This window comes from Desulfopila aestuarii DSM 18488, from assembly GCF_900143695.1.
Taxonomy (GTDB): Bacteria; Desulfobacterota; Desulfobulbia; order Desulfobulbales; family Desulfocapsaceae; genus Desulfopila; species Desulfopila aestuarii.
The window spans coordinates 1-57671 of sequence record NZ_FRFE01000031.1; the positions used below are offsets into that span (position 1 = coordinate 1).

At 53.7% G+C, this 57671-nt stretch carries 53 protein-coding genes and 1 pseudogene (1 of these 54 running past the window's edge); 37 read left to right on the forward strand and 17 right to left on the reverse strand.

Features of this window, described 5'->3' with window-relative positions; all coding sequences use genetic code 11:
- Positions 1 to 271 (forward strand): maturase (locus BUF15_RS27870; RefSeq protein WP_073615742.1); only part of this gene is annotated, 271 nt, incomplete at its 5' end.
- An 87-nt stretch (positions 272 to 358) separates the two neighbouring features.
- On the opposite strand, the gene BUF15_RS21320 is transcribed toward BUF15_RS27870, so the two are convergent.
- The 4 genes from BUF15_RS21320 to BUF15_RS21335 form a co-directional block, all read right to left on the reverse strand.
- Positions 359 to 1456, reverse strand: coding sequence for an Lcl C-terminal domain-containing protein (locus BUF15_RS21320; protein WP_073615743.1), 1098 nt, complete (start codon positions 1454 to 1456; stop codon positions 359 to 361).
- A 353-nt stretch (positions 1457 to 1809) separates the two neighbouring features.
- Entirely contained in the window at positions 1810 to 2067 is a 258-nt protein-coding gene (locus tag BUF15_RS21325; RefSeq protein ID WP_073615744.1) for a WGR domain-containing protein, read from the reverse strand.
- Positions 2068 to 2261: 194 nt separating this feature from the next.
- Positions 2262 to 2528: a hypothetical protein gene (locus BUF15_RS21330; RefSeq protein WP_073615745.1), complete on the reverse strand. Its 267-nt coding sequence runs from the start codon at positions 2526 to 2528 to the stop codon at positions 2262 to 2264.
- A complete protein-coding gene (locus BUF15_RS21335) occupies positions 2528 to 3175 on the reverse strand; it encodes a division plane positioning ATPase MipZ (protein WP_073615746.1) in 648 nt (215 codons plus the stop codon). Before BUF15_RS21335 ends, BUF15_RS21330 begins: the two co-directional genes overlap by 1 nt.
- 548 nt (positions 3176 to 3723) lie before the next feature.
- Between BUF15_RS21335 and BUF15_RS21340 the strand changes: the two genes are divergently transcribed.
- The gene (locus BUF15_RS21340) at positions 3724 to 4485 is read left to right on the forward strand and encodes a ParA family protein (RefSeq protein WP_073615747.1); all 762 of its coding nucleotides are present in this window, start codon (positions 3724 to 3726) and stop codon (positions 4483 to 4485) included.
- A complete protein-coding gene (locus BUF15_RS21345; protein ID WP_073615748.1) occupies positions 4476 to 5360 on the forward strand; it encodes a ParB/RepB/Spo0J family partition protein in 885 nt (294 codons plus the stop codon). The genes BUF15_RS21340 and BUF15_RS21345 overlap by 10 nt, the downstream gene beginning before the upstream one ends.
- Positions 5361 to 5844: 484 nt before the next feature.
- Here BUF15_RS21345 and BUF15_RS21350 read toward each other — a convergent pair whose 3' ends face one another.
- The 5 genes and pseudogenes from BUF15_RS21350 to BUF15_RS21370 all read right to left on the reverse strand — a co-directional run bounded on the left by BUF15_RS21350 (position 5845) and on the right by BUF15_RS21370 (position 9565).
- Positions 5845 to 6663, reverse strand: a complete 819-nt coding sequence (locus tag BUF15_RS21350; RefSeq protein ID WP_234981245.1) for an ATP-binding protein — start codon at positions 6661 to 6663, stop codon at positions 5845 to 5847.
- 3 nt (positions 6664 to 6666) lie between these two features.
- Positions 6667 to 7383 (reverse strand): annotated as a pseudogene (locus tag BUF15_RS27875) (2Fe-2S iron-sulfur cluster-binding protein); the annotation flags it as partial.
- Positions 7332 to 7709: a hypothetical protein gene (locus tag BUF15_RS27205; protein WP_073615751.1), complete on the reverse strand. Its 378-nt coding sequence runs from the start codon at positions 7707 to 7709 to the stop codon at positions 7332 to 7334. The gene BUF15_RS27205 and the pseudogene BUF15_RS27875, both read right to left, overlap by 52 nt.
- A complete protein-coding gene (locus BUF15_RS21365) occupies positions 7710 to 8066 on the reverse strand; it encodes a hypothetical protein (protein ID WP_143170817.1) in 357 nt (118 codons plus the stop codon).
- A gap of 416 nt (positions 8067 to 8482) precedes the next feature.
- Entirely contained in the window at positions 8483 to 9565 is a 1083-nt protein-coding gene (locus BUF15_RS21370; RefSeq protein ID WP_143170818.1) for a helix-turn-helix domain-containing protein, read from the reverse strand.
- 533 nt (positions 9566 to 10098) lie between these two features.
- Here BUF15_RS21370 and BUF15_RS21375 point away from each other — a divergent pair.
- The 18 genes from BUF15_RS21375 to BUF15_RS21460 all read left to right on the forward strand — a co-directional run bounded on the left by BUF15_RS21375 (position 10099) and on the right by BUF15_RS21460 (position 26119).
- Complete coding sequence (locus tag BUF15_RS21375; RefSeq protein ID WP_143170819.1) at positions 10099 to 10506, forward strand: hypothetical protein; 408 nt, start codon at positions 10099 to 10101, stop codon at positions 10504 to 10506.
- Positions 10463 to 10885, forward strand: coding sequence for a hypothetical protein (locus BUF15_RS21380; protein ID WP_143170820.1), 423 nt, complete (start codon positions 10463 to 10465; stop codon positions 10883 to 10885). Before BUF15_RS21375 ends, BUF15_RS21380 begins: the two co-directional genes overlap by 44 nt.
- A 69-nt stretch (positions 10886 to 10954) precedes the next feature.
- Positions 10955 to 11512, forward strand: a complete 558-nt coding sequence (locus BUF15_RS21385) for an OmpA family protein (RefSeq protein WP_073615756.1) — start codon at positions 10955 to 10957, stop codon at positions 11510 to 11512.
- Between the two features lie 51 nt (positions 11513 to 11563).
- Positions 11564 to 11875 (forward strand): hypothetical protein, encoded by a 312-nt coding sequence (locus BUF15_RS21390; protein ID WP_234981244.1) that lies wholly within the window; start codon positions 11564 to 11566, stop codon positions 11873 to 11875.
- Between the two features lie 61 nt (positions 11876 to 11936).
- Positions 11937 to 12218: a type IV conjugative transfer system protein TraL gene (gene traL / locus BUF15_RS21395; protein WP_073615758.1), complete on the forward strand. Its 282-nt coding sequence runs from the start codon at positions 11937 to 11939 to the stop codon at positions 12216 to 12218.
- A complete protein-coding gene (locus BUF15_RS21400; RefSeq protein ID WP_073615759.1) occupies positions 12215 to 12805 on the forward strand; it encodes a TraE/TraK family type IV conjugative transfer system protein in 591 nt (196 codons plus the stop codon). The genes traL and BUF15_RS21400 overlap by 4 nt, the downstream gene beginning before the upstream one ends.
- Positions 12802 to 13536 (forward strand): TraK domain-containing protein, encoded by a 735-nt coding sequence (locus BUF15_RS21405; protein WP_073615760.1) that lies wholly within the window; start codon positions 12802 to 12804, stop codon positions 13534 to 13536. Before BUF15_RS21400 ends, BUF15_RS21405 begins: the two co-directional genes overlap by 4 nt.
- Complete coding sequence (locus BUF15_RS21410) at positions 13533 to 14693, forward strand: TraB/VirB10 family protein (RefSeq protein WP_073615761.1); 1161 nt, start codon at positions 13533 to 13535, stop codon at positions 14691 to 14693. The genes BUF15_RS21405 and BUF15_RS21410 overlap by 4 nt, the downstream gene beginning before the upstream one ends.
- Positions 14680 to 15087 (forward strand): TraV family lipoprotein, encoded by a 408-nt coding sequence (locus BUF15_RS21415; protein ID WP_073615762.1) that lies wholly within the window; start codon positions 14680 to 14682, stop codon positions 15085 to 15087. Before BUF15_RS21410 ends, BUF15_RS21415 begins: the two co-directional genes overlap by 14 nt.
- A 5-nt stretch (positions 15088 to 15092) precedes the next feature.
- The gene (locus BUF15_RS21420; RefSeq protein WP_073615763.1) at positions 15093 to 17639 is read left to right on the forward strand and encodes a TraC family protein; all 2547 of its coding nucleotides are present in this window, start codon (positions 15093 to 15095) and stop codon (positions 17637 to 17639) included.
- Positions 17629 to 18255, forward strand: a complete 627-nt coding sequence (locus BUF15_RS21425; protein ID WP_073615764.1) for a hypothetical protein — start codon at positions 17629 to 17631, stop codon at positions 18253 to 18255. Before BUF15_RS21420 ends, BUF15_RS21425 begins: the two co-directional genes overlap by 11 nt.
- The gene (locus tag BUF15_RS21430; RefSeq protein WP_073615765.1) at positions 18252 to 19169 is read left to right on the forward strand and encodes a TraU family protein; all 918 of its coding nucleotides are present in this window, start codon (positions 18252 to 18254) and stop codon (positions 19167 to 19169) included. Before BUF15_RS21425 ends, BUF15_RS21430 begins: the two co-directional genes overlap by 4 nt.
- Positions 19148 to 19876, forward strand: coding sequence for a TrbC family F-type conjugative pilus assembly protein (locus BUF15_RS21435; RefSeq protein WP_073615766.1), 729 nt, complete (start codon positions 19148 to 19150; stop codon positions 19874 to 19876). The genes BUF15_RS21430 and BUF15_RS21435 overlap by 22 nt, the downstream gene beginning before the upstream one ends.
- A 3-nt stretch (positions 19877 to 19879) precedes the next feature.
- Positions 19880 to 20212: a hypothetical protein gene (locus BUF15_RS21440; protein WP_073615767.1), complete on the forward strand. Its 333-nt coding sequence runs from the start codon at positions 19880 to 19882 to the stop codon at positions 20210 to 20212.
- On the forward strand, positions 20193 to 20720 hold the full coding sequence (locus tag BUF15_RS21445; RefSeq protein WP_084554342.1) for a S26 family signal peptidase: 528 nt from the start codon (positions 20193 to 20195) through the stop codon (positions 20718 to 20720). The genes BUF15_RS21440 and BUF15_RS21445 overlap by 20 nt, the downstream gene beginning before the upstream one ends.
- A gap of 7 nt (positions 20721 to 20727) precedes the next feature.
- The gene (locus BUF15_RS21450) at positions 20728 to 21603 is read left to right on the forward strand and encodes a conjugal transfer protein TraF (protein WP_159441349.1); all 876 of its coding nucleotides are present in this window, start codon (positions 20728 to 20730) and stop codon (positions 21601 to 21603) included.
- A complete protein-coding gene (locus BUF15_RS21455) occupies positions 21600 to 23033 on the forward strand; it encodes a conjugal transfer protein TraH (protein ID WP_073615770.1) in 1434 nt (477 codons plus the stop codon). The genes BUF15_RS21450 and BUF15_RS21455 overlap by 4 nt, the downstream gene beginning before the upstream one ends.
- A gap of 11 nt (positions 23034 to 23044) precedes the next feature.
- Complete coding sequence (locus tag BUF15_RS21460; protein ID WP_073615771.1) at positions 23045 to 26119, forward strand: conjugal transfer protein TraG N-terminal domain-containing protein; 3075 nt, start codon at positions 23045 to 23047, stop codon at positions 26117 to 26119.
- 5 nt (positions 26120 to 26124) lie between these two features.
- Here the strand turns inward: BUF15_RS21460 and BUF15_RS21465 are convergent, their stop codons facing one another.
- Positions 26125 to 26394, reverse strand: a complete 270-nt coding sequence (locus BUF15_RS21465) for a hypothetical protein (RefSeq protein WP_143170822.1) — start codon at positions 26392 to 26394, stop codon at positions 26125 to 26127.
- Between the two features lie 102 nt (positions 26395 to 26496).
- On the opposite strand from BUF15_RS21465, the gene BUF15_RS21470 reads away from it, so the two are divergent.
- The 4 genes from BUF15_RS21470 to BUF15_RS21485 all read left to right on the forward strand — a co-directional run bounded on the left by BUF15_RS21470 (position 26497) and on the right by BUF15_RS21485 (position 29101).
- Complete coding sequence (locus tag BUF15_RS21470) at positions 26497 to 27108, forward strand: lytic transglycosylase domain-containing protein (protein WP_073615773.1); 612 nt, start codon at positions 26497 to 26499, stop codon at positions 27106 to 27108.
- 91 nt (positions 27109 to 27199) lie between these two features.
- Positions 27200 to 27514 carry a helix-turn-helix domain-containing protein gene (locus BUF15_RS21475; protein ID WP_073615793.1) on the forward strand — a complete coding sequence of 105 codons (315 nt, stop codon included), beginning with the start codon at positions 27200 to 27202 and terminating at the stop codon, positions 27512 to 27514.
- Entirely contained in the window at positions 27511 to 28731 is a 1221-nt protein-coding gene (locus BUF15_RS21480; RefSeq protein WP_073615774.1) for a type II toxin-antitoxin system HipA family toxin, read from the forward strand. The genes BUF15_RS21475 and BUF15_RS21480 overlap by 4 nt, the downstream gene beginning before the upstream one ends.
- An 82-nt stretch (positions 28732 to 28813) precedes the next feature.
- The gene (locus tag BUF15_RS21485) at positions 28814 to 29101 is read left to right on the forward strand and encodes an integration host factor subunit alpha (RefSeq protein WP_073615775.1); all 288 of its coding nucleotides are present in this window, start codon (positions 28814 to 28816) and stop codon (positions 29099 to 29101) included.
- A 294-nt stretch (positions 29102 to 29395) separates the two neighbouring features.
- Here BUF15_RS21485 and BUF15_RS28135 read toward each other — a convergent pair whose 3' ends face one another.
- From BUF15_RS28135 to BUF15_RS21500, 4 genes are all read right to left on the reverse strand, one after another.
- A complete protein-coding gene (locus BUF15_RS28135; RefSeq protein ID WP_268753213.1) occupies positions 29396 to 29521 on the reverse strand; it encodes a hypothetical protein in 126 nt (41 codons plus the stop codon).
- Between the two features lie 116 nt (positions 29522 to 29637).
- Positions 29638 to 30978 carry an IS110 family RNA-guided transposase gene (locus BUF15_RS21490; RefSeq protein ID WP_073615776.1) on the reverse strand — a complete coding sequence of 447 codons (1341 nt, stop codon included), beginning with the start codon at positions 30976 to 30978 and terminating at the stop codon, positions 29638 to 29640.
- Between the two features lie 632 nt (positions 30979 to 31610).
- Entirely contained in the window at positions 31611 to 32123 is a 513-nt protein-coding gene (locus BUF15_RS21495) for a GNAT family N-acetyltransferase (RefSeq protein ID WP_073615777.1), read from the reverse strand.
- Entirely contained in the window at positions 32111 to 32380 is a 270-nt protein-coding gene (locus BUF15_RS21500; protein WP_073615794.1) for a type II toxin-antitoxin system TacA family antitoxin, read from the reverse strand. The genes BUF15_RS21495 and BUF15_RS21500 overlap by 13 nt, the downstream gene beginning before the upstream one ends.
- A gap of 804 nt (positions 32381 to 33184) precedes the next feature.
- On the opposite strand from BUF15_RS21500, the gene BUF15_RS21505 reads away from it, so the two are divergent.
- From BUF15_RS21505 to BUF15_RS21550, 10 genes are all read left to right on the forward strand, one after another.
- Positions 33185 to 35293 (forward strand): VWA domain-containing protein, encoded by a 2109-nt coding sequence (locus tag BUF15_RS21505; protein WP_200802449.1) that lies wholly within the window; start codon positions 33185 to 33187, stop codon positions 35291 to 35293.
- Positions 35294 to 36067, forward strand: a complete 774-nt coding sequence (locus BUF15_RS21510; protein WP_073615778.1) for an ABC transporter ATP-binding protein — start codon at positions 35294 to 35296, stop codon at positions 36065 to 36067. It begins immediately after the preceding gene.
- Positions 36064 to 37896 (forward strand): ABC transporter permease, encoded by a 1833-nt coding sequence (locus BUF15_RS21515; RefSeq protein WP_073615779.1) that lies wholly within the window; start codon positions 36064 to 36066, stop codon positions 37894 to 37896. Before BUF15_RS21510 ends, BUF15_RS21515 begins: the two co-directional genes overlap by 4 nt.
- Positions 37886 to 39595, forward strand: a complete 1710-nt coding sequence (locus BUF15_RS21520) for an SUMF1/EgtB/PvdO family nonheme iron enzyme (protein WP_073615780.1) — start codon at positions 37886 to 37888, stop codon at positions 39593 to 39595. Before BUF15_RS21515 ends, BUF15_RS21520 begins: the two co-directional genes overlap by 11 nt.
- A gap of 25 nt (positions 39596 to 39620) precedes the next feature.
- Positions 39621 to 40265: a YMGG-like glycine zipper-containing protein gene (locus tag BUF15_RS21525; protein WP_073615781.1), complete on the forward strand. Its 645-nt coding sequence runs from the start codon at positions 39621 to 39623 to the stop codon at positions 40263 to 40265.
- The gene (locus BUF15_RS21530) at positions 40262 to 40807 is read left to right on the forward strand and encodes a hypothetical protein (protein WP_073615782.1); all 546 of its coding nucleotides are present in this window, start codon (positions 40262 to 40264) and stop codon (positions 40805 to 40807) included. The genes BUF15_RS21525 and BUF15_RS21530 overlap by 4 nt, the downstream gene beginning before the upstream one ends.
- Complete coding sequence (locus BUF15_RS21535; protein ID WP_143170823.1) at positions 40804 to 41910, forward strand: S41 family peptidase; 1107 nt, start codon at positions 40804 to 40806, stop codon at positions 41908 to 41910. The genes BUF15_RS21530 and BUF15_RS21535 overlap by 4 nt, the downstream gene beginning before the upstream one ends.
- A gap of 106 nt (positions 41911 to 42016) precedes the next feature.
- Positions 42017 to 42727, forward strand: coding sequence for an SEL1-like repeat protein (locus BUF15_RS21540; RefSeq protein ID WP_143170824.1), 711 nt, complete (start codon positions 42017 to 42019; stop codon positions 42725 to 42727).
- Positions 42724 to 44400, forward strand: a complete 1677-nt coding sequence (locus BUF15_RS21545) for a DUF4352 domain-containing protein (RefSeq protein WP_073615784.1) — start codon at positions 42724 to 42726, stop codon at positions 44398 to 44400. The genes BUF15_RS21540 and BUF15_RS21545 overlap by 4 nt, the downstream gene beginning before the upstream one ends.
- 61 nt (positions 44401 to 44461) lie before the next feature.
- Positions 44462 to 47020, forward strand: a complete 2559-nt coding sequence (locus BUF15_RS21550; RefSeq protein ID WP_073615785.1) for a TolB family protein — start codon at positions 44462 to 44464, stop codon at positions 47018 to 47020.
- A gap of 437 nt (positions 47021 to 47457) precedes the next feature.
- On the opposite strand, the gene BUF15_RS21555 is transcribed toward BUF15_RS21550, so the two are convergent.
- On the reverse strand, positions 47458 to 51348 hold the full coding sequence (locus tag BUF15_RS21555; protein WP_143170825.1) for a hypothetical protein: 3891 nt from the start codon (positions 51346 to 51348) through the stop codon (positions 47458 to 47460).
- A 287-nt stretch (positions 51349 to 51635) separates the two neighbouring features.
- Positions 51636 to 52001, reverse strand: coding sequence for a hypothetical protein (locus BUF15_RS26905; RefSeq protein ID WP_143170826.1), 366 nt, complete (start codon positions 51999 to 52001; stop codon positions 51636 to 51638).
- Positions 52002 to 52020: 19 nt separating this feature from the next.
- On the opposite strand from BUF15_RS26905, the gene BUF15_RS21565 reads away from it, so the two are divergent.
- Entirely contained in the window at positions 52021 to 54459 is a 2439-nt protein-coding gene (locus BUF15_RS21565; protein WP_143170827.1) for a hypothetical protein, read from the forward strand.
- A 46-nt stretch (positions 54460 to 54505) separates the two neighbouring features.
- A complete protein-coding gene (locus BUF15_RS21570; RefSeq protein ID WP_073615789.1) occupies positions 54506 to 55612 on the forward strand; it encodes a phospholipase A2 family protein in 1107 nt (368 codons plus the stop codon).
- 602 nt (positions 55613 to 56214) lie between these two features.
- Here the strand turns inward: BUF15_RS21570 and BUF15_RS21580 are convergent.
- Positions 56215 to 57671: the 3' portion of a bifunctional diguanylate cyclase/phosphodiesterase gene (locus BUF15_RS21580; protein WP_073615791.1), read on the reverse strand. It continues 1384 nt past the right edge of the window; the window shows 1457 of its 2841 coding nt (coding positions 1385-2841); the start codon falls outside the window, past its right edge; its stop codon occupies positions 56215 to 56217.

A 57671-nucleotide genomic window follows, 5' to 3' on the forward strand; every position in this document is an offset into this window, starting at 1 on the left:
ACCCGAAATCGACCATTGGCTGCGACGCAGGGTGCGCATGTGCTACTGGAAGCAGTGGCGTTTCTGCCGCACCAAGGTGCGTGAGCTGACCATGCTCGGAACCTTTCTCCGTACTGCTATATCTGTCGGTCTGAGTAGGAAAGGTCCATGGAGACTGTCGCGTACACTTGCGACACACTCGGGCATGACCAATCAATGGCTCAAGGTTCAAGGTTTGCTTTCTGTCAAAGATCTATGGGTAAACATCCATTACCCGGCTACGGCTCGGTAGCTCTTGGGAACCGCCTAGTGCGGACCCGCATGCTAGGTGGTGTGGGGGCTGGGGGAGAGATTCCCCCGGCTACCCGATTCGCTCCTATTAGTTTGCCGTTCTCACGCATCTGACATAGTTGAACACATATCGCAAATCGCCTTGCGGGCCGAAATATTGCGGATAATCACTTGCACTTCCAGATTTTGGATCGCTGCGTTGCGAACCAGCACCATGCACATCCATAAGGCGGTTACGCATCTTGCCTTGAGCAGCTCCAAAAGCGATATAGACTGCCGAGCTATAGGGATTTCGCCCTTCGAGATGGGTTGTGCTTGTCCAGAAGTAAGGATACTGTTTATCCCCCTCCGGATCTTTGATTGTGCTTGTTTCAAAAATAGGGTCGATAGCAGCCGTACCGTTTGTCTGAGGTGTTCTTGAATAGTCCACAATGCTTTGCAGTTCTTTCGCATTAGGCAACCGCCAATCACCATATCCTCCGAAACTCAGGTTTTCCGCATAGCTTAACGCTTCTTTCCAATTCATGCCCTGCCCGTTATCGGATTTTTGCCACATCAGACCGGTTGCGAAATCTGTTATGGTGCCGTCCTTGTTGTCTATATACTGATTGATTCCATAGAGTTTGTTTCCGCGCACGAAACGAAAATACATTTTATTAGATAGACGACTGCGGGGGTTGTATTTGGGGTATCCTTTAATTCGTCCGTCAACAAAATTAACGCCAAATACGGTTTCATCGTTTTTCATGGTTCTACCTGCATACTCGGTGCTGCTCCAGGTCTGTGCATCAATCTCTCGCTCTCCCAAGCTAACGTTCCCAAGCGGTTGGACAAAATATTGAGTGTCAATAAATGGTCTAATAGCTTTCTGGCCATTCATTCTTCCCGTAAATTGTATAAGCGAATATAGTTCTTTAATCGTAGGAACACGCCAATCACTACTACCACCCAATTCCAAATCCTTGGCTTTCTTGAACGCTTCAGCAAAAGTCATTTTTTCACACATCATTTTCTGCCAGATTAGACCAGTCACATTATCTATAATAGTTCCATCTCCGTTATCTGTGTAAGAAGGTGAGTTGATTTGGTATTGTGCGTCTTGTCCAAAAAAATGAGAGCCTTGAATCGCCCGTTGGATTAACGATGAGTTATCATAAAATTCAGAAACTCCCGTGTCTGCAATCACAAAAGTCCTGTTTTTTTCTGCACACCTTCCTCAGCGTATGCATAAAAAGAAAGAAATAATATGAGCATCATTGTCGACAAAGCTTTTCTCATTATGGAAACTCCATCTCTTAAGCGAACGAGTCTTTAGAAAAAGGCAGTTCTTAAGTCCAAAATCCGCCTTTACCAATTGTCTAACATTGAGCTTTACTGGGTATTGGGTCTTGTGTTCATTGCTCCGTCAGATATCCAACTGGAGACTGTTTCCCTGTTATCTGTGGAAGCGCAGAACCTGGCCGGCTTTGCGCTTTGCATGTGTCCCTTGAGAGTTTTTCGTGAGAGCAAAGATTGCGTTACACCTGCTCTCTTCGTTCATTATTTTCTTTTCTTTCTTAACCGCGGGACATACTGGTGTTTTACCCTCTCATTATACAGACGCTCGAACTCTATCAGCATCTCATCTTCCTCGACAAATCGCTGTTGTTTTTTTGGTTGTCCTTTGGTTCCGATCCTGCCCCAGTGACGTATAATGATGTAGCCAAAGAGATCCTGGCCAATAGTAATTTCGTAAAAGGCCCGTCTGTTCTCCTCCGGGATAATGCACTCGAAATATGTTCTCTTTTTGAAAATCATATCCCCTGCCCTTTTATCTCATTTGGCCAATGATTCAGCTATCAGCGTAGTTATTACCAAGCAGCATAGTCCCCTGTTCATCTTTAAAGAAGAAGTTGAACCTTGTGTACCGCAATTGCACGCGAAAAAAGCATATAATGAAAGGTGGAAAACATTAAATCATGAAAAAAGTATATCATGAATAGTAGCAACGTTTAGTTGCTGCTATGATTTTGCTTGTATTCCTCAAACATGAGTTTGAACAGGTCTACCATTTTCAACCCTCTGACTGCTGCGAAGGTCTTGAACTCACGATGCAGGCTTGGGGTGATCTTAAACTGAAGCGGCTTGGATTCCTCTTCAATAATGACAGATTTTTTGGGCTCATCATAGGTTTTATCAGCTAACTCCTGGGCCAGTCGCTCTGCGGCTTCAGGGTCGACTTTCTTCTCTGTTTTAGGTTTTTTAAATGAGGTCGCCATTATTGAATTATCCTAAGAATTTCATCGATAAATTGATTCATCTCCGCTTTGGCCTGGACGTTATCGCTCTCAAGGACAGATAGTCCCTGGGGAATCACGTCGCGGTATACCTTTCGGTAGAAGTTCATCGATTGCATCTGTTTGAGTTGTGGAAACTCTGCGGCGTAGTTGATGAACTCTTCCCTTTCGTTCTCTTTGACGCTTGCGTTAGTGTGGGCCATGGAGTGGTAGATGTAGGCCTCAAGGTCGGGGTTGAGGTCCTTGATCCGGATGAGCTGCTCGTGTAATTCGTTCAGTGTATCGAGGTCAAGCTGTGATGCCTGGTGGGGTGCTATCAGTAAATCAGCAACGGTAGCGCCGGTAATGAGCTCGCGGGAGTTTCTGCCGGCGACATCGACGATAACAAACTCATACTTTTCATTCAGTTTGGAGAGGTCAACTGCGATGTTGTCCTCTTTCGCGACGACCAGCATATCGGGTTTATGATTTTCCTCGATTCGATACTGATGCCATTTTGATGCGCTTCGCTGGCGGTCTGCGTCGACAAGAACAATATCCTTGCCGCGTAGCGTCAGGCCAACAGCCAAATTGGTGGCAAGGGTACTCTTCCCTGCCCCGCCCTTGTTACAACCAATAATAATAATCATGAAAACATCCTATAATGAAATAGTGAAATACATTATTCATGAACATATGAAATCATTAAATGTGGAATTACTCAAATAAATAAAACATGAATGATGTGGGAGAGCAATAATTAAAATAGTAAATCATGAAAGCATGATGTGGGTTGGTGTTGTGCTGCGAGATATTTAAGGGGTGGCCAGATCACCCAGATCGCTCTGTACCCGTCTAATGGGAGAGGGTTTTTCCACATGGTTTTTGCGAATATGGCTCCTTTAGTTTCTTATTTAATCAGACCTGCTGGCAGTGTGAAAGAATAGCGTAGGGGGGTGCTATTGCATGGGCAGATAGATGTGTGAGAGCCATCGGAAAGGCTTGAAAAAGCAGCCTCGTTTGTGGGAAACAAAACCAAAGGGAGCAAGGGGCGTTGTCGGCTAGATCTTTGCTATTAACCTATGAGATATTCTTTGAATAATAGTCTGGTTGTGATAGGTTAGCAGCATTGCAAACTTTGATCGCTTGATTCTGGCCTTCAGTCTGCTCAACAACTCAGAAGGGATTTCCTCAGCATATGAATAAAATTATCTCAGTAATCAACCAGAAAGGTGGTGTTGGCAAAACGACCACTGCCATTAATCTCTCTTGTGGCCTGGCAGTTGAAGGTCGTAAGGTGTTACTCGTTGACCTTGATCCACAAGGGCATTCGACTATCGGCATGGGAATGGTTGAGGCGTGTGAGTTTACCATCCGTGACGTTCTCCAATACGGTAAATCGATTGAAGATGTTATCTATGCAACGGGCGTAGAGGGGATGGACTTGATTGGGGCGAATATACACCTCAACAAGGCATCTAACCTGCTCATCAATGAGCATTTCAGAGAGGCAAAGCTGAAAAACGCTCTGGATAAGGTGGCAGACAAATATGACTTCATCATTATCGATTGTCATCCATCATTGGGGATCCTGGAGATCAATGCGCTTTACGCCTGCAACTTCATCCTCGTCCCAACAGATACCGGAAGATATTCGCTGGAAGGGTTTGCTGATCTGATCGATACCGTTCGGAGTGTTAAGGGCGAAGAAAACAATATCAGGGAGTATCTGAGAATCCTGGTGACCATGTACGACTCGAGAGAGAAAGGTATCAACGATTGGCTTGAGGAGCAATTAGAAGAGTTTAAGGATGTCGTGTTGGCGGCCAAAATCCGGAAAATAACAGCCATCAAACAGGCGCAGATTGCCGAGGTTCCTATCATGATCTATGACCCCAAAAGTGAAGGGACCAAAGATTATCAAGCATTAACAGATGAGTTACTTCAACTATGGCGGTAAATTTCAAGAAACGTGTAGCCGGCAAGACAACCAAGCTGGCAGGTAAGTCCCTCGATGCTGAGCCGCAAGTCGCTGCTGAGAGTGAGACCCCTCTCGTTGAGGCATATCTCGAGGGTAATCTCTATAAGATCCCTCTTTCAGCGATCTCCGCTGATCCGAATCAGCCTCGGAAAACGTTTGACGAAGCCACCTTAAATGAGCTTGCGACCTCCATCGCGAAGCAGGGTGTTCTTCAGCCGATCATTATCAGGAAGAACGACAGCGGGGAGCTCGACACGGAGTTTATCCTCATCGCGGGTGAACGTCGTTTCCGGGCTTCGAAGATTGCTGGGTTGGAACAGATTCCTGCGTTGTTTTCAAAAGGGGATCCGGAGGAGATCGCGCTGATTGAAAATCTTCAGCGTGATGATCTTAAACCAATTGAAGAAGCGGAAGCATACCAGCGGGTCATCGAAAGCCATAAGTATACCCATGAGCAGCTGAGTGAGGTTGTCGGCAAATCCCGAACAACGATAAGTGAGCTCCTGACCCTCATCGCTTTACCAGACTCGGTAAAAGAGCAGTGCCGGACCCTGGATACCCCGAAGAGTGTTCTCCTGGAAATCGCCAAGAGAAAAGACCCTGAGGAGATGATCTACCTCTACGAGAAGGTCAAAAATGAGAACCTGACGGTATCGAAGATCAGGCAGCTGACCAGACCTCGTCCGACAAGAAGGGTGCGAGAGGCTGACCAGCGTGCTCTCGAGAAAATCATTGAGAGTAAAAGGTTGGTACATAAGCTGAGAAAAGCAAACCTCTCTGCAGAAGCAAAAGAACGGCTAAGGGTGGAGGTTGAGGGGCTCATGGAGACCGTGAAGGCTTTGCTTGCAGGATAACCTCTTTTTCTCGAATAATTGTTCAGGCAATGTCGGACGTCCGACATTGCCTTTTTTTATTAGTGAAAACAGAATCGTATTGACATAGAGCCTTGTGCTGTGACGAGTACAGCCTCTTGTCTCATGGGTTGTCTTGTGTCGGACATCCGACAAGAGACTATTTCGTTGTGAGTTAGTATAGTTATAGGGTTAGTCCACTTCCGGAACAGCTGTGATAGCTTAGCCCCTTGTGGGGCTGACAGTCTGCCTTTTACGCTCTTTCTTCGCAGGATCGTTTTCCCCGGTCTTTTTGTGGTTAGAAAATGGTGGTACCTTTGTCGTGCTTTGTGAGTGTACTTAAAATTGAGCCGCCGTGTGGTTGACATCCCGTTCGGGCTGCAGGCCGGAGAGGATGTCAAAGATTCGGTCACACATATCTTTTCAATTTTATACGAAGAGCCACTTATCAGATGGCTTGCCATAGCGAATCCTCTATAGCAACTTGTTACACCTGTACTCGTGATGGTTCATTGTCGTTTTTAAAATGAGGAAATCGGAGTTTTTGCACAAAGATTTTCTGGAATTGAATATCGCAGGTCAGATCAATAGTCACGACCTGTGAAGCCATTTCGATGGCTTTTTGTAGATAAGTATTGTCGCAGAGCGCCATAACTGCTCCGGCACCTGCGGAATTGCCAACTATTTCTATTTGCTCTGTGGCAATGGTAGGGATCATGCCGAGGGTGACCATGTCCTCCATCTCCATGAAGGTGCCAAAGGCTCCGGCGATGATAATTTTATTCGGATGATCGTAACCGGCGGCCTTTAAGAGAAACTCAATACCGGTGATAATGGCAGCTTTACCAAGCTGCACGGAACGGACATCTTGCTGGCTGATAGATATGGCTCTCTCGTCATGCGTTTCATCTTCCGGCAGGAGGATGTATTTCAATCTATTGTCATTATCTTGGACGAGGGGGCGAATGGTATCTTTTTTTGTGAAGGCACCGCTTGGTTCGATAATCCCATGGCGGCAGAGTTCGGCGACACTGCTTATGACCCCGGTACCGCAGACACCACAGGGTTTTATATTTTTTGAGCCGCTAAAGTTGACCGTGGTATACTCTGGAAAGTCGACGTCGTTGATGATGGAGGCTTTATTGATGGCGCCCGGGATAGCCTGTATACCGCACGAGAGCGTAGCTCCTTCAAAGGCCGGCCCGGTAGCGCATGATGCCGCAAAGAGCGTTTTCTTGTCTTTGAAAAGAAGTTCCCCGTTTGTGCCAAGATCAATCAGCAAGGTCCCTTCGGGTTGATGCTCCATATCCACCGCGAGGGCAGCACTGAGGATGTCTCCGCCGATAAATCCTGAGATTTGTGGAAAGGTCTGCAAGACAACGCGGTCGAGAGAGAAACCGATATCGGCCGCACTGAGAATTTTTGCCTCATGAAAAGCAGGGATATATGGATATCTGCCGAGGGGGCTTGGATTCTCCCCTATGAGGATGTGTATCATGGTCGGGTTGCCAACCACGACCATATTTCCAAGTGCATTCTTATCCAGTCCTGCTTTTTCAAGAAGCAGGGTAATTCACCATTCGATGGCGTTGATCACGATTTTCTGTAGATGGTCAAGCGAATCACGCTTCATGTCGATGGCACCGATACGGCTCACGACATCGTCCCCATAGATTGACTGTGGATTTTTTACCGCTACGGAGGAAACCACTTCCTTGTTATCCGTATGACAAAGATAGACGGCAATGGTGAGGTTACTTTTGATCTGTTGCGTGCATGCAGAGGTCTCTTTTTTTGTGCCGTCCGACTGTATCAGCTGCACCAGGCACTTGCCGCATGTTCCTCGTCCACAGCAGTCGGATCGTAAGAAAATTGAATGGTCGACGAGAGCCTCGATAAGGCTTGTGCCCGAGTTGACAGCAAGGGTTCTGTGAGCGGGGAGGATGGTGAGAGCATGCGAAGATGACATGAAAACTAGACTCCTTGTGTTGGTTGCTGCATTTCGCAACGTGCATTTCGTGAACATACCTGACAAGTAGTACCGACTTGTGACGAACTGTAGCCGGTTCCTATACCTATCATGCAGGATAAAGATTTGAAGGGGATGAGGATGCCATTACTGCTAAGAGCAACGCCGATACTCTGCAGTGGCAGAAGTGAACAAAGTGTAAATTGTTCCTCAAGTTCCCAGCCATGGACAGAACCAGGGCTGAGAAATGGGCTTACTTTCCGACCGGATTCCTCTGCTGTTTTTTCTGCTATCTCTTTGATGATGTGGCCTGTTCTTCCAACACCAGGAGGCGATGAGGTCGAGGACATAGGCGGTGAGAAATTCCTGATGGTCGGTGGCATTCATGGCCTCCTGTTCGATTTCGATGCCCGCGGTATAAGAAGTGACGAGGGCATAGTCAGCCCTCCCTGCATAAAACAACTTGAGTGGCCAAGATGAAGAGATGCCGCTGCATCTGCACCTGCCAAATCGGTCAGCAGAACAGTTTGCTGAGCATTATCTTCGTTAACCGAAACACCCAGCCAACGATAGACCAAAACTGGTTTCCAGATACCGTCAACCTTTTTTAAGGCCGTTGTTGCTGTAGCCAGAACGGCAGGACGCACGGTGGAGGTGCGGATCTTTTGAACGAGTTCGGCTATATTGACCGTGATATCCAGCTCTGTAATTGTTTTGGCTATTGCTTGTAACTGTTCCATGAAGTACCTAATAACTCGGTTTGACTTTGTTGCAGCAGTTGCCTGGGATTTCCCTTTGAGCGAAATTAAATGGTCGTTGGCTACCATTAGAGGTCGCTCAATGCCCAAACCGAGTTCAACCCAGGGTTTAATTTTCTTCCGGGTAATTTCAATGATACATAGGTACAGGGCCATTATTGCGAGCCCAGTGAAAGGGGATTTGCTTGTGTTGGTTCCTCATTTTCGCAGTCAGTAAATAAAGAAATAATGAAATGTATAATTAATGCTTTTCACATGAACCCTGCAGATGCGACAAGGAGAAATAGGGAATCTATATGATTGTGATTGATAATGTCTCTAGCACCGAACTTTACGTCTACCGGTGATTTTGGAAGGAATTGTATTTGTGTCCTGTAAAGTCCTACATTGTCAACTAGCTACTTCCCTGATAGTTTTCTCACGATCAATAGGATCCCCAGGTGTTCGTCGTCCTTGAAAATGTTTTTTGTTTGAAAGTTATATCCAATCCCGTCGATATTTATCTTAAAATCGATCTCCTTCTTGTTCTCGTAAGCCCTTTTCAACTCGGTTAGCTTTTCCAGGCTGTCGCCTGTCTTCTCTCCCACGTCGAGCAGGAGTTGATCGACAGTGAGCCGGGTGTTTGGGAAGTCATAGCCGTCAAGAAAGCCAAACTTGTTGGAGGCGAGCACGAGTTCGCGCTGGTTGTTGAAGAAACCAAACCCGTGGTCGAGCTGTTTGAACACTTCGCGGTATATCTCCATGTGGCCTTTGTCGGCCTGCATCTCGCTGGGCTGTTGTTCAATGATGTGCTCTACTATCCTTTGTATCTGGCTCCCCTTGTAGGTGATGGAAAACTGGACGTTGTAGGGTTTGCCCTCGTGTTTGATCGTCAGATTTTCAAAGGCACCTGCTGATACCCTTTCAATAATCGATTGCTTATCAAGGCCTTTATCCCAGAACAGGAGGTACTTTTGGCCGGTAAGGTTGCCGAAATGTTTTCGATGGAAAGGGTTCTGGTACCGAACCGTCAGGTGAGAATCGACCACGCAGATGCCAGTTTTCAGGTCGTTAAGGATGGTTAAGAGGTCGTCCCTCTCTTTTTCAAGCTCAATGGCATGGTTGTAATTTTCTCTCATGCCGATTGCTATGGCGTTCATCTGATCGATCAGCTTGAGAGGATTGCGCGGAAGGTGTTCGTGGTGATGAGGATTCCTGCCGGCAAGGTACGTAGACGGAGGTTCCTGTGTCTCGAGAATTTCCTCGCTTTGCTGCTTATAAAGCCTTTTGGCCTCTTCAATCATCTCTTCGTAGGTGAGGCCGAAGTATTTGGCGATGCCTTCCTGGATGTTGATGGCACAGTTTTTCGGTGGATTCACGTAGAGTCGGCTGAGATATGAGCGACTGATCTGAACATGCTCTGAGCGGGCCAGGTCTATTTGTTTGACGCCGGAGTCAATTTTGTAGCGTAGAAAAAAATAAAAATATTCAAGGTTGCTCATTTTCATCTCCGCCCTTTTCTGGGCTGTCCTGAGTTTGTTTTTCTTCTCTGCCTGGGCCAGGATGTCGTGGAAGCGTCTGTTCACATGAGTGGACGAAACACATTTGATAATTCCTGGAATCCTAAGACAGGAATATTCTAAGGCCCCTATAAAATCAAATAGTTTCTTTTTTTTCCTTATCTTCCTGACGAAGCCTGTTCGGCATATCTTATTAACAATGCACCATAATAGTGTCATTGAGACTCCATCGTTGTCATTTCTGGCAATAAGGTGGACGTGGCAAATTTAAATGTTGACAACATAAGATATTAGTATATTAATGCCAAATATAGTGGATGTTGTGTCGGACAACAGTGTTGTCCATCAATATATCATGGAGGCGTTCAGGGGTGGTTATGATGTTAGGCAACAGGTCTATGTGGCAACTTGCAATTGCTTGGACGAAATCCAATCGGGTGCTCATTAGATGCGTTGCTGCTCAATATCTGCCGTACATGGGGTGTAGCCTTCAGGACCTAGAGAGCGAAGCCCTCTTGACCGCCTATCAAACACTTGCCGGCTTGCTGCAAAATGAAAAGGACCTCACCCTTATGGGTCGCTATTTTCGAGTTGTCTTCCGTTCCCGGTGTATTGAATTGACCATGGGTGTCAATGTTGTTGCTGATTGTGATATGGCTCGTATCTACGTCACGCAGGATAAAAATGTGGCCGATGAGGAATTGGATCCGGGCGTTATTGAGGCAGCATTATCAGCATTGACCGGACGGCAGCGCCAGGTGGCACAATGGATTCTCAATCAACCCACTCCGGTAAATGCGGACATGGTTGGTCAGCAGTTTGGAATCACCGCCAGGGGCGTGAGGCGACTTATCAACTGTGCGATATCTCGGATCGAAAATGGACATCGAAGAGTTTGCCAGAACGTCTCGGCTCACCCGTAAGATCTTACGCTGGATGGTGAGAAAGAAAGTGGTCGAAAATCCCCTTACTGAGGAGGATCTTGCTGGCCTCAGATTGCTTGAGAAAATCTGGGGGAAAAGCGAGATGATCAGATTGCAACTGGCCAAATATTCTAAAGCACGCAGATTGCAATTACTCACATCGCCTGACTTTGAAACGAAGTGGGAAAGGTATGCGTATACACGATTTTCCAATCTAGAGAGTGGGGTCCGACTGCCTATGAAGCAACTCATCAACGAGCTTGAATTGACCTTTGGCTTCATCTTTACACGACCACATATCAAGCGCCTCTACAAGGTCAAGCAAAAGGTTTACAACAAGAGAAAAGCGATAGCAAAAAGCGACATGTTAGGTGTCTGAGAATTTAGTAAATCGCGCAGATAAATAAAAAGAAACGTAGTTTCTTTGATTGGTGGAAACGAGGGGTAAATGTTGAGTGAAAAATTGGCACTATTACAAGCGATTTTTGTCTCCATCAGCATGATCTTGCCGATCATATCCCAGGGAGCGACTTTGGAGATCAGCAAGGAGGAATATGTTTACCAGATGGAGCTGACTCAAAATGTCTCTGTAGAGACATTTGTCATTTCTCACGTCGCAAAACAGAAAGCATCCCTGGAAGAAGGGCCATTTTTTGAGCGTAGCTCAGCATCCTCGTTTGCGCGCTTTACTAAGCCAATCATTGTCTATTTTCAGATCGACAACCCGGTAATTTCATCTCTTGAGTTTCAGAAAATCCGCTCTGGGTTGCTGACGCAAAACATATCACGGAAAACCCCCTTGGTGGTGACTGGATACACCTGCCAGAAGGGGCCAGCTCGATTCAACGAATGGCTGTCCATCGAGCGTGCAAAAGCCGTAGGCGCAGTGCTGCGAAAAGAGGGATACACTGTAGCCAGAGTTGAAGGCAGAGGAGCAGCCAATCTGGTGAGCAAAAACTATTACCCCATCAACCGGCGAGTCGAGATAACGGCTCTTGATCAATGATCCTGCCCATGGAGGACAGACATTTTCATCATCTCTGCAATGGAGGAAAAAATGAGCAATGAAAACCATCCCAAAACAATCACCGTTACCGCCTTGACCATTGCTTGCCTCGTTATCGCAAGTAACGCTCTGGCAATGACCACCCCGGCAGCGGGGTCGTTTGCCTACGACCTCTATGATGTGGGGGTTAATCAGATTTTGCTTGGGCCTATTGGCTTTGTTGGCGGGTGTAGTGTCATGGTCCTGGCAGGGATCCTGGCAATTCGTCAGATGCTGCTTCCTGCTGCAGGGGCAGTTCTGGGTGGAGCCTTTATGTTGAAAGCTGATTCGGTCGTTCAGTCTGTCGGGGCTGTCATCAGCTAATCCATATTGATTAGTCATCCAGGCTCCAGGTCACCTCGCCTGGATGACTTCAGAGGGCGCAATGAATACGTACAAAAACCAGAAACCATTTCCTCAATACCTGAGCAAGCCGATTCAGGTGCTCTGGTTTGAGTTGGATGAGCTGATCATCTTCATTTTTACCCTCACTTTCGCGCTGATCTACGGCGGATTCATGTGGGTAATCTTTATCGCTATGCAATGGTCTTACACACGTACTAAGCGTAAGCATGCCAGAGGATTTTTGAAACACATCCTCTATATGCTCGGCCTGATAGAGATGAAGGGCTACCCAGAATATTTCGAGAAGGAGTTTCACGAATGAAGATTAGCGATTATCTGCAAAAATCCAGTGCCCTTTTCGATGAGAATCGGCTCTTGAAGTTCGTGTTTGTCGTCATGTCCGGAGCGCTATGCTTCAACTCGCTGATGACGTACAGGGCGGTCACGTATCAACGGACGATTTTGATACCGCCAAAAATGACCGGTGAAGTGGAGTTCGTCCAAGGGAAACCAACGGAAAAGTACATTCGGGACATAAGTCGAACCATCGCCAATCTGGTTGGCACCTACTCTCCGTCAACAGCCCGGGAGAACTTCGAGGCACTGCTCTATTATTACGCCCCTGAATCATTTCCTGAGGCTTCGAAAAACTGGTACTCGCTCGCCAGCCGGGCGGAAGAAGGCTTGGTCAGCTCCACCTTTTACCTCCAAAATCTCCATTTTGACGAGAAAACCATCGAATTGCTCGGCCAGCTTGTGCAGTACACCGGCAACACGCCTTTAGAAAACACCACCAGATCCTATCTGGTCGACTACCGAATAGAAGATGGCCGGTTTTATCTCCTCGCCGTCAAGGAAAAAGGTCAGAAGGGCTTGGCCGAGGTGGATACGAAACAGGAGGCGAGATGAAAAATATCTGGGCAGTTGTGGTCATGCTTTCTCTGGTGAGTACCGGAGCCTGGGCTGAGCAGTCCGTTGCTCCGGATGTGCGGACAATGGTCAAGGTCTCCAATCGTGATGTGAACCGTTTTGTCTGTCCAGGCGTCATGCAGGACATGATCTACAGTAAGGAAAAGGATATCAGTGGCCATTTTTCTAAAAAGGACGCCTTCGTCAAGTTCAAGATAAAGAAGCTTGGCAGTAGTACACAGTATGCCACAGCCGATAATGAGCTGTTTCTGGTATGTGATGGCAATGTCTACAACGTCATCGCGCAGCCAGCCAGCATACCCTCGACAACGGTGCGACTGACCCCACCCGAAGGGGACAGCTTCAAGAAAAATCTTGCCCTGTTCAAGAACATGCCACTGGAGAAACAGGCCCTGCACATCATTCGAGAGGCATACAGCGAACAGTACCCATCCAGTTACAAGATCACGGAGAAAAAGCAGAAGGTGGCAGTCCGGCCAGATCTTGAGGTCCATCTCAATCAGTATGTGGATGTCGAGGGCGTTGGCCTGCGTTTGAGACGCTATGATGTACAGTCGGTGGCATCCGCCAGCATCAAGGTGACAGAGACAGATTTCCTCAGGTCCACAATCAGCCCGGCCTTGCTGGCAGTTGCCGTCGAGGATCACACCTTGCGTCCTCGCCAGACGACCCGGGTGTTTGTCGTGGAGAAGAGGGAGGGCATGAAATGAAGCACTTTGACAAGCTTGAGCCCAGACAAAAAAAGCAGGTCGTCTGGGCGGTTATCGGTATCATCCTGTTTATACTCATTATGGCTGGTTACAACCTGCGATCCCAACGTACCTTAGAGCTTGCGGGACAGCCAAACGTAAAGGCGGTTGAGCTTGAGCCTGATCTGATCGAAAAGACCATGCTGCGGGAGGCAAGGCGGGAACTGGAGAGTCTTCGGGTAGAGATCGAGAAGCTCAAAAATGAGCAGGAGCTGCACAAGAGAAAACAGCCGGAGAAGGCAGAGCAGTCGATTCTCCCGAGTGCCGATGAGATCGCAAAAAGTCCTCCACCGGCCACGGTTGCTGAAAAAACCAAATGGCCTATGCCCATGGGTGAGGAGGTGGCTCCTCGCGCGCGAGCCCGCACTGTCCCACCAGCGGCGATACCCGACCCTGAACCACTTGTGATCGGTGAAATTGAGGTGCTTTCCAATCCGGAAGCTGAGGTGATTGAGGAGCCGAAAAAAAAAGGACGAGCGGTCTATTTACCACCGTCCTTCATGGAGGCCAGCCTGTTGACCGGTTTCGACGCCTCCACCAGCAGAAAGGGCAAGGGTGATCCGGAACCGATGCTCCTTCGTATCCAGACTCCGGCGGTGCTGCCCAATGACGTGAAAGGGGACGTGGAAGGGTGCTTTGTGGTGGCCGAAGCTGTCGGGAGGTTGGATAAGGAGCGGGCGGATGTCCGCCTGGTGTCGCTTTCCTGTCTCTCCAAAAATGGTCAGGCCGTCATCGATGAGCAGGTGAAAGGGTTTGTGACGGACTCCGACTCCAAGGTCGGGCTTTCTGGCCGCGTTGTCTCCCGCATGGGAGCGGCTACCGCCAGGGCTGTTGTTGCCGGGCTGTTTGGTGGGGCAGGGGATTGGCTAAAAGCGGCCTCTACCACCACATCTGTTTCCGCCCTTGGTTCAACCCAGACTGTAGAATCTGGAGACATTGTGCCATATGCGGTTGGTGGTGGTCTTGCTGAAGGGGCTGATACCTTGCGGGATTTTTATGTGGATCTGGTCAAGCAGACCACACCGGTGATCGAGGTTGGTGCCACCAAGAAAATCACGGTGGTGATTTCAGAGGGTAAGGAACTGGTGATCAGGGAGATTGACAGTGGAACGATTTAAGCGGTTGGTGGGCGTACTGCTCCTGACAGGGCTTTCAGCCTGTGCTCCTCTTGAGCAGGTGGTCAATCCGTATGAAGAGGATTTCAAGTGCAAGGCCGGTGAGGACACAGGTAAGTGTGTTGACACCTCCACCGCCTACAAAGCGGCGAGGTTTCCCGGCATCGAGCCGGGTATGACCAGCGAAGGTCTAAACGAACACGATCAGCGCTACCAGATGGTTGCCGGACTCTTGGAAGAGCCCCGAAAGCCTCTCCTGCAACCGCCGAAAATTCTCAGGGTTCTGCTGCTGCCTTATGAAGGGGAAGGGCAAGAGCTGTTTATGACGAGATATGCCTATGTGAAGGTTGAGGATTCCAATTGGATACTCAGCGAGATTCACGAAACTTCAAGATAAACGTTATGTTACTCACGCTCTTACAGCGTCTCGGCGTAGGCGGGCGAGACCATATCAGGCAATCAGATCTCGACAAAATGACAAAACGGACGCCGTTTTCGTCCTTTCTGAACTATGTGGCCTATGACGAGAAGACAGAAGTCTATCTTAATCAGGATGACAGCTTTGGGCTCTTATGGGAAGGCTATCCGGTCGTCTATGCCGGCCCGAAGACCATCAATGCCCTGGAGGGCCTCTTTCGGGCTGGTATCCCAAAAGACAGTGTTATCCAGCTCACCTGTCACGCCGACTCCCATATTGAGCCGATACTTGATCGCTACAGAGCCAGCAGGACCAGGTGTGACAAGATTATCGAGTCCAATACCGACAAGGTCGTGGACTTTATAACCCTTGGCAAGGAGGGGCTCAGGTCCTGCAGCAATATTCCGGTCAGAAATTTCCGGCTCTATGTGGCCCTGACAGTCCCCGAAAACAGTAAAGGAATGCCAAGGCCTGAAGATTTGGCCGATCCGGCCAAGGCCGCACCGCTCATGGAGATCAAACGACAGATCAATGAAACGCTGAAAGCCGCTCTGCTCTCTCCACGTCATATGCGACCCGAGGAACTGTTGGAATGGCTGCGGCGGCTGATAAACGCCTATCCAACCCATTACCCAGAACAGAATTTCAACGCCTACAGTGATCAGGTCCCTCTGCGCAAGCAGATTATTACAGCTGACACGGTGATCCGTGAGGAAAAGGATCACATGGTGGTTGGTGAAAACTATTTTTGCTGCACGACCCCCAAGGTTATTCCCAAGCAGGTTGACTCCCTGCAGACCAACGCCTTGTTCGGGGGCATCTGGGGGGTGATCTCCGATGCCGATCAGATCAAGACCGGCTTTCTCTACACCTTCAATATCATTTTTGAGAAAGGTTTGGAGATGCAGATCCACGGCAAGTGCAACTTGCTTTTGAACCAGCAGGCCGTCGGTTCCCTCTCGTCGAGCCTCAGGAGAAGGCAAGGGGAGTTCCTTGAGGCTGCAGATCGACTTGAGCATGGGGAAAAATTCGTCAAGGTGATCCCTCTCGTCTGGGTATGGAGTGATAACCTTGAAAAAACAAGGGACTCCCTGACCAGGGTGCGAAGGTTGTGGGAGAATCAGGGGTATGTGATGCAGAAGGACAACATGATCCTCAAGATCCTGTTTCTCTCGTCTTTGCCGTTCTGCATGTACACCAGCGGCAAGAATATCGATAATCTTGAGCGGGATTTTGTGGCTCCGGTCACCTCGGTCACGCAAATCCTGCCAGTCCAGGGGGATTTCTCCGGGTCCGGCGGAGAACCTCGGCTGATCTTTACCGGTCGCAAAGGGCAGATCGTCTCTTTAGACTTCTTTGCCAAAGGGGCTGCCAACCATAACGTGCTCTGCTGCGCTACCTCAGGATCCGGCAAATCCTTTCTCATCAATTATATCGCGTTCAATTACTACTCGTGCAATGCGATGGTGCGGATTATCGACATCGGTGGCTCATACAAAAAGATCGCACGGATGCTCGGAGCCAAATATCTTGACTTCCAGGCCGACACCAATGTGTGCCTCAATCCGTTTACCCACATCATTGAACCAGGCGAGGAGTTGAAGTCCGTGGCTGCGGTCTTTGCTCAGATGGCCTACTCCAACTCGGATACAGACAAATGTAATGATACCGAAATGAACCTGATCCGGAATGCGGTGAGATGGGCATGGCAGGAGCGGGGGAGGGATGCCGATGCGGATACGGTCTACGAATTTCTGATGAAATTCCCAGCGGTGCCAAACGCCGATCTTGAGGAGTTGGCGGACAACCAGACGCTGGTTGAATCCGCCAGAAAGCTGGCCTTCAATATCCGTGAGTTCACCAGCCATGGATTTCACGGGAAGTTCTTTGTCGGGCCATCCTCTTTTGATATCCGCAGGGACGAGTTCGTGGTTCTGGAGCTGGAAAATCTTAAGGTACAGCCCGATCTCTATCGGGTTGTGACCCTGCTCATTATCAACGCGGTCACCCAGGACCTCTATCTCTCCGACCGGTCCCGGCCAAGATTGGTGATCTTTGAGGAGGCGTGGCAGTTCCTGGACAAAGCAGCCATGCTTGCCCCGGTGATCAATGAAGGCTATCGCCGGGCCAGAAAATATAACGGCTCCTTCATGGTCGTTACCCAGTCCCTGCTCGATATGGGAAACTTTGGTGAGGTGGGCAATGTGATCAACGGCAACTCGGCTTTCAAGATCCTCCTGGAATCATCTGATTTCGGTCAGGCCAGGAATCTCGGGATTATCGATTATGACGGCTTCACCATGGAGCTGCTCAAAAGCCTCAAGTCCAGCCCTCCGTACTATTCAGAAATCTTTTTCGATACGCCGTTCGGCCTCGGTGTCTCCCGTTTGGTGGTGAACGATTATGCCTACTTTATCTACACCTCGAAGGCTGCTGAGATCGCGATGATCGGGAAGATGGTGGATGAGGGCAGCACCCACCATGAAGCTATTGAGCAGATGGTTGCACTGAGAGAGCAGGGTGAGATCTGAGGCCATCTGCATAGTGGTCATGCTGATGATCCCGACATGGGTTGCGGCGATGACAGATCTTGGCACGGTGGGTGACGTGTATCCGGTGGCCGAGGCGGATGTTCGGGAAGAGCTGAAGCTGAGGGTACAGGACGGGTGGGAGCAGGACGGGTGGGAGCAGAAGAAAGACGAATACCAGAAGACGGTTGATACCTATCAACCTGTTGACCTGTATCAGTTGCCCAGGGCAAAGCAGGATCGAACATTTCTGGTCGATATGAGCTACACCCTTGATCGTGACCTGCGCGACCGGGAGGGGAGGGTGCTCTATCCCCGAGGCTATACCTTCAATCCTCTGGATTACATGCGCTTGTCAATCGGGCTGGTGGTGATTGACGGCAGTGATCCGGCCCAGGTCAAGTGGTTCAGGGAGTCGCCATACAGCGAAGATCACAGGGTAAAACTTCTCATCTCTGGCGGATACGCCCATGAGCTCATCACTGCACTGAAGCGGGCGGTGTTCTATCTGGGAAAAGATGTAGCTGAACGGCTGCAACTGGCAGCGGTCCCTTGTGTCGCTATCCAGCGGGGCGGGCAGATGCAGGTGACGGAATTTCTGATAGGAGAGGGGAGATGAAGACCAAATCGTTCCTGCTTGCCTGGTTACTGGCGGTAACTATCAGCACTAGCGGCTGGAGCAAGGGAGGGGTGCCGTTCAATCCGCTGACAGATATTTATTATGACGAGATTGAGCTGACGTTTCTCGGCTTCTGTGTGTGTAAAAGAGGTCCCTTTACGGTCATTGGTCTGATATGGACCTATTGGGAACCCTTTGTGGCGATCGATTCTGTTACCACACCCTTCTATTCGCCATTTCTGGGGATGCCGGTCGGCAGCGCACTCATTGATGAGCTGGGTGGTAAGAATGCGAGTCAGGACGCGGTCAGCATTGCCAATGAGTCCACGTATGCCCAGGCGCATGTGTTCCCTATTCCCCTTTTGAATTGGCTTTTCTGTAATCGTTACGATTACCCGTTCTGGATGACCGAGTTTGATCCGCAATGGCAGTTTGATGAACTCTCCATGCTCATCCACCCGGAGGCCGCGCTGTACGCCAACCCGATTATGCAGATGGCGTGCATGGCTGACGCGGCTGCAACGAATGTGGGTGCTCCGATGGATTCCATGCCCTGGTGTATCGGCAGTGGGGGATCATCTTACCCCATGACCGGTCACGTCGATAATGACAACATTGTCCAGGCCAACAACACGGCCACCGCTCGAATGATCTACAAGCTCAACCGAATAATGATGATCTGCGATCCTGCGATGAGCCTCTGTGGCTGCCGGAACACGCCGGTCTGGGTCAAAAGCCATTACAAAATGCACGTTGTTCGGCCCGGCGTTCGATCTCCAGCGTGGCCGATGGGGGTGAACGCCGCGTATTACAACATTGGGCTCAACCGGCCGATGGCTGGTTCACTGGGGCCAAACGATGAATTTCTTTGGACTGTCTATCGGAGGCAACTGTGCTGCACGTGCTGCGATTGATACCCTTGTTGTTCTGGCTGTGGCTAATCCCGGTGCAAGCCGACGAGCTGGGTGATGTGGTGAGCCGCGTTATGGCGCAGGCGAGAAAGGATGGCGCCACGATGGCTCTGCCCGTGAACAGTCACAACGAAGAAGGTCGTATGGCAGCAGAGGAGACAGCCCGGAAGTTCTCTTCATCAGGGTTTCAGGAGAAGCTTGAGTGCGAACAGAGGCGAATAACGGAGGAAGTCTTTCCTGAAGCTCCTGGTGAATTGGCGGAGCTGGAGCAGGCCCAAGGAAGGCTGGCCAGGGAAGAAAAAGTTTACCTGTTCGTTTCATCTTCCATGCCGGATGAAACCGTTCATGTCTACCTCGAGGTCCTGGACGGTGCTGATGAGCCCAATCTGATCATGCTGATGAGAGGCTTTGTGCCGGGTGAACGGGAGAACTACCTGATTCGCATTGCCAAAAAGGATTTGGGCTGCAGTGATCAGCTGCAGCTGGGAGATCCGGATGTGTGTGAGCGCTATGAGGTCCCCATCGTGCTCAAGCCGTCACTGTTTGACAAGTACGAGATTACCCAGGTGCCGGCACTGGTCTACGAAAAAGGGGAGGAGGCCTGGAAGGTTACTGGTGATGCTACACTCGAATACCTGCTGGGACGGATCAGCCGGGATACCAAGAGTAGCGGGCTTGAAGGGTTGATCACGACGTTGAGAGGACATTGAGAGATGAGCGAGAGTCAAGGAGGCAGAGCCCAGCACAACGGCAGGTTGATACCCAGTTATATCGAGGTTGTTTTCATTGTCCTGATCATCGTCGGTGGAGCCATATACGGCTATGACAGGTTTTTTGCCCAGAAGATCCGGGTGGTGGATATGGGAGGATATCTCCGGGAACAAAAAGAGCGGATGGCCGCAGGAGAGGTCACAGTTGAGGATTTCAAGACCGGGCTCAGACGGGTGGATCAGCTCGTGAGCGAGGAAGCAAAGCTGTACAAAAACCAGCTATTTATCCTGAAAGAAGTGGTTTTGAAAAACGGCGATGAAATCAATATCAGATAACAGGACGCCTCCCTGGCAACTCAGACGTCGTGAGTGGCGAGTTGCCTTGGTTCTGCTCGCAGCGCTCATTGTCGGAGTCTCACTGCCGCAACGGATTATTGTGGCGACCAGCGACTCGTTGGACCACCGGATATTTTTCAAGGTACCGGTTCCAGACAAGATTGATACCGGCGATTACCTGCTGTTCAGGTTGCAGGGGGCGGAGCACAAACAGTATATCCGCCAAGGGCTCAAACCAAACGATGTGTTGATCAAGAAAGTTGGTTGTGTTCCCGGCAATATCCTGACCAGAGACGGGGGAGGAACCTTTTACTGTGATCAGAACACGCTCGGTAGGGCTCTGGCGAAGGACAGCAAAGGGAATGAAATGCCAGTGTTCAGCTTCATTGGCGCCATCCCGGAGGGACGCTATTTTATGATGGGGACCAGCCCCCGGAGTTTTGACTCACGTTATTTCGGGTTCATACATGCAGATGAATTTCTCTCAAAGGCTCTGCCTCTCTGGTAGCATTTTCTTGTTCACCGTCGGGCTTGTCTGCACTCCGGTGAGTGTCCTTGCCCTCGACGAGGGGAAAGATGCGGCCTTCTACCAGAAACACAAGGAAGGCTGGTTCTGGTACAAAGACCCGGACCCGGAGCAGGAACAACCCGACGTAATCTCCACAAACCCGGAAGCGGCACCGATAGAAAACCGGTACCGGAACAGCTCGCTTACCGAAGTCGACATTGATGCCTTGTGGACGATGTACCCCGATGACTTTCAGGAATTGCTCAACCACGTGCAGAATCTGGCGGTACAAGATCCTTCAGAGTCAAATGTGCTGCGCTACCTGGTTATGCAGGACGTCGCCAGACGCAAGGCCCTGGCCTATACCAACGCTTCCATGTACGTGACCCAGAAGTACGGCGACCTCTTCAACGTCAATCAGGTGTACCCTGCGGCCAAACCGGGGGTAACCGCCAGGGTACAGATGGAGCAACACGAGATCGGGGAAACCATCGCCAGCGGCAGGAGCAGTCATGCGCTGATCTATTTTACCAGCCCAACATGCGGGTTCTGTGAAAAGCAGAACGGCGTTCTAAACTATTTCGTCGAAAAGTACGGCTGGACGATCAAGCCGGTGGATATCAACCGACAATCAGCAATCGCTGCCAGGTTTGGGATCGAAACCACTCCGACCCTGTTGCTCATCAAAAAAGGGATGGAAGAGTACATGACGGTGGCGGTGGGGGTAGTGACGCTCACTGAGCTTGAGCGCAAGCTGTATCGGGCGATCCGGTATCTGGGTGGAGAAACCAGGGATGACAGCTTCTTATTGTACGACTTTCAGAAAGGGTCAGCCTTGGATCCGACCTCAATCCTCAAGAAAAAAGGGGGGCAGTCGCCATGACAAAACTGATCACCATCGTAACCGGCGTATACCTGCTTTGCGGGACCGTTGTCCAGGCGGAATGGGTCGATGACTGGCTGCAGCAGCGCAGCGTCGGCGGTCCCAACTACTTCAATGGCCAGGAGAGGGGCTATTACCAGGGAGGCAGCTTTTCCACCCGGTGGTCAAACACCAACGACTACCCACTGACCGTGGAGACTCCCAGGGTGAAGGCCGGTTGCGGCGGGATCGATGTGTTTCTAGGGGGCATGAGCTTTATGAATACCGATTATCTGGTGAACAAACTCCAGGGTATTTTGACCAATGCCGCCGCGGTAGCCTTTGATCTGGGCCTAAAGACCATGTGTGAACAGTGTTCCAACACCATTAAAAACTTCGAGGCCATTGCCGACAAGCTCAACTCCATGCAGCTTGAAGAGTGTGCCGCCGCCCAGGGCGTGGTCGGTGTGGTGATGGATGAAAACGGGTTCCACTCCTCTGAGGTCATGCGGGAGAAGCTCGGGACCGCGATCAAGGAGAACAAGCTGGTCCAGGGCATTTCCGAGATGTGGGATATCGCCACCAAGGAAGATCAGGCCAACAACAATGTCCCGAAGACAGCGGATGTCACCCGCATCAACAGCGGCTGCAACAGTGATATAACCGCGACATTTCTCTCCGGGGGCTCCCTGCTCGAGAACCTCGGGGGCAGTATGGGGCTGCCAACCGGCCATACCGACCTGATCAGGGGGCTTGTAGGTGATGTGGTCCTTGAGGGGCCGGCCAGTGCCTACAAGGTGTCGCATGAAGGTCCGTGCCCCCAGAACAACCCTGATGATATTCAAGGGATTGCCGAGGGGGTGCTGTATGCCAAAGCTGCAGGAGGTTCCTGCAGCCAGATTGCCGATACCAACCGGGATCTGGTGCAGTATGTGACAGACACCCTGGATGGTATTGCCACGAAGATTGAAACCAGGGCAGCTCTCAACACCACCCAGCAGGATTTTCTGACATCAACGCCGCTTTCACCTCTGCCCATCCTGAAAACCGCCATTGGCACCAACATGCGGGAGAGCATGATCACCAGCCTTGCCGACCTTACGGCCAAGGCCTATAGCCTCCAGATGCTCTCGGATCTGTATAACCGGGCAGAAACTATCGCGGTAAAAGCCAAAGAGATGTTGGAGAAGGAGGCGGGGGCAGCAAGCGGTCAACCTTTTGAGAACTGCAACCCGGCGGTGTTTGCTGGTCACATCGACCAGGACCTGAGCATCATGCTCAAGAAGATCAGGTTGCTGCAGCAATCCTCCAGGGAGGCCTATATCGCATCGGCCAAGGAGATTACCACGATCATGAATTACATGGAGCAGATGCAGCGGATAGAACAGCAGATGGTCAGCGAGATTACCCGCAGATACGGTCAAGACTTGGCCTCAAGACTGAAACTGTAAAGGTGCATTCTATGAAAAAGAAGATCCCTGTTCTCATAGCTTTTTTTGTCTTGTTAACGGTTGCTCCCGCGATGGCCCTGGATATGGAGTTTTATACCTATGGTGGCTTTAACCCCGTTGTTCAGGCCTTCAACAAGGTTGCACTGATTTTCAGTGACAATGCCTACAAAGGTTTGATTTTTGTGGTCACCATTCTTGGAGTGGTCGCGGCGGCGGTGGGAATGATCGCGAGGACAGCGGTCGGGGGGCGATTCAGCCTGACCTGGCCGGTACCGGTGCTGGTGGGGGCGGTACTCTACCTCGCGCTTTTCATTCCTACCGGCAACATCACCGTCTATGACCCAACCCTCAACAGGTTCCAGATCGTCCCCAATGTCCCTGATGCGATCGTAGTGACGGCCGGCTTCCTCAACAAGATGGAGAAGGGCCTGGTTGACATCATCGACACGGCTGCGGCTCCCAATGCGTCCTACCTCGATAAAGCTGGCGGCATTGGCTTCAAGGCCCTGGAAGCAATCAGAGGTTCGAGCCCAAAGGATAACCATGTACGAACCTCCATGATCCGCTATATCAAGGATTGTGTGACCTTTGAGCTGCTGAGGCCAGGGAGCACCATGTCCCTTGACACGCTGCGCAACTCAACCACCAACTTCCTTACCGAGCTCGCGAACGCACAGAATCCGGCCATCTACACGGTCTATTATGACAGCACGAGGCCTGAAGGAACCAGCAAGACCTGCACTGAGGCCTGGAACAGTTTGCAGGCCATTTACGCGAACCCTGCCAACTATGATGAGGCGATAAAGCGGGTCTGCAGCAAGGCCCATTTTGATCCGGCCAGTATGGTGGAGATGAACACCTGCGAGGCGTTGATTTCCAGCACCGTGCTGCATCTTACCGGGACAAGCCAGACACCGGCAAGGTTGATTCAACAGCGGCAGATTGCTGAGATCCTTTACAACTTTTATTACACCGATGACTATGAGACATCCGTGCTCATGGAGTCGGACCGCAAGATAACCTCGACCGGCCTTGGTATCGGAATCACCATGAACGAGTGGATTCCGATTATTCGGGCCATTATGACGGCGATTGCCATTGGCACCTTACCCTTTCTCGCCCTGTTTCTCCCTACCCCGGTCATTGGTCGCGCTGTGTCTGTCATGTTCGGGTTCTTTGTGTTTCTGACAACCTGGGGGATTACTGATGCCGTGATCCATGGGGCTGCTATGGATTATGCCTCATACGCTTTTGAGGATGTACGGCAATCCAGCCTGGGTGTTTACGCGATGGCCTCGTTTCCCAATATGTCGATGAAGATGGTGGCCATGTTTGGTGTGATCCGTTCCGCCGGGATTATGCTGGCCAGCATCTTTTCCATGATGCTGGTCAAGTTTGGTGGTTCGGTTCTTGCCCATTTCGCCACCAACCTGAACAGTATCGCCAGAGGAGCGGGAGCGGAAGCAGGTCGGCTAATGACCCCGGAGGGGAATGCCTCCATGATGGCCGAGCAAGCCAGGATAGCAGGGCTGCTCGATGGGATGCAGGAACACCGGTTTACCAATATGGCTACAGCTGAGGCGTATAGGATGCACAAGAATGTTGGTGGGTATCACGCCGCCATGAATGCCAGGAGTGGTTTGCAGGATTCCGGGCAGATACCCCAGGGAACAACTGCTGCTGAATTTGCTCAGATGGGAGCAGCTGCGCGCATGGCAGTCGGCACTGGTTCCGGCCCAGTGGAGATCTCCACGGCTCCTGGCGGTGATACCACCCGGATAAAAGGGGATTTTGTCAACCCGGATGGCTCCACAACAGTTATCACCACCGGTGCAGACGGGACAGGCCAAGCCGTCGACAGCCTGGCTGCAGGGACCGCCAAATATAGCGTGGATGGTGATGGCAACCGAAGCCTGAACTCTGCTGATGTAAACGGCGTCAATCCTATCAATATAGGCCAGTCACTGCACCATCAGCTGATTGGCTCTGCTTCAACAAGTCTTGGCGGCAGCAGCAATTGGAATCTGCTGACCTCGCAGATGCAGAAAGACAGCCTGACCAGCTCAACCGCCAAAAGCTACAGTGAGCGGCTTGATAATGCCATGAGAGAAAACTGGCAAAGGTCGTTTAAGGATTCATCGAGTTTTGTTCATGCAATGGGAGAAGCTATGAGAACACAATTCATGACATCGATTGGTGCAGGTTTAAAAGGAATAAAATTAGGGGGGAGCGGGCAAATTACCATAGTTGGTAACGATAATGAAGAGGTGGATTTTTCTGTTTCTGAAGCAACAGCCCAAGCATTCTCTCGAGATCAGGCAAGAGTTAGAGCTGAGGCTGTTCAGGAAACTTTCAGCGATTCTCAAGGGCTGGATTACCTGACCAACATATCAAAACAGTTGGGAGCCTCTGAAGCTTATTCACTCTTAAATGATGCGAAGCGAGTCCAGTCCGCTTCCGAGTCGTACGGAGCAGATGTCGAGACAGCATTGGTAAGGGATTACACCTTGAATCAGTATGGTGACGAATCACCAGAGAATATCAGAATGAGTATGATTTATTTGAATCATCTAGCAGTGAATGATCCAAGTCGTCTGAATAAAATGATCGATGGCTTTGTCAGTGGAAGGGGGTATGGGTGGGGGTGTACAGCTGGTGCAGTAAACAGCGCAATAAATGTGACAAAGAACCGAATACATGATGATGCGATATTAAAAGGTGGAGTAGGGCACACAGCTCATACGGCTTCACAAAAGGCTTCCATGGTTACATCAGCAAATCTGTTTCCCCCTGACCCAAAAGGACTGCAAGACCCGGAGTCATCCAGTGTCGATCGAAAAGCTGATCATCTTCGTGAACGAAATCGTTATGAAGAGACTGGCCAGGGAAACGTTAGAACATCTGCCCCGGGAATGGCAAGTGAAGGGATCGGAAAGGTTGTTCAGGGTGTTGTTGACAGCCAAGGCATGCGCCCGACAGAAGAGGATGCTTTTGGGCACGTTCATCCAGTTGAAAACCCCCTAAGGGTTGACCTGGGCGAGGCGAAACCAATCCCTAAGGATGCTTCATCCACTGTCAGATGGTAAGATAACTAACTATTTCTGCGATGATATATGTTCGATGAAAGAAATGACCATGTGGGATCAAATTCTGGCTCCTCTTTCAACATTTCATCATCATGTTCAATTCCTTGAAGTTTGAATTTTTCAGCTTGAGAGCGCAGACCACCCTCCAGAAACCCCATGATAGAGACGTCTTGTTCAGGAGTTTCATCATGGAACGGCCTTGCGCAAGCGGCACAGTATTCATCATCCTCACAGCGACAGCCACAATGAGGACAAGTTGCGTAATCGAGAGTCATGTTTTTACCTTTACTGTAAAACGGCATCAAAAAGATAGGCAGATCTCCATAAATCCTTACAACTCTGTGCTATAAAGTCAAGTCTAACAGGATGAGGGTATAATGAAAATAGTTTCAACCTTCGTATTAGTATTGGTCGTGACAATAGGTAATGCTCAGGCTGGGGTTGATCTGTACCTGCAGAAATACCAGGGTGTCAGGGCGTCACAGTCACAGCAGGATCGACTATTGCAATATGATCATTTAATCGAGTATTTCTGTTCTCTTCCTTTCTTTTCAAACGGTATTGAGATTCACCCTGATTTTCTGAGAGCGCTCATCTTGGTTGAGTCGAATGGCGACCCGCTAGCGATATCCTCCAAAAACGCCAGGGGCCTAACCCAGATTATCTACTCCACGGGAAAGGAGGTGGCGGCGGAAATCACAAGAAATTCGGCTGTCGACGTCGAGCAGATGGGGTACGTCACCAAAGCCCAACTAGAGTATCTCAGCCCTGAAGCCCTCCATGATCCTGCTGTGAACATCGTATTGGCCTGCTACCTTATCGCGAAATATAATCAAGCTTACCAGGGGCACCTCGACCTGGTTGTCTCAGCATGGAACGCGGGGCCCGGGGCAATTGTCAACAATCAACCTCCCGAATACGAGGAGACCTTGGACCTCATTGGCAAAGTCAACGGGTTGTTCCGGTACTTCATTGAGAGAAGCATGTAATGACAAGCTCAGTTCATTTTCTGCGTATGCTGATCGAGTATAATGTTCATTATAGTTGACATAAACAACTTATATATAAATAATGTTAAATATGATAGACATTAACGAGAAACAAAAGGAAATTCTGAGACAATTAGCAACTCGCTTGAGAGAAGCACGTTTGCAACGGAACGAAACTCAAGAAATATTTGCTGCAAGGCTCGGCATTTCACGTCAGTCCTATGGAAAAATGGAGAGCGGTTCCCCAACTACTCCTATTGGGCACTGGATTACCGCATCTGTCTTGCTGCAGAGACTTGAGACCTGGGAAGGCGTTCTGGGTACACCAGAAAATCTGTTTGAACGTTTTGAAAAGCAAAAGTCTAGGCGGGAAAGGGCAAGCAGACGACGAAAGGATAACTTATGATCAAGTTAAACGTCTGGCTGGTTATCGACCCACATGATGCAATCAGAGCTGGTGAACTGATTGTCTCAGACCCAGACGCGCAGGGTCGTCTGCTCGGTCAGTTCAAGTATACACCAGAGTATCTTGCCAGCCCAAATGCTTTTGCCCTCGATCCTGTTAATCTCCCTCTTCAGCAGGATGTTTTTGACGCCAATCGTCCACACAGCGGAGTGCATGGTGTGTTTGAGGACAGTCTTCCTGATGACTGGGGGCGCCGCATACTGGTCAGGCAATATAACCTTGGGAGAAACCAACAGCGTGTTCCTCACCTGTTGCGGGTACTTGGTGGTAACGCCATGGGCGCGCTCCGGTACAGTGAAGGTTCTGCCACTCCACAGGCACTTCCGCTCATAGAAAGCAGGCAACTTGAAAAAATTGAGCTGCTTTCAAGAAAATTTGAGACGGATCCGCTCGCAGTCGATGAGGATATGGCCCTTCTTTTCCAAGCTGCCAGTTCTCCAGGTGGGGCCAGACCTAAAGCTCTTGTCCATGATGAATGCCGCGCATATCTGGCAAAATTTGCCAGTGTGAAAGACACATTCGACGTGGTATCGCTTGAAGTTGCGACAATGCATCTCGCACGACGTGCAGGCATCGTCGCAGCGGAGGTACGTTGTCTGCCATGCGGTAGTAGAAAAATCCTGCTTGTAGACCGATTCGACTTGGGTCCGATAACGCAAAAGCGTCATCATTGTATCAGTATGCAATCTCTTTTGCGCGCAGATGGATACTACAACCTCGCCTATGCGGATATAGCAGGCATTCTAAGAATGATTTCAGCTAATCCTGTTGAAGATCAGCGCAATCTCTTCAAGCAGATGATCTTCAATATTCTAATAGGAAATACCGACGATCACCTGAAGAACTTCAGTATGCTTAATGACGGTGAGGGTTGGAAACTTAGCCCGGCCTATGATCTTGTGCCAAATATCGGATTAAACAGTGAGCATGTACTTCGCATTGGTCTTGATAACAGGGTACCAGACCGGCAAACGCTCATAAAAGAAGCAAAACGATTTGGATTGAAACAGGCAAGGGCTGTTGAAGATGAGCTTGATGCTCTTGTCGATGCTGTCTCCACCTGGCATGAAGTCTTCAATTTGTTCGACGTCCCGGAAGAGGATATCCTTGTAATTGGTAGAGATATCGAACATCGGTTAGCTAAGATAAAAAGATGACACAAAAGACATGAGTCATTACCGTGATAACCGACAGAACGAATTATCGACTCTAAAATATATATAATAATAGGGATATACAATGACACTTACAAAGGCGGACCTAGTTCTGGAAGTTTACAAGAACCATGAAGGGATGACAAAAGCACAAGCATCAGAAGCGATTGAGGCGATCCTCCGAATTGGAAAGGATTGTCTGATAGGAGGTTCAGATCTGCTGCTCAGTGGATTCGGGAAATTCAATATCAAAGACAAAAGTGAGCGGAAAGGACGCAACCCACAAACCGGCGAAACGCTGATATTGAATTCCAGGCGAGTGGTGACATTCTCCCCCTCGAAGATTTTGAGGAATCGTGTTAATGGTGGATAATGAGGGAGGACCTCATAACTTATGAGCTGAGGTATGGAACCAACGGTAAAAAACCGGATGTTTGGTACTTTCTTCTTTATTTTGCTTCAACCACCCACCATGCTTTGGCGTCGGACAGTGTAACGTGGCTCCCGTCAGTAAACACTATTAAATTGCCGCAATGTGGGCGTTGCTCGCGATGGGAGACCTTGTAGCCCTTCTTTCGCCCAGGTCGCTTGATTGTGGAGTCTGGGCGCATTCTTATGCCCTTCTCAGCTTGGGATGCTTTGGTAAATTTGACCCATGCCACGAGAGTCACACCGCAAAAGAGATAGCTTCAAAATCGCCCAGATTGATGTTAGATCCTGCACCAAAAGGATCAAGATATGCTCCCTTGATGAGGGCTCCAGGATGTGGAGTATTGTGTTGTTGGATCTCCATAATGACCTCTATGGGGAATAATTCTCATAGTTGGCTAAATACGCGTGTCCATCACTACACTCAAAAGCAACACGCAAATTTCCGCTTCTAGGTAACTTAAATGAAAGTCGTTGATTTTATGTAGTTGCTGTTTCAGGTTGTGTCTTGGCGATATCAATGAGTTGATAGCCAAATTCCTGGGCCTTTCGTTTCAATTTTTGTACGACACGGCTCCGATACCGTTCTTCGTAGTAATCCTGACCGATATCGACGTACGCAGTACCGTGCTTCAACATGGAGTAAACTAATCGAGCCAGTTTATGCGCGGTGGCAGTGATTGCTTTGGGTGCTCCAAGGCGGGAGCGTTGTCTGCGCAAATAAGCGCCAAGGGCACTTTTAGAGTTGAAAAGGCTAAAAGCCGCCATCCTCAGAGTTGCAGCAGCGCGGTTGGCTACCTGTTTGCTCCTGCCACTGAGGATCTTGCCGCCACTGACCTTGGTGCCGGGGCACAATCCCAACCAAGAAGCAAAATGTTTCGCTGATTTCCAGCGGCTCATATCAAGGCCGATCTCGGCAATAATTTTGAGGGCACTGTTAGTGTCGATGCCGTCAATTTCTGTCAGGTCTACACAGGTCATCTGCTGCAGCGCCTCTTCAAGACTGCCAGGAGGCCTCTTGTCGGTGTCTGACGTAGAATCGAACGTGGCTAATTGGGCAAGAATTTCTCGATCACATTCGACAATCTGGCCCTGGTAGAAATCGTACAAATCAACGGCCTGTTTGAGACTGAACAGATGCTCAGGCCGATAATTGCCGTGCAGGGAGCGGGCGATTGTCTCCTCGCTGTTCTTGCAGCGCTGATCACGCAGACCGGCAAGGATGAGTGGATCGCGCTCACCAGCCAGAATGGCTTTGATGATCTGCATTCCGGTCTTTCCGGTGATGTTAGAAACCACATTGGCAAGCTGCAGATTCATCTGAGCCAGAGCCTTCTGCATGTGCTGGACATGAGAGGCAGCATAGCGAACCAAATTCATTCGCTGCCGAACGTAGCCGCGTAGAGTGCATATCTGTTCGGGCGGGCGAAAGGCACCTTCCAAAAGACCGTAGGTGTGGAGTCGCTGCAACCACTGGCAATCGAGTATATCGCTTTTACGACCGGGTACGTTTTTGACATGACGGGCATTGACCAGTTTTACCTCAAGCCCCTTGCTCTCGAGGATCTCAAAAACGGGAATCCAATGGATGCCGGTCGACTCCACAGCAACCGTGGTGACGCTGCAGGCGATAAGCCAATCTGCCATTTGCTGCAAATCGTCGGTGAAGCTTGCAAATTCGCGAACTGCCTGTTCGCTCGAGCCTTCCGGTACTGACACAAAATGGCTCTTGGAACCAATATCTATACCGGCCGCGTGGGCATGTATATGTTGCAGATGTTGGGGAAGATTCATATCCTTGCTCTTTGATTTCTTGCGCATTGCTCATCCTCTGTCATGGTTGATCGGCATGACCGAAAGGGGAGCTGTCGATATGGCTCTCTTCCAAACGGGATAGCAGATGCTTCACCAGTGACAAAGTCGCCAGCTCCCGAACCACGCTAACATACGGGCACAGTGCACCAATGGCGATGCGGCTTCCTCGTTTAGGCTGCCGCTTTTAATATTAGTCAACTTGGACGGATCAACCAAGTTCCTTTATGATAAACCCCGGCCGTAGGCTGGGTGAAACGCTAACATGAAGGCACAGCATGATTACTACAAGGCTATGGATAAAGTGATGAAAAGTGAATTTTTTAAATGATATAAGGATCAAATCCGCCCCGCCAGTTGCAAGATGCTCCGACGAGCATGCAGTAGCGGCCCATTCTCGCACTGCCAACTAGCGGGGCTACCATCGGAGTTGAACTTGACTTTTAACTTTAAAACATGAGAAAATGAAACATGTAACAAGCTAACAATAATAGAAAAAACAGAGTTTATTGCGTGAAGTCTTTGGTTATGATGCAGATTCTCCATTTCTGATCAACTTCAACCAAATCGTCAGGTCTACCAGCTCAGGAAAACCTCAAGAAGGAAAAGCCGAAAACTGGCCATGACTACCATTGGCAATGTTAACCATGAATGTTCTTTTCAAGAGTATTCTGAACTTCCTGAAGGTTTAACATCAGAGTCATGGGCTCTATTGGTGATTCTATAAAACCGTGACGAAGATAAAATGCTTTAGCGTCTTCCGATAATGCATGAGCCAGCAAAGCACGTACACCTACCTGCAAAGAAACATTATATGTTCTTAAGATTGCGTCCTTAAGCAATCCCCCTCCAAGTCCGCCTCCTTGTGTGCCCAAGGCAACAGCCAACCTCCCCAGTACCATTACTGGTATGGGATCAGGCATTGCACGTCTGATTTTTCCCGGTGCTTTCTGGCGTATTATGCTTCCGGTTGCCAGCGCATAATAGGCCACAACTTCATTTTCCTGGCAAACGACAAAAGTCCGCGATGCTCCTGATGCTTCGTTTTTCAGTGCTTGGTGTCGGATCCAAAGATTAAGAGAAGTAATGCCACAATCAAAATTGCCCACACAGTGTGCCGGAGAGAGCGGTTCGGGTGGTATCAATCTTCCCATGGGGCTCTTTTTTCTAATAGCTTACGAAGCTGTTTGTTCTCACTGACAGGGGCTTTCAGCGCTGTCAAGAATGCATCGTAATCTGAATCGGATAACTGGAATAACCTCTGATCCAGCAGCACATTTTCTGCTTCATGACAGGCAGCTTCAAGCATAAAATCAGACCGGGTTTTATTCCGCATAGCTGCGGCTTTGTCGATGAGATCCCTTTGCGTACGTAGGGCTCGAATATTGATTGAAGCTTCTCGGGTTTCCATATTTTTCACAACATCACCTCTCGTGTATGTACAATTAATATACAGTTGCGTGTATCCATTGTCAACACAGGGAGCTGTAAAAAGGATCAGGAGGTGAAAAGTTAGGTCTGGGTAATGTTAATAGGAATTTCTACAAACTAAGCGATTGATCATTTTTCAACCCAGATTCGCTTGAGTCAGCAGAAACTACTGGTCGATGTTCTGTTGTAATTTTAGTAGATTATCAATTATCTTTAACAGAAGGCTGTCTTTGGTAATCTCTTCCTTACAGTTGCTCCATTTTGGCGCAATTATAGGTTGTTGGTCGATCCCACCATGTCAGGAAGCATCTTTACTATGCCATTCCGAAAGGTGGTTTGGTATTGCCAGTTCATACCTCAGTTTTTCCAATTTCTGTTTACTATAAGAAGAAATCTATTATCGTCGTTTCGCTACCAGACGTCAAGCAACACAGGAGATCACGGGGTAAATAGAAATCGTCTATAATCGCTAAAGGCGTCAGAGTCGATTGGGTTAGCTAGCACCCTGCGGTTTATGAACAACAATTTCTCAAGGAGCAAAATACAGCCTAAGGTTTTGGTTTCCACTATTGACGACCGACCCCAAACAGAAACACTACAAAAACAAGCGTATGGTTTTCGCGATCTCGATTTCTTCAAGCTGAAAATCTATGCCTTGCATGAGTCGAAGTACGCTTTTGGCGGATGAACCATAAATATTCTTGTCTCCTTGATTTTCTCATTTATATTAACCCTTGGTAGATATTTTGAGACATTCATCTCATTTCACTCCGTGGGAGGCACTATGTTTCGTGATTTTAAGCCTGTATGGAAAGCGTTTTTGATGAGCACGGTGGTGTGCATGTTCTTTTTTGGTTTCAGGGTTATTGCTGCCGGCCCGGACGCGCTCGAAGGTACAGAGAAAATTCCCGCCAACGACGCAATGTCGGCCCTGGAAGGGACTGCAGGACATGCTGCCGCCGCCGCACAGCCCTTTGAGGACGGGGTCGTCTGCCAGCCTCCCGGCCCCTGTATGGAGGCTGCAACGCAGCTGCCCCTGCGGGTGCTGCCACGACCTTTTTCCCATCTCTATCGTGAGATGCGGGCCGCCGAAGAGGCAATTGTGATGGCCAATATCGCGGCGTTCAAACCATTATATGTCTTTGATCGGCAGGGACTTGACCAGAGCAATCCCGCCGAACCCGCCGGCTGGTATCAGGTGGGTCGTTCCCGGACAACACCTGAAGGATGGATGCAGGCTAAAGACCTTCTGGAATGGCGCCAGGCCCTGCTTGTCAGCTACACCCACCCCGGCAATCCCCTGGAAGGGCGAAGCCCCGTGCTGATGTTTCGTGATCGCACCTCACTTGAGGCCATTGTCGACGACCTCGATATGGCGGGCAAGGCGAAGACCATCTACGACGGGATTGGCAGCGGCGCCATCCCCGAGAGCGTGGTCAGCATGGAGCCCCAGCGTTTTGTCGATATCACCCGGCAGTTCTATGTACTGCCCATTCTCCAGTGGTCCCAGACCCAGATTAACGGCGACGATGTCCGACTGCTGCAGCTGGCGGCCGCGGTGCCGCGCAGCCGGGGGGCCGATACCTTGGAAAGCACCGAATACCGTAATCAGGCCCAGGTTGGACGGACAGTGGCCAGCGGGCTGCTCAAGGATGCCAAAACCGACATTGTCTTTGTCATCGACACCACCAGGAGCATGCAGCCCTTCATCGACATGACCCGGAGCGCGGTGGCCGAGATGACTAAAAAGTTCAGTGCGGAAACCGCCGACCGGTTCCGCTTCGGCCTGGTGGTGTTCCGCGATTCTCTCGAAGCTGCACCCCAGCTCGAATATCTCACCCGCAATCTCACCCCTGAGCTGGTCAGCGGCGAAAAACTGGTCGAGCTTTTAGATACTGAAGGTAAGGCCACTGCGGTCGGCAGCGTCGACTATACCGAGGAGGGGTTTGCCGGCGTCGAGGCGGCCCTGCAGTCCAAGTGGCGCGAGGGTGCCTTGCGGTTCGTCATTTTCATCGGCGACGCCAGCTCGCACCCCAAAGGCCACGCCCAGAACACCACCGGCAAGGATGAGACCGACCTGCGCCGGGAATATGATGATGCCCAGGTGCATCTCTTTGCCATACACCTCCAGGACCCCCGTGCCGCCGAAGATCATCCGGCCGCGCTGGCGCAGTTTACCCACCTCGCTCGCGTTCGCGGTGATGACAACAGCGCGGCGATCAAGCAGATCAACGCATTTGAGCAGGAGCAGTATCGGGCCCTGGTCGACCACCTGACCTCGCGGATCAACGACCAGCTGACCCTGGCCACCGGCGGCAAGCCGGGGGGGGAATCCGCCCCGCTCGCCGAATTCGATAAGCTCTGGGAATCGGCACTGATCGAGTATATCGGCAAGGAAGCCACCCCCCCTAAGGATATCGTGGCCTGGGCGCTTGACCGCGACCTGGTCAACCCGGCCGACAAGTCCCTTGATGTGCGGGTGCTGGTGACCCGTGAGCAGTTGTCGTCGCTGGCCCAGTCCCTTGACCAGGTGGTGCAGGCGCTGATGCGGGCCGAGGTGACCCAGGGCCAGTTTTTCGAGGCCTTGCAGGGCGTGGCGGGGCAGGCGATGAAGCGGCCCGAGGATCTTGGCGGCCCAACTCGACTGGCCGACACCGGTCTGCTGCCGGCCTTCATCCAGAGCTTGCCCTATAAGAGCGACATCCTGTCGCTGACCGACGACATGTTCGCCAGCATGACGGCCGAGCAGCGGTCGCAGCTCGAATGGTCGATTCTGGCCAAGCTCGACCAGTACCGGACGATCAATGAGCAGGTTGATGCCTGGTTCCGGGTCAACGACACGGATCCCGACCAGGATCTGGTCTACCCGCTGCACCTCGATTACCTGCCGTAGATGGCTTCCGTGGTGTCAGAAACGGCTTTTGCGCCCATGGTCTGTCTGGAGGGGCTGGTCAAGACGCGCAGCCAGAGCGAGAGTGTTTTCGAACTGGAGGTGCCAGGATTTACCGTGCAGCCAGGTCAGATGGTGGCAGTGATCGGTGAGAGCGGCTGCGGCAAGAGTACGCTGCTCGATATCATCGCCCTGGTCATGACACCATCCGCCGTGGCACGCTTTGAGATCGCCAATGGTGCGGCGGGCATGGTGAGCGATGTCGCGGCGCTGTGGGCAAACGATGATGAGGACGCACTGACCGCCCTGCGCCGGGACGCCTTCGGCTACGTCCTGCAGACCGGCGGTCTGCTGCCATTTCTCAGCGTACGCCAGAATATCTGCCTGCCGGCCAGGATCAAGGGGCGCCGTCTCTCCCAGGCCCGGGTAGAGGGTCTAGCGAAAAGCCTGGGGCTTGCCGGCTGCCTCGACCGGATGCCGGTGTCATTGTCCATCGGCCAGCGGCAGCGGGCGGCGATTGCCCGGGCCTTGGCTCATCAGCCCCGGCTGCTGCTGGCCGATGAACCTACGGCGGCCGTCGACAAGGCCCGGGCCAGATCGATCATGGACGACATGCAGCGGCTTGCCCGTGAGGAATCGGTGGCGGTGGTGGTGGTGACCCACGATGTGGAGCTGATCGTCGATCGGGCAGATGCCGCCTACACCTTCGAGACGGTGCAGCTCTCCGAGCAGCACAGCCGTTCCATCTGTCGACCGGCAGAGGGTCTCTGCCCATGAGCTGCGCCAACCCCCTCAAACATATCCCCGCCTTGGCGGCATCCCATCTCAAGCATGAGTGGATCCTGACGTTTTGCCTGGTCATCGCCCTGGCGGCGGTCATCGCTCCGCTGCTCGTACTCCTTGGCTTGAAATACGGCACAATCCAGACCCTGCGCGAGCGGCTGGTGGAGGATCCCATCTTTCGTGAGATCAGGCCATCCCAGACCCGTGAGTTTTCCCCTCAATGGTTCGACGAGCTGCAGTCATGGCCGGGTATCGGCTTTGTCACCCCCACCATTCTGCCGCTGTCATCGGTGATCTCGGTGGTGGCGAGCGGTGGCAGGAACAGTGAACTCTTTGATCTGATCCCGACCGCCGCCGGTGACCCGCTGCTGCTGGAAAATGGCGGCGTCGTGCCGACTGACGGTGAGGTGGTGCTCTCGGCGGAGGCGGCCAGGCGCAGCGCGGTGGCCCCAGGCGATGAGATCACAGTGAAGGTGACCCGCTCTCGTGGCGGCCGCCCTGAACATGTCGAGGAGAGGCTTCGCGTGGTCTCCATACTCAGCCCTCGCGCCGGATCCCTGGCGCGGGTCTATGCGCCACTGGCCTTCGTGCTGGATGTGGAAGGGTACAAGGAAGGCTATGCGGCCCCGTCCCGAGGCTGGCCGGGGGACACGCCGCAGCCCTACCCGAGCTTCGACGGCGCCCTCTTGCTGATGCCAAAACCCATGCTGCCCATCGCCCGTTCGGGACTGATTATCAACACCGGCTTCGGCCGGATCGTCGATGGCTCGGCAAAGGATGCCGCGGAATTGCTCGGCTTTCCGGTACCCGAGGAGTTGACCGTCTACAATCTGCTTGCACCGGGTGCACCGGTGACGATAACCAACCTGCGCGCCATCGAGCAGAAACTGCGCGGGCAGACCGGCGTGCTTCTCCCCTATGTCCGTGGGCTCGATATGGCGGTGGACGGCAGCCGGACTGCGCCCATCGGCCTCTCTATCGACGAGAGGCAGGCCGAACTGCTCGGCATTCACTCGACCCCCTGGGGACGATTTGGCGGAACATTGCCGGAAAACGGTCAGCTTGTCCATGTCCTCTGGCCCGCGGCCACGCCAACTACGGCGACAGAGATTGCGGTTCGGGCAGTCGGGGTCGCTGAGCTCGATTTTCCGCTGCGCGTCGCTGGTTCGACCTCCCTGTCCCGGCCAGTGGTGCCTGTCGAGCTCCTGGGGGTGTTGCGGACCGCAACCCAGCGACCGATTGTTTTCAACCCCGCAACAGATCATTTCGAGATGGCGCGCGGCGGATACCGGGGATTTCGATTGTACGCCCGGTCCATTGACGATGTGCCCGCGCTCTACCACAGGCTGAAAAGCGAGGGCATCGAAGTGATCGCCGAAGTGGAGGCCATCGAACGGATCCAGGTGCTGGATCGCGGGCTGAGCCGGCTCTTCTGGCTTATCGCGCTGCTTGGCCTTTTTGGCTCCACAGCCGTACTGGTATCAAGCCTCTATGCCGCGGTGGAGCGGAGGCGACGGGATCTCGGGGTGTTGCGGTTGCTGGGCTTTGCCCGGCGCCATGTCTTTTTCTTCCCCATCGCCCAGGGCATCATGATTGCCGCTCTGGGACTAATGCTCGGCTTTGGCGGCTATGCTGCCCTGGCGCAGGTGATCAATCATGCCTTTGCCAGTGAACTCGCCCCTGGCGAGGCGTTCTGCACCCTGCCGGCACAGTATCTCCCCATTTTCTGTCTGGCTACCCTGGTGCTGGCCACCCTGGCCTCGCTGGTGGCGGCCTGGCGGGCAACCGGCATCGACCCTGCGGAGGTTATTCGTGAACAGTGATGGAATTTCAGGCTGGAATCTTTGGGTTGTGCGCGTGGCGGTCATCGTCGCACTGACCCTGCCCTGTCCGCTCCTTTTGCCCGTTCGTGCCTGGGCCGAGCCGCCACCGCAGACGGTGTACAACCCGAAACCGGCGGAAGGCGACCTGATCCTGCCCATGCCTGGCGAGGCGGAGATGGTCTTTCGCCGGGTGCAGGTACCGGGCAGTGGTTTCTGGGGGGATAGAAGCCGCATCATCCAGATCGGCGATGGCGCCGGGTCCATCTTCGAGGGGCTGCAGCGGACCCAGATAAGCGGCTCGTTTCCAACTGCTGACGGCAAGGTCTGGGAGATTGTTCTGGGCAAATACGAGGTGACCTGCGGCCAGTATATAGCGGTCATGGGGATGGATGCCCTGCTCGCCGCCAGTGGCGATCCGGAGGTGCAGAAGCTGCCAACCTTGGAGGGCCGTGCGCAGCGCGACGCCTTGATGCGGCCGCTTGCCTATGTCAGCCATGGCGATCTGCTGGAATTTGTCCGGCGCTATAACCAGTGGCTGTTCGATGCCGCCCACCCCGAGCGGCTCGAGGCCATGCCGCGGATCGACGGCGCCCCCGGTTTTCTACGTCTGCCGGCAGAAGATGAATGGGAATATGTGGCTCGAGGAGGACTGCCGGCCATCGAAGGCGGAACTTTCGACAACGGGCTGCCGTTTCCCGCCGCCGAAGCCAGCGAATACGCCTGGCATCTCGGCAACGCCAAGCACCAGTTGCGGCCCGTGGGCCTTCGTAAGCCCGATGGGCTGGGTTTTCACGATCTATTTGGCAATGTCCAGGAAATGACCTCCGGTCTCTTCAGGCCTGAAATCTGGCAGGGCAAGCCCGGTGGGGTGGCGGTACGGGGAGGCAGCGTGTCGAGCCCGCCAGCTGAGCTGCGCAGCGCGTTCAGGGCCGAGCTCGATGTCTATGCCTGGAATGTGGATGAGAAAACGGTCGAGGAGCGGCGCTCGTTCAATACCGGGGCCAGGCTGGCCATCGGTGCCAACGTGGTGGTCACCTCGGCCCAGCGCGCCGAGATAGAAAAGGAATACGAGGCCTACCGTCAGGAGCTGCGCCGCACCACCCCGGTCGGCCGGACTCTTGACAACCTGGTGGCCCAGGCCTCGGTCCAGCTGGGCGATGTCGACCCGATACTCGCCCGGCTGATCCAGGAGAATGAAAACCTCAGGGAGCCGTTGACGGCGGTGCAGGCCTCTCTTGAAAAAGCCAGGGAGCGGCTGGAGCTGGCCCAGCGTGAGAGTGCCCGCAGCCTGGCCCAGGACGCCGCCCGCAACGGGGTAAACCTCTCCGTTTATCTGTCGCGGCTGCAGCGGCTGGAAGCCACCTTGAAAACCGCGCAGGAGCTGGCGGCGGTATCCGCCCGCTACCAGGAGCAGGTCACAGCGGTGGAGAAGTCGGTAGCCGAGCTGACAACCGCGCTCAAGGCGCAGCTGGAGGGCTATCGTGACAAGGTGGCGAGTCTGGGAGACTACGAAAAAGGGTATATCGAGTATGCCTTCGCGCAGCTCGGGGGTCGGGAGATGACCGCCCGGGAGCGGGCTGTCATGGAGTTATTGCAGCTGCATGTCCAGGACTTCGCCGAGAAGCGTCATGCTGAGGCAGAGGTCTGGCTTGAGGCGTTCAGGAAGCGGTTTGACGGGTTTTCGGACTCGTCGACATGATGAAATCACGGGAGGGAAAAAGAGTATGAAAATCACGAGAACGATTATTTTGCTGGTGCTGGTCTGTGCGCTGGTCCCCGGATGCGCCGGAATGTCCGATCAGAATCGCACGAAGACCGAAGGTACGGCCATTGGCGCGGTTGCCGGAGGCCTGCTGGGTCTGGTTGTCGGCGGTGAGAAGGGGGCGGCCATCGGCGCCCTGGCCGGCGCCGGCGTCGGTTTTCTGGTCGGTAATGAGGTTGCCAAGCGCAAGCAGGCCTACGCCAGCAGCGAGGATTTCCTTGATGCCGAGATTGCCAGCACCCAGGAGTTCAACGCCACCACCCTGGCCTACAATAAGAAAATGGCCAAGGACATTGCCGCTCTTGAAAAGGAGTCGAAAAGCCTGCGGTCGAAATATGACAAGGGCAAGGTGGAGAAGAGTTCACTGGTTGCAAAAAGCGAGGCGCTGCAGAAACGGATTGACGAAAACGCCAAACTGGAAAAGACCCTGGCCGAGGAGCTTGAGGTCCAGACCGCGATTCTTGCCCAGGAGCGCAAAGGACGTCCTGCTGATGACCAGTATATCGCCCGCCTGGAGAAAGAGGTGAAAACCCTGCAGAAAAACCTGGAAACCCTGCGCGAGGGCAGCACCCAGCTCGCCAGCATCGATCAGAGGCTTTCGGTATGAACAGGCAGACTGTGGTGCTGATGATGCTGGTTGCCGGTCTGCTTGGCGGCTGCGCCTCTGGAGATCAGGACCCCCGGAGTGGCGGGCTGCTTGGCGGCATTTCCGGGTTGAGCAGCGGGGCCTACGAGAATCGGGTCAAGGAGCGTGAGGCCCGCCTGCAGCAGCTGCGGGCCACCCAGAGTCAGCTGGATGCCGAGAAGGGACAGCTGGAGGCCCAGAAGTCGACGGCTCAGGCCCAGCTCGACAAGGATCAGGCGCGGGTGAAGGCCATGCAGTCGGAGATAGCTGCCCTGGACAAGAAGACCAAAAGCCTCGCTGCCATGGAAGGCACTGACAAGCAGGCCGTTGCCGACCTGCAGAAACGGGTCAGCGACCTCAAGGGCAAGATGAACCGGCAGGCGTCTTCCCTGGATGATCTGGAAGGCAGCGGCCTGGGCGATGAGGATCTGGATCTGCGCCGTACTCAGCTCGAAAAGCAGCGCGATGCCCTGCGCAAGGAATACGAACTGCTCATGAAGATGCAGATGGAGCTGGCTCAGTGAGAATTGCGGTCGTCTTGTGGATTTTTGCGGTGATGGCAGCCTTGCCGTTTCCCGCAGAGGCCAAGGCCGCACCACTGGAGGAGATCCGCAGGATTCTGCTGAGCGAGGCTCTGGAGCCGCCGCCCCCTGCGGTCCTGGAGTCACTGGAAGAGGCAGGGTTGCAGGCGTTTCTTAAGCAGTTCGACCCCTATGCGCGCTATTTCCCGGCCCGAGACTACCAGTCTCCCGTGTCCGGGCGCGAGGCCTGGATCGGCATCGGTGCGGAACTGGTCGAGCGCGATGGCGAAATCCACCTCTCGGTCTACCGGGGCGGCGCGGCGGACATGGCGGGCATACCCGACCGATCGAAGCTGCTTGAAGTCGACGGCCGCAGCGTGGCCGGGCTGGGTGCCCAGGCCGTGGCGTCCCTGCTCAGGGGTGAAGAGGACACCGTCGTGCGTCTAGTCCTGACCCGGCCCGGCGGTGAGCGGCTTGACGTCGGGATCGTGCGCGAGGCCTTCAAGCCTCTCGACGTGGAGCCCGTTCCGCCGGGGGACCGGCAGATCCTGCGCATCCGCGAATTCGTGGCCGGGATGACCAGGCCCGCACTGCAGGCCACCATCGATTTTCTGGCCCGCAGAGGCGCGGCAAAGGACGGGCCGCTCATCATCGATCTGCGCGACGCCATGGGCGGCGATCTGTACGAGGCCTTTGACATGGCGGGCATGTTTCTGCCTGCGGGCACGCTTCTGGGAACTATCCAGGGGCGCGGCGAGGAGGTTCGCGAAGTGCGGACCTCTTCCGGGGAGAAATACCGCATGCCCCTGGCTCTCATCGTCGGCCCGGACACGGCCAGTTCCGCCGAAATCTTCGCCGGGGCCCTGCACCAGCAGGGCCGGGCCACGCTGGTGGGCCGGCGCACCTACGGCAAATGCAGCTCCCAGACCGACGCCCGCCTGTCCGACGGCTCGGTGCTGCGCTACACCAACCGCGACGTGCTGCTTCCGGGTGGGGGATCCTGTTCGGGAGCGGGGCTCGTGCCGGACAGAGAAGTTTCTGACGCGGAGCTGCTTGATCTGGCAAGGCTGGTGAGAGTGGTGGACGACATCCTAGCCGGCAAGTGATCAGGCAGGAAAAAGAGGCTCGCGGGACGACTCTAACGTCACGATGTGCCTAAAACAGGCCCTGTCGTTTTCGCTGAGAACCTGGCGCTTTGAACACGGAGGCATAATGAACCGTTGGCTCTCCATAGTGACATTTTTCCTGATTTTTGCATTCCCCGCACTTGCCTCCGAACCGGCCCACGACACGTTGCCGCCGGAACTCGTCCGCCTGCGGGACGAAGGCGGGCTTACGGTCCGTGCCCTGTGGGCCTGGAAGCTGGTACCCGAATCCACCGCGGGGGTGGCCATGGAATTCCGTGTCCTGGGCCTTGATCTCATTTCCGCCGACAGGGCGCAGCTCGCCGCCTGGCTGGGGCAGGCGGACGCGGGGCAGCTTGCCCTGAGCGGAACGCAGCGCGATGTTCTCGGACAGCTGATCAGCCGCATGGATGAAGGCTTGCCCTCGGGTGAACAGACCGTTTCCGATCTGTCCGTTGCCCCCGAACCTGCCGCTGCCGACGACAAAGGCGAGGCCAAGGATCTCGGCGAAATGATCAGGGAGCTTGGCGCTCAGGCTGAAGGCGGCGATCCCAGGGCCAAGGTCAGCCTGGCTCTTGCGGTCCGGGTCGGTGTTGACGGACCGCCTGATCCGGCCCGGTCCGTGGCCCTGCTCGAGGACGCCGCCGCAGCGGGGGATGCCGATGCCATGGCACTTTTGGCCGATGAATACGAATCGGGCATTCTGGTTCCGTACGACCCGCAGAAGGCAAGAACCTTGCGTGAACAGGCCGCCAAGGCCGGATCGCAACTGGCGCGATGGGCTCTGGAGGAGAAATGACAACGCAAAAGACAATAAGGCCATTTCTGCTGCTCGGAATCTGCCTGCTGCTGGTCTTTCCAGGCGAACTTTCGGCCAATCAGCTCAAACAGCCCAGCCTGGTGGACGCCACGGTGGAGACGACCATAACGGAAGTCGAAAAGCTGTTTATCAAATATCCGGAACTTGTAATCCAGATCAGAACCAACATGGTCAGCGTTGCTCACAATCCCAAGGTCTTTGACGGCATGGTCAAGAGACTCAAAGACTTGAGCCGTACGCCGATCTTTCTCGACAGCGCGTACACGCTGAAGGCTCTCCACGATATCATCAAGCTGACTGAGCCAGAAGAGAAGGCCGCCAGCGCGGCCGGTACGGCCGTGGGCTATCTTGGCAATGTGGTTGGCAATGTGGCGGTGGCCACGAAGATGGCGGGCAGTTCGGGCATCCTGACGCTGGGGGGCGGTTTTCTGCCCGGATTGGTGGTCAGCTTGTCGGCGAAAGCGGTGACAGAGATGACCACCGAGGCGGTCATGCTCTACTATGACCGGCAGAATGCAGCATTCAAGGAACGCTGGGCCGAGATCGAACTGCGGGAGAACGCCATTCGCGGCCTGCTCAGAGTCAACGATTTGCTCAAAGCCGGCAAGCTCAACGAGGCCCAGATGTATCTGACCAGGGTCCAAATATATCTCATCAAAAATTCTTTCCCAAAAGATGGCATCTACGAACAGATTGACCGCCTCACGGGCCTGATCAAAAAGGCCGAGGACAAGGCCTGGGCCAACCGGATCATAGCGGAAGCCCGGGTCTCGTTTCAGCAGGCCTACCGCTGGGCCGTGCTGGGTCGCAATCTTAATGCCGCCAAGGGTCTGGTTCAGGAGGCCGTCACGGTCCTCCAGAGCGGTGTGTCGCGCGTTCCGGAATTGCAGGCCAACATCGACAAGTGTGAACGACTGCAAGCGTATATCGACGGCCTCATTGCCGAGGCTCCCCCTTTGGAAGCTGTAAGCGTCAGCGGTCCCGACAAGGTTGTCGCGGGAGAATCCTGCGAGTTTGAGCTTCGCGTCACCGGCGGCCTTCCGGACTATCACCCCATCGAGATGAACGGTTACGCCCATGCCACTGGAGCGACCGTTTACTGGGAGGCACCCGCTGATCCGGGTGAAAAAAACCTGACTTTCCGCATCAGGGACGACAAGGGACAGACCGCCGAAGCCGTCAAAAGCGTGGAAGTACTGGCGGTCAACGAGCCGCCGGAGGCTTCCGCGCCCCTGAACGAGGAAGATGCGAAGTTTCTGCATCTTGGCCAGGCAGGTCGAACGGATAATTTTGAGATAACGTTAACGGCTGTCGCAAAAGCATCATACTGGACAAAAGACAAGAAGGAAGACGAAGAATATGTCGTTGTCGCCATTCGAGTGGTGAATATCTCGAATGAGGAAAAAAGCATTGGCGCAAACGATTTTCAGTGGGTTGACAGCCAAGGATATCGGAACGGAATAGAAAATTATTCAGGTGTAAAGACTGAAGAGTCTATGCCTGATACTTTTGGGGCGCAAACACTGTCCCCTGGAGATTCATTCGAAGGAAGTATGGTGTATTTGATTCCTAAAAGTATGAGCCGTGTTGAGTTTCACTATTTGAAGGGGTACTCGCTAAAGCCTGATTTGCAATTCTTGGTTCATAAATAAATGGATTTTTTATGATAATTATGAAAAATGAAGGCTGCGAGCTGGTCTTTGGGGAGGAAGGATGAGACGGATTCTCATGACGCAGTTGCTGGCGACATCGTTGTGTTTGATGATGGTGGCTATTTTCAGTGGTTTTGGCTTTGCCTCTCCCGTGGAGATCGCCACCGGCCCCGACGGGCTGTTGCAGATGGAGCAGCAGGGCAAGGTCACGGTCCGCGCCCTGCGGGGCTGGGGCCGGCTGCCCGACGAGTACGTGAAACTGGCGCAGCGGATGAGGCAGGAGGCCGGGCTGGACCTTCTGGGGGCGAACCTTGATCAGATCAGGCAGTGGAGCGCCGACCCAGCCATGGCACAGTTCGGAGCCGACCTATCGAAGCTGGCCGCCTTGATGGAGGGGGGCGAGCATCTCGACTGGGCGCAACACCCCCCGGACGCCTCCTTGTCCGCCGGCACCCTCCTACGTAGCGGGGGTACGCGCTGGGCGCAGGCGGCGGACGGTCCCGTCGAAGTCCCGGGCGCGATAAAGGCCGAGTCCGCTTCGACCGAGCCTGCCCAGGCTGCGTCCGAACAGGCGGCCCTGCCTCCCGCAGCCCCGAGCGACGCTGGTCCGGCGGACGGGCTGGAATTTCCCGTCAACGACCAGGTGCCAGGCACATACAGGGTCAAGCTGCGCGCGGAAGGTCTCACGCCGGCCAAGGCCGAGGACGTCCCCTACTTCCAGCGCCGCCTCCAGAGCATGATCCCCGGGAACCCGGCAGTTTTCGAGGGCGAGAAGCGCTATTTCGACAAGCTTGGCGAGTACATGACCGTCCGGCCCGTGCTTGAAGGCGACAATCCCTATGACCTCGTTCTCGGGTTCGTCGCCCTGGACACCCCCGTGGTCATCCGCGTCGACGCCCCAGAGAACCCCGAGATAGCTTTGAGCGACCAGGAGATCCGGGACAAGGTCTCCTACCGGGTGGTCGGCAAGACGGTACTTGTCTACCGCCATGACGAGGCCACGGGAGAGGCGGATATCAACTTCGAGGAGAGCCGTGACGGCATGGTGCGCTGGACCCCGCGCGCTGATCCCGGTTCCGGTCGCCCCGTAGGCCCCCGGGTGCTGGGAATATACATGTCCTACAAGATCAGAAAGTATGTCGGGGACAATGAACTGGGCACCCTGAGCACCAGCCAACACCGCATCGGCTGGGTTGTAGCGGCCATGCCGGGCGATGTGTACGAGCATGAAGGGGCACTCTACGCTGTGGGTCAGGACGAGTCTCTTTCGGCAGGAGGGACGGCAGGTGCAACCGCGGCGGCCGAGAACTTCGATTTCGAGGTGTCACAGTACGCCCTCGATGAAGGGGCTATCAAACTGTCCGATGACCTGCGTCACGTTGCCTGGGTCGAAGGGGAGAAGAAGGGGCAGAAGCGTGTCATCGTCAACGGTGTGGCCGGTAAATGGTACGACGATGTCAAAGGCTATGGTATGCGTTTTACGCCAGGGGGGGAAACGTTCTGTTTCCAGGCAGAACTTGGCGAGAAGGAGGTGCTCGTCTGCAATGGGGTTGACGGTCCGGTCTTCGACGACATCGATTTCATGGAAATGAGCATCGACGGGGCCCATGTATTGGTCGGAGGCAATGCGGGCGGTACGAATCTGGTCTATCTCGACGGCAAGAAGGTTCGGCAGACCGCCAACCGCGTTCGTGAAGGAATGGTGGCCTGGAACGGCAAGGCTGCCTGGGTCGAGCGGGGCCGCAACGATCAGACCGGCGGCGAGTTCGCCATGGTCGTGACCGCAGAGGGTGTCGAGGGACAGAAATATCCGGCAATTCACAGCAATCTTCATTTCACGAAGAACCGCGCCGAGCTCTATTATATCGCCGAGAAGGAGGATAAAATGCGCTTCCTGGTGCGTGATAGCGAAGAGCTCAAGCCCACCATGGGCTATGGTTACAAATTCACCGTCACGGAGGATGGCGCGTACTACTCGTACGTGGGCTATCTGGAAGACAAGGTGCGGTCCATGGTGGTGAACGGTACGATCGGTGATGAATTCAATGACATATGGAACCCGGCAACCTTCAGCGCCGATGGCTCGCGGCATATCTATTCAGGCAAGAGGGGCGAGGAGGCTTTTCTGATTGTCGACGGGCAGGTCGTGACCCATGGGTACGGGGCGCTAAAGAGTGTGATTGGGGAAACTTTCAGCCCCGACGGCAGCCGCTGGGCGGCTGGCTTACAGTTGAGCGAGGAGGAGTACGCGGTGGTGGTGGACGGCAATGAGGTCGGTCGCGGCCAGGGTTCGCCCCGGAAGATCGTTTTCAGCCCTGACGGGGCTCGGGTTGGATGGCTGGAAAAGCAGAAGAAATCATGGAAGGCATATGTCGACGGCCAGGCTGGGCCGGAGTTCCGGGAAATCTATGACGACGAGCCGCCGCAGTTCAGTCCAGACGGTAAATCCTTTGTCTATTTTGCCAGGGACACGGAGAAAAAGATGCACATCGTGGTGTTCGGGGGCGAGGACAGGGTGCATGACATCATCCCCCCCAGGGCAGTCTTCACTCCCTCTGGCGTGGAGTATCTGGCCATCGACGGCACCCGGTTCCGGAAACACGCCATCGAATTGCCCTGAGCATAATGTCCCGCCTTGGAACATCGGAGCGGGACGCTCTTTTCTGACGAGAATACGGCAAATCAAACGGCAGTAGCCTAACCCCGAATATTGTGTCTGCTGGTTCCATAGTCGAGGTATCAAGGGTGTAGTTGTAGTGTTCTACCGTAAGCCTTTGATAGCGAGGGGTATTGGACCAGAAGATACGCCCGAAGGGGTGGAAAAGTATTTTTTGTTTTCGGATACAGATTGTAACTGACGTATTATATTTCCATTTGTTGATAATGATCTGAAATGAAATGATATATAATCAATTCAGGCAGATTTTCATGCACTGTCCGGGCTAAAGATTGTCGAAGAGAACGTGCGATCGGTTGTGAGGATGAAGCCTCACAACCGATCGCGCGTTGCGCTGTCAGGTTTTTCCCGGCGGTGAAAATACCTGACTCAGGGGGGTGTCAGGACTTGCCGAACTTGATCAGCGACTCAAGGAAGTTGCGAAGGTCATGGGTCACCTCCAGTGAGCTCTTGCCGCCCGACAGCAGGCGGATGCGGCGGTCGGCCTCCAGCGGGTTGATGCGGCCCGAGCCCATGCCCTCCAGAACTTCGTTCATCTTCTCCCAGTAGTTTTTGTGTTTCATGAATGCCTCGTAGTTGGCCTTGTCCGTCTTGGGCGGGAGCTTTTCCTCCAGGAGGGGCTTGAGGCGCCTGTGGTACTCCTTGGCCGTGCTGCGGGAGATTTCCACGTGCTTCTCGATGCGGGTGAACGGCTGGTCCTTTCTCCGCAGGTGGTCGCCCTTGAACTGGTTGACATCGGCGGTCTGTCCGGCCCAGGCCTTGTTGGCCCTCAGGATGCCGTTCCTCTCGATGATGGCCAGATCCTTGTAGGCTTCGGAGTGCCCGCCCGTGGTAACGGTCTCCCAGGAGCGCTGGGGATTCTGGCCAGTGACTTCTTTGTAAGATTCTTCCCATTTTTTTTGGGCCTCGGCCTGCCACAGGCTCTCGGGCACGGGGCGGGCGTTCTTTTTCGGCGCGATGGGCAGGCCGTTGGCGTCGAATTTGACCTGTCTGGCTATGTCAAAATCCGTATTCACGGTCTTGCCTTGTCCGGCATTGCGGATCGACGTGAGGTCCTCGGGGTTCCATTCGGCGCTCATTTTCTGGTGGAAGGTCTTTTCCACGCGATTGTGGACGCGGTCCATGCTGTTCACGAAGCGCTTGACCATCTCTCTATTCTTGGGATTGCGTTGATGGCTCTTCATGATCATCTTGGCCTGGGGCGAGGAGTGGATCATGATCGAGCGTTCGTCCAGTTCGCGCAGGATCTTCTTGATCTCCGAGGGTGGTGCCTTTTCCTTGCGAGCCGTCTGCAACTTCTTGAAGGTGCTCTTGTACGAATTGACGCGCTTGCGGCCTTCGACAATCCCGGCCTTGTAGCCCTTAAACTCCACCTCGGTCAGGGGCCGGTTGAAGCCGTCGTCGGGGATGCCCGAGGGCTTGATCTTGCCCAGACTCGGCGTGTTCTGTCCGTCCGGGGCCTCGACCTTGCCCGACGCCTTGGGGGCGTCCGGCGCGTCGGCGCGAGCGCCCCCACGGCCCTTCACGGCGCCATAGCCCCGTGACACTCCCCTGGCCACGAAGCCCATGGCCTTGTCCATGGCGATGCCCTTGGCAACTTCCCAGCCCGCGCCCTTGAAGCCTTGCTCCCAGCCGCCGCCGCTCTCCACGGCGGCCTCGAAGCCCCGGTAGGCGTCCACCGCCACGCCCGTGAGCTGGTTGTAGGAACCGCCCACGCGCAGGAAGGCCTCCTTGGGTCCGCCCTCGATGTAGCCGAGCGTGCCCTGGTAGACCCGGTTCACGGCCGGACCGCCGATGAAGGACAGGCCCATGAGAGTCTTGTCGGCGAAGCTTTTGGTCGTCTCGGCCGTTTGCAGGCAGGTGTCGGCCCACTCGGCGTCGGCGTCGGCCTTTTTCTTTTCGTCTTCCCAGTGGCCCGTGGCCACCCCGTAAACCTCCTTGATGACCTCCGAAGCCTTGGCCGTGTCCGTGGCCGTCATGACCTCGGGGCTGAATCCCTTGGAGACGATCTCGCGGACTTTGGCGGCCTTGTCGTAGGGCAGGGTGTCGGCCATGGACAGGGCTTTCTTCATGGCCCGGTCGACCTTCTCCATCTTGCGCTGGTCGGCCGCGATGTTCTGGATGAACTGGCTGCGCGCGTAGTCGTCCCAGGCCGAGCGGGTGTGCACGATGACGCCGGTCTTGAGGCTCTCGATGCGATCCTGCTCGGCCTGGATGTTGGCCCTGGCATGCAGGACGCGCATCTCCAGGTCGTGGCGGCGGACGGGGTCCGTCTCCTTTGCGATCTCGGCGACATCCTTTTCCATGTTGCGCTGGATGCTCTCCACGTTGGCCGAGTGGAATTCGATGGCCTCCTGGTCGATGACGCGCCGCTCTTCGGCGGGCTGGTCGTCGACGATGTGCAGGGGGGTGTCCTCGGGGCCGATCTCGGCCACGGGTTCCTGCGCTTCCACGGGCTTTTCCTCTTCCCTATTTTCTTGCTGGGGGGGCTGCTTGGGCACAGGGGCCTCGGCGACCTGTTGCGGCGCGCCGCCGGCCACCAGGGCGTCGAACTGACGCAGGCGGGCCTCTTCGGAGTCGGCCAGCTTGTCGCCCATGGCGGCCCATTTCATGGCGGCGGCGTGGAAGGCTTCCTGGGTGCGATAATGAGCCAGGGTGTCCTTGATGGTCGAGTCATTCATTTCGTGGCCGATGCCCGCGCCGATGGTCTCCTTCAGCTGCGCCTCGGGGTTTTCGATAAGCTTGGCCGCTTCCAGACGTTCCGCAAGGATGCGGTCGTTCTTGATGCGCGCCTCTTCGAACAGGTCAGGCGATATTTCGGAAAATTCCGGGAAGGGCCCACCCGTATACCGCTGGGCATGAAGAACCCAGGGCTCCCCGTCTTCGTCCGTGTATGTGAAGTTGATCGTATCGCTCTCGAGGCCGGACAGGATGTCGATGCTGTTCAGATCGACGGGCTCGACGTACCCGTACTCCTTCTCATCGTAGGTTCCAGTGTCCAGAGCGATGCAGTAATAGGTTTCGGATTTTCCATAAGAGTAAATAAGGAAATGGTATGGCTGGTGCATGATGGAGCCGCCGCTCTCCCCCACGTAGTTATTGGGATGGATGATGTACCCGACCCACTCGCCCTCGGGTCCCGGCTGCTCCACCAGAGCTTTCAGGAAATCCTTGGCGCCCTTGTACCGCTGCTGGCCCTCGGTCATGAGAGTTCTGCCGTCGGGCGGGTTGCCCAGAGCGACCAGTTCGGCCACGACTTCGTCCAGGCGCTTCTGGCAGGACAGGATGGTGTTGCGGTGCTGCCGGGCCAGAGTCACGCCCTCCATAGCCAGGGCCGGGTCGTCGGCCTCGGACGCCCAGGCGATCTGCTCCATAGCTTCTTCGAGACGGGCGCCGGCCTCGGCCACAGCGCCGCGCAGGGACAGGAACTCACCCAGCAGCGGGTTGAACCTGTTCAGGTAGTCCACGGCCTCGGGGGAGGGGTACTGGCGCAGCACGCCCCAGGTCCTGCGGAAGGACTGCTCCTCGGCCTCGGACATGGGGCCGTAGACCATGCGCATGCCCTCCATGGCCGCGGCCACGGCCCCGTCCCACTGGGTCGGGGTCAGAGCGTTGATGTCCAGGAATGGAGCGGATTTCATGGGCGGCAGGGCGGTCGGTTCGACGTTCGAGGCGGCGAAAGGGACGCCGGCCGTCTGGACGGTGGGGCTTTCCGGGTCGGCAGCGGAATCCTCTTCCGGGGCCGGGATCCCTTCAGCGAGAATCGCGGCCAGCTCCGCCTCCAGGGCCGCATCATCGGCCGGGAAGCTTTCCATGACGTTGGTGGCCGCCTCCTGCGGTGCGCTGTCCGCAGATCCTTCGGCCGTTCCGGCCTCACGCATGGCCTCGGCGACCAGACCCAGGCTCTCACGCTCTGCAGGCGAGAGCGTCGCACCATGCTCCTGTAATATGGCGCCGAGTTGCTCAGGCGTGGCACCGAGCACATCGATGCCTTTGGCGCGCAACCCGGCCAGGGGGGCCATGGCGGCGGCCGGGATGCGACCATAGCCGACCAGGGCCCGGACTGTCAGGGCGTTCTTTTCGGCCAGGCCGCGCAGGGTCTCGTCGGCTCCGGCCCGCTGTGAAACCGTGGCGGAACTGCCGGCTGAAACCGTGTTGGGGCCTGCTCCGGTCTGGGCCAGGGCAGCGGCTGCACCAAAAAGGCACACAAAGCATAGAAGCAGCGCGACAAAGGGCAAGGTGTGAACTGGAACGCGATTGGGCGGGATCATATCGTGTCTACTCCATATAACTGATTTTAATTGCGCAACATATATGGGTTCGAGCGAAATTGCAATCGCACAAATCTTGCATAAGGCCTTGCGACCGGCCCTCTGCTTGGCCGATATCTTTCCTGCGGGTAACTTCAGGTTCGACCGCAGTTTGATATGCACATGGATGCCCGGATTCGCCCCCACAAATTTCACGGATGTCTCTTCTTCATCCTGTAGGGCTCAGAACGCACTTTTACCGTAGCCCCGGTCTTCTCTGCATACCAGGGCAATGCGCAATCCTCCAATCAGCCAGAAACACGTTCCGCCGCAACTGCCGCAAATGCGCGTTGGAATGTGCCGGCGGCAAACATTGCCGGCCACTGGTGGCATCGTCTTTTTTCATCGGAATCGCAAAAACGGTCGTTTGCGCCGCGCTGGCAGGCGGCATGGTCAAGAATGGGTGCTGCACCTGTTGCCAGCGTGCGTTCAACCCTTGCCTTGAGCACCTCTTTACGGGTACGGTTATGAAAAAACTCGGCGTGAGCATATGAAGATTGCGCCGAAAGCCGTTGCTTTTGGATGCCAGGAGGGGTTGGAATGGGTCGCTTTATTACCGTGATTTCGCTATGCGTGATGCTGGCCGTGTGCGGCGGGCCAGCTGTCAATGGCACCCAGACCTCCACGGATGCCATGCTAGAGAAGGCTTCAGGCCCCGCCGCTCTGGTGGAAATTGAGCAAAAAGGCAATGTCACCGTGCGGGCCATCAGGGGTTGGGGGCGTCTGCCGGAGAGGTTTATCCGGCTGGGCCAGGAGTTGCGACGGGACTCGGGATTCGACCTGCTGGCCGCGGATCGGGCTCTGCTCTGGGAGTGGATCAGCCTGGCAGATACCGGCGATGGTAAACTGGCGGCGGCGAGGGAAGGGCTTGTCGAGCTGCTCGGCTTTATGGAACGGGGAGACTATCTCGACTGGCAGCCTATCGCCACAGTGGTCGAGGCCGAAACAGGATCACCGCTCCGACAGGGTGGAAAGCGCTGGATACACGGCCAGCCTTCTCTGGATGATCCGGCCGCCGTACATCCGGCCGAGAACAGCGAGGCGGTCACGCTCTTTGCTGGTGAGATGATGCCGGAGTGGCTGCCCTATCAGGCAGATGGCGGCAAATTCGAAGGTTTTGCTACCATCGGCAACGGCCTCATGAGCATCAAGGTGGAGGCGGGCCACTCCTGGGGCCGTACCGGCATCCGCTCAGAATCGGCAATGGTGGAGTATCCTCGTGGACGGCAGGAAGCAATCCGACTGACTGCCCTGTTCGAGCCGCAGGCAACCTCAGATGCCATTATCTCCCTGGTACCGTCATCGGCGAAAACCGATGACGAGTGGCGGTATCACCATGTCCGGGTGGGGATGCATCTGGATAAGGACGAAGGCCCCACTACCCTGACCCTGTGGATTGCACGTAAAACGGTGATGACCAGGGAGATCTCCGGGCCGCTGGAGCGTTTCGATCTTCTCCTGCGTCCCGATGATGTGGTTCTCGTGACCGATGGTAAGGGGAAAACCCTGCTGCAGGGTGTCCTGCCTGAAGAAGATACTCCCCCAGAGGGTTACCGGCTTTATGCCCTGACGGGTTCCACCTCCGTCCGCCGGGGAAAGCCGCTACGCATGGCACTTCGTTCCATCCAACGTGTTCAGGAGCCATTTACTGCCCAATTTGCCCCAGATTCTCTGCCGGACGGCAACCAGCAGATCACTCTCTTTGAGCAGGGAGTACTCGGTCATCTGTGGGTACCGACTGCCGGGCGGGGCAGTGTTTTTGCAACCAATGCCAGCCTCGATGACGGTGAGCTGATGGTCGATGTGCCCGCCGGTGGCCACTGGGGAAAGGTCGGGATCTATTCGCCTGGCGCCCTGGTCTGGCTCGATAGGTTCAGCTCGGGTGGCGAGGCCGCGGTGACCTTCGAGTTCGATTCTGCCCGCACAACGGGTTTCGTGGTGGCCTTGTCCCCGCTTTACAACCTGGTGGGCAACGACCCTAGCAGGCCCCACCTTTGGGCCCAATGGCATGCCAACGAGGATGGCTCGGCTGGCAGGAGCATGCTCTTCATTAAGCCGGATTTCCCCAAGACCGCCTGGGAGGGTGAAACCTCGGCCGCCGCGCCGGATAGCGTAACGTTGAGGATTTCGCCAGAAGGCGTCCTTGTCGAGGGGCTGGGAGCGCCCCAGGAGCGTTTTCCCTGGCAGGTGGCCATGCCGAACATGGGATTTCGGGTCTACGTCTTCAGCCATGCCGAAAAAGCGGGTTCCCCGGTACGTATGGTTCTTCGCAGAATCCAACTTGACCGCCAGATGGGGGTTGAGCCACCGACCCCCGAAACGGCCGAGAAGGTTGAGCCTCTTGAGGTTACCCCCCTGTTTGCAGGTCAGCTGGGCGAACTGTGGGAGCCCTACGCGGTCAGGGGGGCGAGTTTTGAGGAGCACGGTCGTTTTGCGAATTCCCGGCTGGTAGCAGAGGTGCCGGAGGGAAAACACTCATGGAGAAAAGTCGGAATTGTCTCGAAAACGCCCGTTTTCGAATTCAACGAACGAATCCTGCGCACCTCGTATGCGGTTCGCCTCAAATGCGATCCTGCCGGTACCAGCGGTGTGCAGGCGGTGTTCAGGTCGTCAAAATCGGCCGATATGGAAAAGGGTGCCGATGTACTCGCAAGCTTTGTCCGGCATGATACGGGCCGCCATGCCGGGCGATACGTCCTGTCGCTTAGCGGCGAAAATGCAATTTACCGGAACTGGCAGCGGACGGTCGACGCCACCTGGGTGGAACAGCACTGGGACGGTGAACTTGAGATCTTGTTCGGCAATGGTTGGGTGGAGACCGGTATTGCAGGCGGGCCGAGGGTGCGAGGCACGGAGCTGCGCACAGGAAAAGGCTGGAGCTACCATATGTCTGTGACCACCTTACCGGCAACACCGCTCGGAACAGCACGTCTGACGCTCGCGAACATCACCGGCCAATGGATAGCACCAGACGGCATGACCGCAGGGGAGCGCTGGCAGCTGGTCGACGATGAGGACTTTGATGCCGGGGCCTTTCTCGATGAACTGGCCGGGGAACTACCGGGAGAGTGATGAACCGTGGCTTTATTGCCGAGTACGCTGCAACAAGGAGTGAACAATGAAAAAACGTTTGAACTGCCATACATCCCGTCTACTCTGCTGTCTCCTTGCGGGATTGGTGATTTCCGCCGGTGCTCATCGAAGCAGCTGGGCCGCGGATCCGGCATCAAAGACCCTGCAAAAATTTGCCCATGACGCCATTGTCGGCGGCGAGGGCGCGGATACTCTGATTCGCTATGGAAACTGGTTTGGGCCAGGTTGGTGGGGCGGCAGCACTCTTGACGACAGGTCGGGGGTGTTGCCGCCCGTCGATTCTCTGGACGAGGTGGCCCAGAAACATGATTTCGGCTATATGCTGGCTGAAAAACTCGGTAAAGGCAGGCCTGATGTGGAAGCGTATTACAAGGGGGTAGCCGACGAGATTGCTGCCCGCGAGGCCAAGGCGCTGTCCGACGACCCTGCCCAGTGGGCCCGGCCCGCACCAGATCCTGCCGCCGCCAAGGTCTATCTCGAGCGGATCCGACTTGGCTTCCCATACGGTCAGCAGCGGTTGAATGAACTCAAGGCCTTGATTCCCCATCGAGCCGATATCACTGATCTCGATACCCTCAACCAGATGCTGGACGGCTATCCAGATGAGAAGCAATACGAGGCACTGATGAGCGCCGAAGTCAAAGGGTGGTGGAAGAAATATGAAAACCACCCGAAAGTGGTGGCGGAAAGGGAGCGGCAGCGCAGGGAACTTGATAAAAACGTCAAGGACCTTACCACGTCCAAAGACTACATGCAGCGCATTCGGGAGCTGAATAATACCAAAATGCAGGCGGTGTTCAAGAAACTGGGGATCTACCCGAGCCTTGACTTCTTCCACTGTCTCTGCCGTTCGGCGGGTTATGGCAGCCCGGGAACATCTCAGCTCTACCATCCCGACACCATAGGTGAGTACAATCCCAAGTACAGCTGCAATCATCCCGGAGACCCCTGCGTGGTCGCCGGCGCCGGCTGTACCCGCCACCCTCTCCCCACAGAATCGAAGATCTGGGATTCGTGCATGTCGATCCACAGGGTGGGGATGGATCGCGATGCAAAGGACAAGCCCATTCCCGGCACCGGAGTTCGGCTGGACAAGGTTATCGTCGATGCGCTGCGGGAAAAGCGTCGGTAGAGTTAGAGTTCGTGTTCTTGCTTGGTTCGGCGCTAATTGTTATCGGGGGAGGGTTATTTGGCTGAAAACCTGAGGAATAATATTTAGAATACATCGGCTAGCTAAGAAGTGGGATCTAGATGAAAGGCAATCCTGCAACCTTTGCAAACTACGTGTGCAATAGCACGGATGTGAATTATGAAGGAGATCTTTGGTAAGCTCTTCCTTCAATTTGCTCCATTTTGGCGCAATTATGGATTGTTGTCCCGACCCCATCATATTAGGAATAAGGTCAAGTTTAATATCGTAAACGCTAGGATAGTTTGGCAGAGCATAGCCTTGGTGAATAAAACGCACCACAAGGACAAATACGGCGGTATTTTTTGATTGTTGGGGAAATTATCTCCCTTCGATTAAAGTATTCACGAATTTAATTGCAGTTTCCACATCACCAATTTTTGTTTACTGACGATTGTCTGTTACTAGTTGTAGTGCTAGATAATTCAATTGAAAATGATATCTGATCAACAGTTTGCTATCTTCTCAGCGTAAGTGGAGTCGTAAGTCCTATCTCAGGAAATAGTTTCCCTCTTCACCTATCTGTTATAAAAGATGATTTATCCTTAACTTGCAGAGTTCAGCCAGGAGCGAAAATCTTCCAGTTTCATCGGTTTGGCAAAATAATAACCTTGCCCATCGTTACATCCAAGTTGTCTTAAAAATTCAGCCTGTGCTTTCTCTTCGACTCCTTCGGCGACAATCTGTAAACCAAACTGTTTGGCAAGCAGGGCGATGGTTCGTACCAATTGCTCGTCATCTTGGTTTTGTCCAATTCCAGTAACAAATGACATGTCTATTTTCAGAGTATTGAGTGGCAGCTGCTTGAGATACTGAAGTGAGGAATAGCCTGTTCCGAAATCATCGATGGAAATAGTGAAGCCTGCATCAACAATGTCACGGAGCAATAACAGTACCTGATCAGTATTTTCGAAAAGAGTTGACTCTGTAATTTCCAGCTCAATATATTCAGTTGCGAGCCCGCTTTTCTGCTGCTGTGCCAAGAGATCCTCCAGAAACGAATCAGATTGCAGCTGTATCGGTGAAAGATTAACTGAAAGTTTAAGATTATACCCCTCCTCAATGAGCGCGGCGGTTTCGCTGAAGGCTTTTTCATAAATTTGCTGTGACATTTGAATAATCAATCCGGAATCCTCGGCTACAGGAATGAAATCGCCTGGCGATACCAGGTGCCCGTCTGATATCCAACGGGCCAAGGCCTCCATACCCGAAACCTTGCCAGTCACCAAATTAACCTTGGGCTGGTAGAAAGGAATAAACTCGTTGTTTCTTAGTCCCTCACGGATTTTTACCAAATAGCTGATTTTTTTCTGAACCTCTATCTCCATTGCTGGATTATAGAAACAAAAGCTGCTTCCTTTTGTTTTTTCAGCACTATTTAGCGCTAGCATTGCCCGTTTGATAAGTTCATCTGGTTCATCAGCATCTTCAGGGAAAAGAGCAATTCCGATACTCATTGCCATGTAGATTCGTTGTTCGCCAAGCTGGATAGACTCTATACAGGCGGAAAAAACTCTCTCTGAGATAGATCGCGCGTATTCTTCGGACGCTCCTCTGGTCTTTGCTAAAATGACAAATTCATCTCCGCCTATACGACCCAACACATCCTCTAAACGGAGAAGAGGTCGCAGCCTATCGACAACCAGGCGGAGCAACCTGTCTCCCTCTTCATGACCCAGAGAATCATTAAATGTCTTGAAGTTATCTAGATCACAAACCAGGCAGATCAGCTTTTCATTCTTTCTCGTGCATTCTGAGATCATCTTCCTCAGTTGTTCCAGCGCCATGAGCCTGTTGGGCAGTCCTGTCAGGTCATCGTGATAAGCAAGATATTGAATCCTTTCCTGATGCTCAACGAGTTCGGTGATATCATTAAACACCGCTGCGTAATTGCTTACTTTACCCAATTTATCCCTCACGGCACTGATGGTAAGCCACTCGGGATAAACCTCTCCGTTCTTCCGCTTGTTCCAGATCTTGCCAGACCAATATCCTTTTGTCT

What these genes read in the sequence shown, in the direction of transcription:
- BUF15_RS21325 (WP_073615744.1), bottom strand. Translation starts at nt 2,067, where the DNA reads ATGATTTTCAAAAAGAGAACATATTTCGAGTGCATTATCCCGGAGGAG.
- BUF15_RS21400 (WP_073615759.1), top strand. Translation starts at nt 12,215, where the DNA reads ATGAAGATTAGCGATTATCTGCAAAAATCCAGTGCCCTTTTCGATGAG.
- BUF15_RS21410 (WP_073615761.1), top strand. Translation starts at nt 13,533, where the DNA reads ATGAAGCACTTTGACAAGCTTGAGCCCAGACAAAAAAAGCAGGTCGTC.
- BUF15_RS21545 (WP_073615784.1), top strand. Translation starts at nt 42,724, where the DNA reads ATGACAACGCAAAAGACAATAAGGCCATTTCTGCTGCTCGGAATCTGC.
- BUF15_RS21440 (WP_073615767.1), top strand. Translation starts at nt 19,880, where the DNA reads ATGAGCGAGAGTCAAGGAGGCAGAGCCCAGCACAACGGCAGGTTGATA.
- BUF15_RS21570 (WP_073615789.1), top strand. Translation starts at nt 54,506, where the DNA reads ATGAAAAAACGTTTGAACTGCCATACATCCCGTCTACTCTGCTGTCTC.
- BUF15_RS21505 (WP_200802449.1), top strand. Translation starts at nt 33,185, where the DNA reads ATGTTTCGTGATTTTAAGCCTGTATGGAAAGCGTTTTTGATGAGCACG.
- BUF15_RS21470 (WP_073615773.1), top strand. Translation starts at nt 26,497, where the DNA reads ATGAAAATAGTTTCAACCTTCGTATTAGTATTGGTCGTGACAATAGGT.
- BUF15_RS21515 (WP_073615779.1), top strand. Translation starts at nt 36,064, where the DNA reads ATGAGCTGCGCCAACCCCCTCAAACATATCCCCGCCTTGGCGGCATCC.
- BUF15_RS21335 (WP_073615746.1), bottom strand. Translation starts at nt 3,175, where the DNA reads ATGATTATTATTATTGGTTGTAACAAGGGCGGGGCAGGGAAGAGTACC.
- BUF15_RS21430 (WP_073615765.1), top strand. Translation starts at nt 18,252, where the DNA reads ATGAAGACCAAATCGTTCCTGCTTGCCTGGTTACTGGCGGTAACTATC.
- BUF15_RS21525 (WP_073615781.1), top strand. Translation starts at nt 39,621, where the DNA reads ATGAAAATCACGAGAACGATTATTTTGCTGGTGCTGGTCTGTGCGCTG.
- BUF15_RS21475 (WP_073615793.1), top strand. Translation starts at nt 27,200, where the DNA reads ATGATAGACATTAACGAGAAACAAAAGGAAATTCTGAGACAATTAGCA.
- BUF15_RS21465 (WP_143170822.1), bottom strand. Translation starts at nt 26,394, where the DNA reads ATGACTCTCGATTACGCAACTTGTCCTCATTGTGGCTGTCGCTGTGAG.
- BUF15_RS21345 (WP_073615748.1), top strand. Translation starts at nt 4,476, where the DNA reads ATGGCGGTAAATTTCAAGAAACGTGTAGCCGGCAAGACAACCAAGCTG.
- BUF15_RS21455 (WP_073615770.1), top strand. Translation starts at nt 21,600, where the DNA reads ATGACAAAACTGATCACCATCGTAACCGGCGTATACCTGCTTTGCGGG.
- BUF15_RS21390 (WP_234981244.1), top strand. Translation starts at nt 11,564, where the DNA reads ATGAGCAATGAAAACCATCCCAAAACAATCACCGTTACCGCCTTGACC.
- BUF15_RS21370 (WP_143170818.1), bottom strand. Translation starts at nt 9,565, where the DNA reads ATGAGCAACCTTGAATATTTTTATTTTTTTCTACGCTACAAAATTGAC.
- BUF15_RS21420 (WP_073615763.1), top strand. Translation starts at nt 15,093, where the DNA reads ATGTTACTCACGCTCTTACAGCGTCTCGGCGTAGGCGGGCGAGACCAT.
- BUF15_RS27205 (WP_073615751.1), bottom strand. Translation starts at nt 7,709, where the DNA reads ATGCCACCGACCATCAGGAATTTCTCACCGCCTATGTCCTCGACCTCA.
- BUF15_RS21480 (WP_073615774.1), top strand. Translation starts at nt 27,511, where the DNA reads ATGATCAAGTTAAACGTCTGGCTGGTTATCGACCCACATGATGCAATC.
- BUF15_RS21330 (WP_073615745.1), bottom strand. Translation starts at nt 2,528, where the DNA reads ATGGCGACCTCATTTAAAAAACCTAAAACAGAGAAGAAAGTCGACCCT.
- BUF15_RS21565 (WP_143170827.1), top strand. Translation starts at nt 52,021, where the DNA reads ATGCTAGAGAAGGCTTCAGGCCCCGCCGCTCTGGTGGAAATTGAGCAA.
- BUF15_RS21510 (WP_073615778.1), top strand. Translation starts at nt 35,294, where the DNA reads ATGGCTTCCGTGGTGTCAGAAACGGCTTTTGCGCCCATGGTCTGTCTG.
- BUF15_RS21340 (WP_073615747.1), top strand. Translation starts at nt 3,724, where the DNA reads ATGAATAAAATTATCTCAGTAATCAACCAGAAAGGTGGTGTTGGCAAA.
- BUF15_RS21495 (WP_073615777.1), bottom strand. Translation starts at nt 32,123, where the DNA reads ATGGGAAGATTGATACCACCCGAACCGCTCTCTCCGGCACACTGTGTG.
- BUF15_RS21550 (WP_073615785.1), top strand. Translation starts at nt 44,462, where the DNA reads ATGAGACGGATTCTCATGACGCAGTTGCTGGCGACATCGTTGTGTTTG.
- BUF15_RS21485 (WP_073615775.1), top strand. Translation starts at nt 28,814, where the DNA reads ATGACACTTACAAAGGCGGACCTAGTTCTGGAAGTTTACAAGAACCAT.
- BUF15_RS21460 (WP_073615771.1), top strand. Translation starts at nt 23,045, where the DNA reads ATGAAAAAGAAGATCCCTGTTCTCATAGCTTTTTTTGTCTTGTTAACG.
- BUF15_RS21385 (WP_073615756.1), top strand. Translation starts at nt 10,955, where the DNA reads ATGTTGAGTGAAAAATTGGCACTATTACAAGCGATTTTTGTCTCCATC.
- BUF15_RS21530 (WP_073615782.1), top strand. Translation starts at nt 40,262, where the DNA reads ATGAACAGGCAGACTGTGGTGCTGATGATGCTGGTTGCCGGTCTGCTT.
- traL (WP_073615758.1), top strand. Translation starts at nt 11,937, where the DNA reads ATGAATACGTACAAAAACCAGAAACCATTTCCTCAATACCTGAGCAAG.
- BUF15_RS21500 (WP_073615794.1), bottom strand. Translation starts at nt 32,380, where the DNA reads ATGGAAACCCGAGAAGCTTCAATCAATATTCGAGCCCTACGTACGCAA.
- BUF15_RS21490 (WP_073615776.1), bottom strand. Translation starts at nt 30,978, where the DNA reads ATGCGCAAGAAATCAAAGAGCAAGGATATGAATCTTCCCCAACATCTG.
- BUF15_RS21540 (WP_143170824.1), top strand. Translation starts at nt 42,017, where the DNA reads ATGAACCGTTGGCTCTCCATAGTGACATTTTTCCTGATTTTTGCATTC.
- BUF15_RS21350 (WP_234981245.1), bottom strand. Translation starts at nt 6,663, where the DNA reads ATGGAGCATCAACCCGAAGGGACCTTGCTGATTGATCTTGGCACAAAC.
- BUF15_RS21365 (WP_143170817.1), bottom strand. Translation starts at nt 8,066, where the DNA reads ATGGAACAGTTACAAGCAATAGCCAAAACAATTACAGAGCTGGATATC.
- BUF15_RS21405 (WP_073615760.1), top strand. Translation starts at nt 12,802, where the DNA reads ATGAAAAATATCTGGGCAGTTGTGGTCATGCTTTCTCTGGTGAGTACC.
- BUF15_RS21555 (WP_143170825.1), bottom strand. Translation starts at nt 51,348, where the DNA reads ATGATCCCGCCCAATCGCGTTCCAGTTCACACCTTGCCCTTTGTCGCG.
- BUF15_RS21380 (WP_143170820.1), top strand. Translation starts at nt 10,463, where the DNA reads ATGGACATCGAAGAGTTTGCCAGAACGTCTCGGCTCACCCGTAAGATC.
- BUF15_RS28135 (WP_268753213.1), bottom strand. Translation starts at nt 29,521, where the DNA reads ATGGAGATCCAACAACACAATACTCCACATCCTGGAGCCCTCATCAAG.
- BUF15_RS21445 (WP_084554342.1), top strand. Translation starts at nt 20,193, where the DNA reads ATGAAATCAATATCAGATAACAGGACGCCTCCCTGGCAACTCAGACGT.